General features: G+C 56.9%; 52 protein-coding genes, 1 tRNA gene and 1 pseudogene (2 of these 54 only partly in view). 39 read left to right on the plus strand and 15 right to left on the minus strand.

The window, feature by feature from the left end; genetic code table 11:
• From ACR0LH_RS15610 to glnT, 10 genes are all read left to right on the plus strand, one after another.
• A protein-coding gene (locus ACR0LH_RS15610; protein ID WP_170486230.1) for a coniferyl aldehyde dehydrogenase crosses the window boundary here: on the plus strand, positions 1–648 show its 3' portion. 813 nt of this gene lie to the left of the window's left edge; only the last 648 of its 1,461 coding nucleotides appear in the window; the start codon falls outside the window, past its left edge; it ends in the stop codon at positions 646–648.
• A gap of 71 nt (positions 649–719) precedes the next feature.
• Entirely contained in the window at positions 720–1,337 is a 618-nt protein-coding gene (locus ACR0LH_RS15615; RefSeq protein ID WP_170486242.1) for a carboxymuconolactone decarboxylase family protein, read from the plus strand.
• A 34-nt stretch (positions 1,338–1,371) separates the two neighbouring features.
• A complete protein-coding gene (locus ACR0LH_RS15620; RefSeq protein WP_480721632.1) occupies positions 1,372–2,562 on the plus strand; it encodes a flavin-containing monooxygenase in 1,191 nt (396 codons plus the stop codon).
• Positions 2,559–2,879 (plus strand): hypothetical protein, encoded by a 321-nt coding sequence (locus ACR0LH_RS15625; protein WP_170486240.1) that lies wholly within the window; start codon positions 2,559–2,561, stop codon positions 2,877–2,879. Before ACR0LH_RS15620 ends, ACR0LH_RS15625 begins: the two co-directional genes overlap by 4 nt.
• 44 nt (positions 2,880–2,923) lie before the next feature.
• Complete coding sequence (locus ACR0LH_RS15630; RefSeq protein WP_170486239.1) at positions 2,924–3,646, plus strand: sterol desaturase family protein; 723 nt, start codon at positions 2,924–2,926, stop codon at positions 3,644–3,646.
• Between the two features lie 331 nt (positions 3,647–3,977).
• Positions 3,978–4,637: an XRE family transcriptional regulator gene (locus tag ACR0LH_RS15635; protein ID WP_170417261.1), complete on the plus strand. Its 660-nt coding sequence runs from the start codon at positions 3,978–3,980 to the stop codon at positions 4,635–4,637.
• 118 nt (positions 4,638–4,755) lie between these two features.
• Positions 4,756–5,652, plus strand: coding sequence for a class II glutamine amidotransferase (locus tag ACR0LH_RS15640; RefSeq protein ID WP_170417258.1), 897 nt, complete (start codon positions 4,756–4,758; stop codon positions 5,650–5,652).
• 1 nt (position 5,653) lies between these two features.
• Positions 5,654–6,337 (plus strand): protein GlxC, encoded by a 684-nt coding sequence (locus ACR0LH_RS15645; protein ID WP_480721635.1) that lies wholly within the window; start codon positions 5,654–5,656, stop codon positions 6,335–6,337.
• A gap of 14 nt (positions 6,338–6,351) precedes the next feature.
• Positions 6,352–7,683, plus strand: a complete 1,332-nt coding sequence (locus ACR0LH_RS15650; RefSeq protein ID WP_480721674.1) for an FMN-binding glutamate synthase family protein — start codon at positions 6,352–6,354, stop codon at positions 7,681–7,683.
• Positions 7,684–7,753: 70 nt separating this feature from the next.
• Positions 7,754–9,082, plus strand: coding sequence for a type III glutamate--ammonia ligase (gene glnT, locus ACR0LH_RS15655; RefSeq protein ID WP_170417250.1), 1,329 nt, complete (start codon positions 7,754–7,756; stop codon positions 9,080–9,082).
• A gap of 110 nt (positions 9,083–9,192) precedes the next feature.
• On the opposite strand, the gene ACR0LH_RS15660 is transcribed toward glnT, so the two are convergent.
• Complete coding sequence (locus tag ACR0LH_RS15660) at positions 9,193–10,734, minus strand: phospholipase D family protein (protein WP_480721637.1); 1,542 nt, start codon at positions 10,732–10,734, stop codon at positions 9,193–9,195.
• Positions 10,735–10,995: 261 nt separating this feature from the next.
• Between ACR0LH_RS15660 and ACR0LH_RS15665 the strand changes: the two genes are divergently transcribed.
• The 14 genes from ACR0LH_RS15665 (at position 10,996) to ACR0LH_RS15730 (ending at position 27,872) form a co-directional block, all read left to right on the plus strand.
• Positions 10,996–11,643 (plus strand): FadR/GntR family transcriptional regulator, encoded by a 648-nt coding sequence (locus tag ACR0LH_RS15665; protein ID WP_480721639.1) that lies wholly within the window; start codon positions 10,996–10,998, stop codon positions 11,641–11,643.
• 195 nt (positions 11,644–11,838) lie between these two features.
• A complete protein-coding gene (locus ACR0LH_RS15670; RefSeq protein WP_170417242.1) occupies positions 11,839–12,315 on the plus strand; it encodes a winged helix-turn-helix transcriptional regulator in 477 nt (158 codons plus the stop codon).
• A gap of 81 nt (positions 12,316–12,396) precedes the next feature.
• Positions 12,397–14,556, plus strand: a complete 2,160-nt coding sequence (locus ACR0LH_RS15675) for a molybdopterin-containing oxidoreductase family protein (protein ID WP_480721640.1) — start codon at positions 12,397–12,399, stop codon at positions 14,554–14,556.
• A gap of 37 nt (positions 14,557–14,593) precedes the next feature.
• Positions 14,594–15,331: an SDR family NAD(P)-dependent oxidoreductase gene (locus ACR0LH_RS15680; RefSeq protein ID WP_170567677.1), complete on the plus strand. Its 738-nt coding sequence runs from the start codon at positions 14,594–14,596 to the stop codon at positions 15,329–15,331.
• Positions 15,332–15,343: 12 nt separating this feature from the next.
• Positions 15,344–15,961 carry a 2-hydroxychromene-2-carboxylate isomerase gene (locus tag ACR0LH_RS15685; protein ID WP_170486235.1) on the plus strand — a complete coding sequence of 206 codons (618 nt, stop codon included), beginning with the start codon at positions 15,344–15,346 and terminating at the stop codon, positions 15,959–15,961.
• 233 nt (positions 15,962–16,194) lie between these two features.
• A complete protein-coding gene (locus tag ACR0LH_RS15690; protein WP_170417234.1) occupies positions 16,195–16,965 on the plus strand; it encodes an enoyl-CoA hydratase-related protein in 771 nt (256 codons plus the stop codon).
• A 27-nt stretch (positions 16,966–16,992) separates the two neighbouring features.
• Positions 16,993–18,171, plus strand: coding sequence for an acetyl-CoA C-acyltransferase (locus ACR0LH_RS15695; protein WP_480721641.1), 1,179 nt, complete (start codon positions 16,993–16,995; stop codon positions 18,169–18,171).
• A 139-nt stretch (positions 18,172–18,310) separates the two neighbouring features.
• Positions 18,311–19,816: an AMP-binding protein gene (locus ACR0LH_RS15700; RefSeq protein WP_170417229.1), complete on the plus strand. Its 1,506-nt coding sequence runs from the start codon at positions 18,311–18,313 to the stop codon at positions 19,814–19,816.
• Entirely contained in the window at positions 19,809–20,999 is a 1,191-nt protein-coding gene (locus tag ACR0LH_RS15705) for an acetyl-CoA C-acyltransferase (protein WP_170486234.1), read from the plus strand. Before ACR0LH_RS15700 ends, ACR0LH_RS15705 begins: the two co-directional genes overlap by 8 nt.
• A 20-nt stretch (positions 21,000–21,019) precedes the next feature.
• Complete coding sequence (locus ACR0LH_RS15710; protein ID WP_170390037.1) at positions 21,020–21,745, plus strand: IclR family transcriptional regulator; 726 nt, start codon at positions 21,020–21,022, stop codon at positions 21,743–21,745.
• A 20-nt stretch (positions 21,746–21,765) separates the two neighbouring features.
• The gene (locus tag ACR0LH_RS15715) at positions 21,766–23,826 is read left to right on the plus strand and encodes a 3-hydroxyacyl-CoA dehydrogenase NAD-binding domain-containing protein (RefSeq protein ID WP_480721642.1); all 2,061 of its coding nucleotides are present in this window, start codon (positions 21,766–21,768) and stop codon (positions 23,824–23,826) included.
• 2 nt (positions 23,827–23,828) lie between these two features.
• Positions 23,829–25,016 carry an acyl-CoA dehydrogenase family protein gene (locus ACR0LH_RS15720; RefSeq protein ID WP_480721643.1) on the plus strand — a complete coding sequence of 396 codons (1,188 nt, stop codon included), beginning with the start codon at positions 23,829–23,831 and terminating at the stop codon, positions 25,014–25,016.
• Between the two features lie 3 nt (positions 25,017–25,019).
• On the plus strand, positions 25,020–26,078 hold the full coding sequence (locus tag ACR0LH_RS15725; RefSeq protein WP_170486232.1) for an acyl-CoA dehydrogenase family protein: 1,059 nt from the start codon (positions 25,020–25,022) through the stop codon (positions 26,076–26,078).
• A gap of 3 nt (positions 26,079–26,081) precedes the next feature.
• On the plus strand, positions 26,082–27,872 hold the full coding sequence (locus ACR0LH_RS15730; RefSeq protein WP_480681562.1) for an oxepin-CoA hydrolase, alternative type: 1,791 nt from the start codon (positions 26,082–26,084) through the stop codon (positions 27,870–27,872).
• Between the two features lie 35 nt (positions 27,873–27,907).
• On the opposite strand, the gene ACR0LH_RS15735 is transcribed toward ACR0LH_RS15730, so the two are convergent.
• Positions 27,908–28,894, minus strand: coding sequence for an AraC family transcriptional regulator (locus tag ACR0LH_RS15735; RefSeq protein ID WP_170417220.1), 987 nt, complete (start codon positions 28,892–28,894; stop codon positions 27,908–27,910).
• Positions 28,895–29,043: 149 nt separating this feature from the next.
• Here ACR0LH_RS15735 and ACR0LH_RS15740 point away from each other — a divergent pair, with 149 nt between their 5' ends.
• From ACR0LH_RS15740 to ACR0LH_RS15760, 5 genes are all read left to right on the plus strand, one after another.
• Positions 29,044–29,493, plus strand: coding sequence for a hypothetical protein (locus tag ACR0LH_RS15740; RefSeq protein WP_170417217.1), 450 nt, complete (start codon positions 29,044–29,046; stop codon positions 29,491–29,493).
• A gap of 15 nt (positions 29,494–29,508) precedes the next feature.
• Positions 29,509–29,928, plus strand: coding sequence for a tautomerase family protein (locus ACR0LH_RS15745; protein WP_170417216.1), 420 nt, complete (start codon positions 29,509–29,511; stop codon positions 29,926–29,928).
• 33 nt (positions 29,929–29,961) lie between these two features.
• Positions 29,962–31,422 carry a coniferyl aldehyde dehydrogenase gene (locus ACR0LH_RS15750; protein WP_170486230.1) on the plus strand — a complete coding sequence of 487 codons (1,461 nt, stop codon included), beginning with the start codon at positions 29,962–29,964 and terminating at the stop codon, positions 31,420–31,422.
• A gap of 101 nt (positions 31,423–31,523) precedes the next feature.
• Positions 31,524–33,137: a GMC family oxidoreductase N-terminal domain-containing protein gene (locus ACR0LH_RS15755; protein ID WP_170417212.1), complete on the plus strand. Its 1,614-nt coding sequence runs from the start codon at positions 31,524–31,526 to the stop codon at positions 33,135–33,137.
• Positions 33,138–33,168: 31 nt separating this feature from the next.
• The gene (locus tag ACR0LH_RS15760; RefSeq protein WP_170417210.1) at positions 33,169–33,801 is read left to right on the plus strand and encodes an AMP-binding protein; all 633 of its coding nucleotides are present in this window, start codon (positions 33,169–33,171) and stop codon (positions 33,799–33,801) included.
• 345 nt (positions 33,802–34,146) lie between these two features.
• Here the strand turns inward: ACR0LH_RS15760 and ACR0LH_RS15765 are convergent, their stop codons facing one another.
• Positions 34,147–34,638 carry a winged helix-turn-helix transcriptional regulator gene (locus ACR0LH_RS15765; RefSeq protein ID WP_170417208.1) on the minus strand — a complete coding sequence of 164 codons (492 nt, stop codon included), beginning with the start codon at positions 34,636–34,638 and terminating at the stop codon, positions 34,147–34,149.
• A gap of 220 nt (positions 34,639–34,858) precedes the next feature.
• Here ACR0LH_RS15765 and ACR0LH_RS15770 point away from each other — a divergent pair, with 220 nt between their 5' ends.
• The 8 genes and pseudogenes from ACR0LH_RS15770 to ACR0LH_RS15805 all read left to right on the plus strand — a co-directional run bounded on the left by ACR0LH_RS15770 (position 34,859) and on the right by ACR0LH_RS15805 (position 43,557).
• Positions 34,859–35,596, plus strand: a complete 738-nt coding sequence (locus tag ACR0LH_RS15770) for an SDR family oxidoreductase (protein WP_170417206.1) — start codon at positions 34,859–34,861, stop codon at positions 35,594–35,596.
• Positions 35,597–35,606: 10 nt separating this feature from the next.
• Entirely contained in the window at positions 35,607–36,224 is a 618-nt protein-coding gene (locus ACR0LH_RS15775; protein ID WP_170417204.1) for a 2-hydroxychromene-2-carboxylate isomerase, read from the plus strand.
• A gap of 34 nt (positions 36,225–36,258) precedes the next feature.
• Entirely contained in the window at positions 36,259–37,236 is a 978-nt protein-coding gene (locus tag ACR0LH_RS15780; protein WP_170417202.1) for an NAD(P)H-dependent flavin oxidoreductase, read from the plus strand.
• A 149-nt stretch (positions 37,237–37,385) separates the two neighbouring features.
• A pseudogene (locus tag ACR0LH_RS15785) lies at positions 37,386–38,597 on the plus strand (acetyl-CoA C-acetyltransferase).
• 21 nt (positions 38,598–38,618) lie between these two features.
• Positions 38,619–40,799: a 3-hydroxyacyl-CoA dehydrogenase NAD-binding domain-containing protein gene (locus ACR0LH_RS15790; RefSeq protein ID WP_480721646.1), complete on the plus strand. Its 2,181-nt coding sequence runs from the start codon at positions 38,619–38,621 to the stop codon at positions 40,797–40,799.
• A 246-nt stretch (positions 40,800–41,045) separates the two neighbouring features.
• Positions 41,046–41,825 carry an enoyl-CoA hydratase gene (locus tag ACR0LH_RS15795; protein WP_170417196.1) on the plus strand — a complete coding sequence of 260 codons (780 nt, stop codon included), beginning with the start codon at positions 41,046–41,048 and terminating at the stop codon, positions 41,823–41,825.
• 279 nt (positions 41,826–42,104) lie between these two features.
• Positions 42,105–42,986: a M48 family metalloprotease gene (locus ACR0LH_RS15800; RefSeq protein ID WP_170624458.1), complete on the plus strand. Its 882-nt coding sequence runs from the start codon at positions 42,105–42,107 to the stop codon at positions 42,984–42,986.
• Between the two features lies 1 nt (position 42,987).
• On the plus strand, positions 42,988–43,557 hold the full coding sequence (locus ACR0LH_RS15805) for a peptidoglycan recognition protein family protein (protein ID WP_170417192.1): 570 nt from the start codon (positions 42,988–42,990) through the stop codon (positions 43,555–43,557).
• Between the two features lie 70 nt (positions 43,558–43,627).
• Here ACR0LH_RS15805 and rtcR read toward each other — a convergent pair whose 3' ends face one another.
• Positions 43,628–45,208: an RNA repair transcriptional activator RtcR gene (gene rtcR, locus ACR0LH_RS15810; RefSeq protein ID WP_170417190.1), complete on the minus strand. Its 1,581-nt coding sequence runs from the start codon at positions 45,206–45,208 to the stop codon at positions 43,628–43,630.
• Positions 45,209–45,379: 171 nt separating this feature from the next.
• Between rtcR and ACR0LH_RS15815 the strand changes: the two genes are divergently transcribed.
• Positions 45,380–46,795 carry an RtcB family protein gene (locus tag ACR0LH_RS15815; protein WP_480721648.1) on the plus strand — a complete coding sequence of 472 codons (1,416 nt, stop codon included), beginning with the start codon at positions 45,380–45,382 and terminating at the stop codon, positions 46,793–46,795.
• Between the two features lie 67 nt (positions 46,796–46,862).
• Here the strand turns inward: ACR0LH_RS15815 and ACR0LH_RS15820 are convergent, their stop codons facing one another.
• From ACR0LH_RS15820 to ACR0LH_RS15870, 11 genes are all read right to left on the minus strand, one after another.
• Complete coding sequence (locus ACR0LH_RS15820; RefSeq protein ID WP_170417186.1) at positions 46,863–47,120, minus strand: hypothetical protein; 258 nt, start codon at positions 47,118–47,120, stop codon at positions 46,863–46,865.
• A 13-nt stretch (positions 47,121–47,133) separates the two neighbouring features.
• A complete protein-coding gene (locus ACR0LH_RS15825) occupies positions 47,134–47,835 on the minus strand; it encodes a NapC/NirT family cytochrome c (RefSeq protein ID WP_170417184.1) in 702 nt (233 codons plus the stop codon).
• Between the two features lie 29 nt (positions 47,836–47,864).
• Positions 47,865–48,302 carry a nitrate reductase cytochrome c-type subunit gene (locus ACR0LH_RS15830; protein WP_170389332.1) on the minus strand — a complete coding sequence of 146 codons (438 nt, stop codon included), beginning with the start codon at positions 48,300–48,302 and terminating at the stop codon, positions 47,865–47,867.
• Positions 48,303–48,314: 12 nt separating this feature from the next.
• Positions 48,315–49,232 (minus strand): quinol dehydrogenase ferredoxin subunit NapH, encoded by a 918-nt coding sequence (napH, locus tag ACR0LH_RS15835; protein WP_170417182.1) that lies wholly within the window; start codon positions 49,230–49,232, stop codon positions 48,315–48,317.
• Positions 49,229–50,047: a ferredoxin-type protein NapG gene (gene napG, locus ACR0LH_RS15840; RefSeq protein ID WP_170417180.1), complete on the minus strand. Its 819-nt coding sequence runs from the start codon at positions 50,045–50,047 to the stop codon at positions 49,229–49,231. Before napG ends, napH begins: the two co-directional genes overlap by 4 nt.
• Before the next feature lie 27 nt (positions 50,048–50,074).
• The gene (napA, locus tag ACR0LH_RS15845) at positions 50,075–52,567 is read right to left on the minus strand and encodes a nitrate reductase catalytic subunit NapA (protein WP_480721650.1); all 2,493 of its coding nucleotides are present in this window, start codon (positions 52,565–52,567) and stop codon (positions 50,075–50,077) included.
• Positions 52,564–52,857 (minus strand): chaperone NapD, encoded by a 294-nt coding sequence (locus ACR0LH_RS15850; protein WP_170417178.1) that lies wholly within the window; start codon positions 52,855–52,857, stop codon positions 52,564–52,566. Before ACR0LH_RS15850 ends, napA begins: the two co-directional genes overlap by 4 nt.
• Entirely contained in the window at positions 52,854–53,369 is a 516-nt protein-coding gene (gene napF / locus ACR0LH_RS15855; RefSeq protein WP_170417175.1) for a ferredoxin-type protein NapF, read from the minus strand. Before napF ends, ACR0LH_RS15850 begins: the two co-directional genes overlap by 4 nt.
• Before the next feature lie 352 nt (positions 53,370–53,721).
• Entirely contained in the window at positions 53,722–54,399 is a 678-nt protein-coding gene (locus tag ACR0LH_RS15860; RefSeq protein ID WP_170560264.1) for a hypothetical protein, read from the minus strand.
• A 204-nt stretch (positions 54,400–54,603) separates the two neighbouring features.
• Positions 54,604–54,680 (minus strand) — tRNA-Pro (locus ACR0LH_RS15865).
• A 112-nt stretch (positions 54,681–54,792) separates the two neighbouring features.
• Complete coding sequence (locus ACR0LH_RS15870) at positions 54,793–55,908, minus strand: THUMP domain-containing protein (protein ID WP_170417137.1); 1,116 nt, start codon at positions 55,906–55,908, stop codon at positions 54,793–54,795.
• Between the two features lie 290 nt (positions 55,909–56,198).
• On the opposite strand from ACR0LH_RS15870, the gene ACR0LH_RS15875 reads away from it, so the two are divergent.
• Positions 56,199–57,261, plus strand: partial view of a Na(+)-translocating NADH-quinone reductase subunit A gene (locus ACR0LH_RS15875; RefSeq protein ID WP_480721675.1) — the 5' portion only. Its footprint extends 281 nt past the window's final position; the window shows 1,063 of its 1,344 coding nt (coding positions 1–1,063); the start codon lies at positions 56,199–56,201; its stop codon lies beyond the right edge, outside the window.

Raw genomic sequence — 57,261 nt, forward strand, 5'->3', positions numbered from 1 at the left:
GCCTTTGCGTCCGCGTTCTCGGATGCGATGACGAAGGCGTATCCGAGCCTGCGCGAGAACGCCGACTACACCGCGATCATCACCGAACGGCAGAAGGCCCGGCTTGAGGGTTATCTGACGGATGCCGAGGAAAAAGGTGCCGAGATCATCCAGATCAACCCCAAGGGCGAAACCTTTGGGGGCACGCGCAAGATGCCTCTGACCCTGGTTCTGGGCGCGGATGATAGCATGCTGGTGATGCAGGAAGAGATTTTTGGCCCGATCCTGCCGGTGATTGCCTACGACACGCTGGAAGATGCAATCGCCTATGTGCATGCGCGTCCGCGCCCGCTGGCGCTGTACTACTTTGACTGGGACAAGCGCCGTGCGGATGACATTCTGGCGCGGACCCACTCTGGCGGTGCCTGCGTGAACGACACGGTTTCGCATGTGGGTGTCGACGACATCCCGTTCGGCGGCATCGGTCCGTCGGGCATGGGGCACTATCACGGCGAGGAAGGGTTCCGCACCTTCTCGAAGGCCAAGGGCATCGTGCGCAAGGGCAAGTTCAACGCCACGGCGATGGTCGCACCGCCCTGGGGCAACTTCATGTACAAACAGCTCATGCTTATGCAGAAGCTCCGCTTCCGCAAGCGCAAGATCAACTGAAATACAGGCAACAAGAGCAGGCGCAGCCCCAAAAACAGGGCTGCGCACCTGATCAAATGACGGAGATAGACGTGACGAAAGACTCGTTGCTAGACCTTGAGCCAGAGGGCGGATGGAAGAAACTGGACTCTGCTCGACTGACCCCTTTGAGTAAGTCAGAACTTGGTCCTTACAAACGGTTCGTCCTGCACATGATAGTCAAGATTGGCGGTGCAAAATCAACGAACCTGTTTCAGACCTTTTTCCGAAATTTCCGCGTCTATTTCTCCTTTGCGAAATTCAACGCGAAGATCATGCCCAAAGGTGAACTGACCCGGCGACAAACCGAATTGGCGCTGTTGCGCGTAGGGTGGAAGACCCGCTCGTTTTATGAATGGAGCCATCATTGCGATATCGGAATGCGTGCTGGCTTGACCGTGGCCGACATACGCCGCATCCCGCAGGGACCAGAAGCCGAAGGTTGGTCTGCGGATGAACGCGCCATCCTGACGGCCGTCGACGAGATGATCGACGCGCACGCGGTCTCGCCAGAGACATGGAAGTCGCTGACAGACCATCTGGATCAGAAGCTCTTGATCGAGCTCTTGTTCCTGATCGCCACCTATACCGGACTTGCCAGCATTCTCAACAGCGTCGGCGTGCAGGTTGAGCCGGAAATCGAACAGATTATGTCTCGCACCCCGCTTTGAACGCGGTGTGCAGTCGAACGTCGAGAGGGAAGAAATGAGTTTCCGATCAGGCCAATTCAATATCGCAATCATCGGCACCGGATTTTCGGGGTTGGGAATTGCGATCAAGCTCAAAGAGGCGGGCTACACCAACTTTCGGATTTACGAGCGTGGGTCCGAGGATGGTGGAACCTGGCGGGACAACACCTATCCTGGTGCGGCCTGCGATGTGCAGTCCCACCTGTATTCCTATTCATTTGAGCCCTACGCCGAATGGTCCCGTGCCTTTGGCGAACAGGGTGAGATTCTGGACTACATCCGTCATTGCGTTGACAAATACGACCTGCATCAGTTCATCGAGTTCAACACGACAATCAACAGTGCCACGTTCGACGATCAACGCAATGTCTGGAAAGCCACGACCGAAGAAGGCAAAACCATCGAAGCCAATCTTCTGATAGCAGGCCACGGTTCTCTCAGCGATCCCGCTTATCCGCAGATAGAAGGTTTTGAGTCCTTCGACGGCAAGGTGCTGCACACGGCGGTCTGGGACCACGACTATGATCTGACCGGCAAACGAGTGGCGGTGATCGGCAGCGGTGCCAGTGCTATTCAAGTTGTGCCTGCCATTGCGGATCAGGTCTCGAAGCTAAGTGTGTTTCAGCGGACGCCATCCTGGGTTCTACCCAAACCGGAGCGGACTTTTGATGCAGTCAGCAAAAACCGCTTCCGCCGGTTCCCTCTGTTGCAATACCTTAGACGGCAACTGATCTATTGGAGCGCCGAGGCAAAATCGCCGGTCATCGTTTATGACACGCCGCTTACGCCGATCGCTCAGCGAATGGGTGAAAAACACATCAACAGCTTCATCAAAGACCCGGAAATGCGTCGCAAGGTGACTCCTGACTATAAGGTGGGATGCAAGAGAACTCTGCTGTCCAACGAATGGTACCCGGCGCTTGTAAAGCGGAATGTCGATCTGATCACGGACGGCGTGGGGGAAATTCGGGGCAACACGATAATCGACGGAACAGGGCGCGCGGTAGAGGTCGATGCAATCGTCTGCGCGACAGGTTTCAAGGTTCCCACCGAGGCCGCGCCCTATCCAATTACAGGCGCGAACGGGCTGAGCATTAATGACGCCTGGGCGGACGGTGCAGAAGCCTATAAGGGCGTAACTGTTTCAGGGTTCCCGAACCTGATGTTGCTTATGGGGCCGAATACCGTGTCCGGCATACTTCGATGATTTTCTATTTTGAGTCGCAGTTTAACTACATCATGGACATGGTTCGGCAGATGGATGCGGCCGGGGTTGCATCATTTGATGTGCACAAACACGTGCAGGACAAGTTCAATACCTGGCTGCAAAACCGCATGAAAAAGACCACTTGGATGTCCGGTTGCAACAGCTGGTACCTGACAAGCTCGGGGAAAAACACCGCGCTTTGGCCTGGCTTTTCGTGGGAATACCGCCTGCAGACGCGGAAAGTTCGGCTGAAAGACTACCAACTGACACCGGTCGAGGCACCTCGGCCCGTTTCTCTGGCGGAGTCTTCTGCCTGAATATCACATCTGGCCATTAACAAAGTTTTGAGGAGGATTTGGAGATGAGTGACGAGTCGCGTGAAAGGTTTCGGGCAAAATACCGGGCGAAAATAAGCCCCTATTACAGCGGCGGGATTCACTTGATGACCTTGTGTACCGTTGCCGGTGGGCTGATGTGGTTTGCTCTTTCCAACCTGAATGGTTTTGAATGGGTGGACTTGTGGATTGTCCCGATAGCGATCATCGGAAGCAATATCGCGGATTATTCTGCGCACAGGTGGTTCGGTCATCGCAAGACCAAGATCATGAAGCTGTTTTATCAGCGTCATACCGGTGATCATCATACCTTTTTTGAAGAACACGATATGGGTTATCAGATGGTTTTGGATTGGCGCGTGGTGATCTTTCCAATCTATCTGATCATGTTGTTCACAGTCCTGATTGCCGTTCCCGGCGGTCTGCTTTTGACATGGCTGTTCAATATGAATGTGGGTCTGCTATTTGGCACAGTCGTGATTTCGCAATATCTGATGTACGAGATTCTGCACTTCAGTTTCCATGTGCCTCGAAGCACAAGAACCGAGCGCGTTTTCAGTCTCCTTCCCGGTTGGAAATATCTGCGCCTGTTCCACACTGTGCACCATAATCGCGATATGATGCATGATGCCAACTTCAACGTTACTTTTCCTCTGACCGATTGGTTGATGGGCACTCTCCGTTTCTCGTCGGGTGACGACCGTGCGCCAGACCGGGAATGGGTCACCGCAACCTCACCGGCTGAGTAAACTGCGAGGGCGCGCGCCTGTAGAAATCACAGGCGCGTCCCGGATAATTTGAATATGGTTGCGATGCGTTTTGATCGGCCCAGAACCTTTCGCAGAGGGCGCTAATCTACGATCTTGTCCTCTGTGCCCGCCGGATGGAACCCATGAAGGCGTTGCGTGCCGATATCCAGACGCGACTTTCGGAAACCCGGATCGAGATCGCCCCGCTTGACGTTACTGACTTTGCCGAGGTTGGCCGGTCTTTTTCAGTGACGTGAATTTTCTGCACCTATAGATTCAATTTGGTAGCTTCGTCGGATATGACGCGGTGAGGCAAATCAGGATTGGGATCATGGGGCAGGGCGCAAATCAAGGGGTAGGCAGTTCTCTGCCTTTGGCGCAGGATCCGCATCGGGTTCGCGTCGAGAAAGAGCGCAACCTGGAAGTTGCGATTGGCAAAGAAGTCAAGGCGCTTAGGCAAAACCGTGGAATAACGGTCAAGGAATTGGCCGAGCAGACCGGCCTGTCCATCGGGATGTTGTCCAAGATCGAGAACGGAATGACTTCGCCGTCATTGACGACGCTTCAACTTCTGGCGCACGGGCTGGGAGTCCCTTTGACGACTTTTTTTCGTGGATTTGAGGAAAAGCGCGAGGCTATCCACACGCGCGCCGGTACCGGGCTTGAGATCGAGCGTGCCGGGACAAGGGCGGGTCATCAGTATAATCTGCTGGGGCATCTGGGATCGAACTCAAGCGGCATCGTCACCGAGCCCTATTTGATCACCCTCAGTGAAGAGTCGGACACCTTCCCGACATTCCAGCACGATGGGTTGGAGTTCTTATATGTTCTTGAAGGTCAGGTTCTGTATCGTCACGGGTCGCAAATGTATCATCTTAGACCGGGGGACACGCTTTTCTTTGACGCCGATGCCCCACACGGCCCGGAGGAGTTGATCGAGTTGCCGATCAGGTTCCTGTCCGTCATTTCCTACCCGAATACCGCTGGTTAAAAATTCGGTAAGGCGCGGCGGATCGGAGGATTTACCTTCCGAGATAGTTTCTTATCAGTTGAATAACATTCCTGACAGTGATATCTCTCCTGCAAGTTCACTACAGGAGATTCATCAGATGTGCGGGATTGTCGGCATCTTTTTGAAAGACAAGACCCTCGAACCCAGATTGGGCGAGCTGCTTACGGATATGCTGATCACCATGACGGATCGCGGACCGGACAGCGCAGGCATTGCGATCTATGGTCGGGAAACGGAAGGAAAAGGCAAGCTGACCATTCAGTCGGACACGCCCGATGTTGACTTTGCAACGCTTGCACATGAACTGGGTAGCGCCATTGAGGCCGAGGTTTCCTTGGCGGCAAATGACACCCACGCCGTTCTTTCAATGGACAGTCAGCAGATAGATCGGGCACGCCAAGCGCTGCGCGAACTGCGTCCGGGCTTGCGTATCATGTCCGGCGGCGATGTGATCGAAATCTATAAAGAGGTCGGCCTGCCGAAAGACGTCGCCAGTCGGTTCACGGTCTCTTCGATGCGCGGTTCTCATGGCATTGGCCATACGCGCATGGCGACTGAATCCGCTGTGACAACCGAAGGCGCTCATCCGTTTTCGACGGGTGGCGACCAGTGTCTGGTGCACAATGGCTCCTTGTCGAACCACAACTCATTGCGTCGCAAGTTGCGCCGCGAGGGTGTTCGGATCGAGTCGATGAACGATACCGAGGTTGGGGCGGCCTATCTGACGTGGAAGATGCAGAACGGTGCCTCTTTGGGTGAGGCGCTAGAGAGCAGCCTGGAGGATCTGGACGGGTTCTTCACCTTTGTCGTCGGCACAAAAGACGGGTTTGGCGTGGTCCGTGATCCGATTGCATGCAAGCCTGCGGTGATGGCCGAAACCGATCAATATGTGGCCTTTGGCAGCGAGTATCGTGCGTTGGTCAACCTGCCGGGAATCGAAGGCGCGAAAGTCTGGGAACCCGAACCCGCCACCGTCTATTTCTGGAGCCACTGATATGCAGACATACGATGTTTCTGTGAACGGCGTGCGTGGTCTCAACTCTGCTTTGCAGGCCCAAAACCAGGTTACCAACCAGTCTTTCTGGCAGGTGGTAAACCCGAAGGGTAGCCACGCCATAGCCGTCGGTCTGGACGCGCCGATTGAAGTCACGGTCAAGGGTTCGACAGGATACTACTGCGCGGGCATGAACAAACAGGCCACGATCAGGGTCGAAGGTTCCGTTGGTCCGGGCGTGGCCGAGAACATGATGTCCGGCACCGTTGTGGTCGAGGGTGACGCCAGCCAATACGCTGGCGCGACCGGGCATGGCGGCTTGCTGGTGGTCAAGGGTAATGCCAGCTCGCGCTGCGGAATCTCGATGAAGGGGATAGACATCGTGGTGCATGGCAATATCGGCCACATGTCGGCATTCATGGCACAGGCGGGCAATCTGGTGGTCTGCGGCGATGCAGGCGACGCGTTGGGAGATTCCCTCTATGAGGCGCGGCTATTTGTGCGCGGTTCGGTCAAAAGTCTGGGCGCGGACTGCATCGAAAAAGAGATGCGCCCCGAGCATCTGGACATTCTGGCTGACCTGCTGAAGCGCGCAGAAAGCGACGCAAAACCAGAGGAGTTCAGACGCTATGGTTCAGCCCGCAAGCTGTATAATTTCGACGTTGATAACGCGCAGGATTATTGAGGGATATGAAGGACATGGACAATAATGGCATCCCCCGCACGGCCCCGATTCAATCAGCGACGTTTTCCAACCCGATCAACGCCGAGATCCGGCGCGCGGCTGCCACCGGTATCTACGACATTCGAGGGGGTGGCGCGAAACGCAAGGTTCCGCATTTTGACGACCTGTTGTTTCTAGGAGCAAGCGTTAGCCGGTATCCGCTGGAAGGTTACCGCGAGCGTTGCGATACGTCGGTCACACTCGGCACTCGATATGCCAAGTCCCCCATCGAGCTTGATATTCCGATCACAATTGCCGGTATGAGCTTTGGTGCGCTGTCTGGTCCGGCAAAAGAGGCACTGGGGCGGGGCGCGTCGATGGCGGGAACATCCACAACCACTGGCGACGGCGGAATGACGCCCGAAGAAAGAGGCCATTCTACCAAGCTGGTGTATCAATATTTACCCTCGCGGTATGGCATGAACCCGGACGACTTGCGCAAAGCAGACGCGATCGAGATCGTTGTGGGGCAGGGCGCGAAACCCGGCGGAGGAGGGATGCTGCTGGGCCAAAAGATCAGTGACCGCGTGGCTGAAATGCGCACTTTGCCCAAGGGCATCGATCAACGCTCGGCCTGTCGTCACCCGGATTGGACCGGTCCGGACGATCTGGAGATCAAAATCCTCGAACTGCGTGAAATCACGGGCTGGCAAGTGCCGATCTATGTCAAAGTCGGAGCGACACGCCCGTATTATGACACTGCACTCGCGGTGAAAGCCGGTGCCGATGTTGTCGTCATGGACGGTATGCAAGGCGGCACCGCAGCAACGCAGGACGTGTTTATCGAACATGTAGGAATTCCGACATTGGCCTGTATCCGGCCCGCAGTCCAAGCGTTGCAGGATTTAGGGGTTCATCGTGAGGTGCAACTGGTGATCTCGGGGGGAATCCGTACCGGCGCTGATGTGGCCAAGGTGATGGCGTTGGGGGCGGATGCGGTTGCCATTGGCACCGCCGCGCTGATTGCGATCGGAGACAACGACCCGAAATGGGAATCCGAATATCAGAAACTGGGGACCACTACCGGAGCTTATGACGACTGGCACGAAGGGCAGGATCCCGCCGGCATCACCACGCAAGACCCAGAACTTGCCGCGCGTCTTGATCCGGTCGATGCCGGTCGGCGGTTGCGCAATTACCTCAAGGTGATGACGCTTGAGGCGCAGACCATTGCCCGCGCCTGCGGTCACAATCACCTGCACAATCTCGAGCCCGAGGATTTGTGCGCCCTGACTATGGAGGCTGCGGCGATGGCCAAGGTGCCTCTTGCGGGAACGGACTGGTATCCGGGCAAAGCAGGGTTCTGAACACTAGACGCGCGGTCCCTATGGGGGCTGCGCTTTTTGTACTCAAGCAACAGGGAAAGGAAAGCTGAGCATGACGACTGATCTGGCTGCTTTCGCCAAGGAAAAAGGCATAAAGTACTTCATGATTTCGTTCACTGACCTGTTCGGTGGACAACGCGCGAAACTGGTGCCGGCGCAGGCGATCGCCGAGATGCAGGAAGAAGGCGCAGGGTTTGCCGGGTTTGCCACTTGGCTGGATATGACCCCTGCGCATCCTGACATGCTGGCGGTGCCCGATCCGTCTTCGGTTATTCAGTTGCCGTGGAAGCCCGAGGTCGCCTGGGTTGCCGCGAACTGCGTGATGGAGGGCGACGATGTGGCGCAAGCCCCCCGCAACGTGCTGCGCCGCCTGATCGACGAAGCTGCTGCCGAAGGTTTGCATGTGAAAACCGGGATCGAGGCCGAGTTCTTTCTGCTGACACCGGACGGCGACCAGATCAGCGACCCATACGACACGGCTGAAAAGCCCTGTTACGACCAGCAGGCGGTGATGCGCCGCTATGACGTGGTTCGTGAGATTTGTGATTACATGCTGGAACTTGGCTGGGGGCCGTATCAGAACGATCACGAGGATGCCAACGGCCAGTTTGAAATGAACTGGGAATTTGATGATGTCCTGAGAACGGCTGACAAACATTCCTTTTTCAAGTTCATGACCAAATCAGTCGCGGAAAAACACGGCTTTCGCGCAACCTTCATGCCAAAGCCGATCGAGGGGCTGACAGGGAATGGCTGCCATGCCCATATCTCGGTCTGGGATGCACCGGGCGCGGAGGCGAAGACCAACGTCTTTGCGGGCGCAGGGGACGGCCCGACCGGAGAAGTCGGGCTTGGTGAAAAGGGCAAGCATTTCCTTGGCGGGATCATGAAACACGCCAGCGCGCTTGCCGCGATCACCAACCCGACCGTCAACAGCTACAAACGGATCAACGCTCCGCGCACCATGTCCGGAGCAACGTGGGCTCCCAATACCGTGACGTGGACCGGCAATAACCGGACCCACATGGTTCGCGTACCGGGCCCCGGCCGGTTCGAGCTGCGCTTGGCGGACGGGGCTGCAAACCCCTATTTGCTACAGGCGGTGATTATCGCGGCTGGTCTGTCCGGAATACGAACCAAGGCCGATCCGGGCCAGCGATACGATATCGATATGTATGCCGAAGGGCACACGGTTACGGATGCTCCGAAGCTGCCGCTCAATATGCTGGACGGCCTGCGCGCCTATGACAAGGATTCCGAGTTGAAAACGATGATGGGCGAGGAGTTCTCGACCGCGTTTCTCAAGATGAAGCATCAGGAATGGAATTCGTTCGTCAGCCACTTTAGTCGGTGGGAAAAAGAGAACACTCTGGACATTTGATCAGGTCAGGCGCGGCCGCCGGTGCCTCCGCGCTTTGCCCTTAGTGCGTTCGGGTTGAAGAAGAGGTTGGAAACCCTCTTGCACGGCTTCTGACCTGTGCGTCTATCCGCTCAGAGCATCCACTCGACGGGCAGCCACCTGACGACTGCCGCCAGAGCGCGTTGAAATCTGCTTGTTTCCGGGTCTGTTTCGTGAATGACTTTCGACCCGTCATTCTCTTCTTGAACCCAGATCATCTTGCCGTCGCCGTTGAGTTCAACGCGGTATGAAATGTCCGGCCTGTCCATCTGCGAAGCCAGAGATGCCGCGATTGCAGGGCTTTCGATCATCAGGCCCATTTCCGTATTCAGGCGTGCTGATCTGGGATCCAGGTTGTAGGACCCGATGAAAATACGTTCGCCGTCGGACCCAAATACTTTTGCATGCAATCCCGATGCGGACCCCGCAAGTATCTCGGGCAGAGTCCTGTCACGCTGTTCCCTGCGCAGCGCACGCAGCTCGAACAGTTCGACACCGCTTGCCAGCAGTGAGTCCCTGTACCCCATATAGGCTGCATGAACCGGCATCACATCGGTCGCGTCCAACGAGTTGGTCAAAACCCGGACCTGCACTCCGGATCGGGCCAGCCCTTCCAGAACGTCGGCACCCCTTTCGCCGGGAATGAAATACGCTGAAACAAGGTCCAATGATTGACGGGACTCGTTTGCGAACCCAATCAGTTGCTCGACGATCAGGTCTTCGGCTTTGACGTTGCCCAGACCTTTGGCGGGATCGTCAACGAACAGGGTGACTTCGCTCCACTCGAATTTCAGATTGCGCGCGGCTATCTGATCGGCAAGCTCATTGTCTCTGATCGCTTTTTGATAGCCTGCGCCAAGCGCCGATTGACGGGCAGCTTCGGCGAGGGATCGAAGTTGTTTTTCATCCGAGTAAGGTAGAAAAAGTTGCGCATCATAGGATGAGTCACTGTTCCAATAATCGTCGAAGGATCTGGAAACCTCCTCGACAATTGGTCCGATGGCTATCGCGTCTACATCCAAATAATGAGTGCCAGCCCCGTAGTCGAAGTAGATGTCCCCGATGTTGCGGCCACCGATGATCGTGACGACGCCGTCTACGGTCATGGACTTGTTGTGCATACGCCGGTTCAAGCGCGAAAAATCAAAGGCGTAGGACAGCAGCTTGGGTTTTCTGAGAGTGAAAGGATTGAAAATCCGAACGCTTGCCGTGGGCATCGCATCCAGTTCCGCCAGTAAGCCATCAAGCCCGGAGATACCGTTGTCGTCGACCAGCAACCTGACGCGCACACCGCGTTCGGCTGCTGACATGAGCTCGTCAAGAAGCATCAACCCGGTGACATCATCCTGCCAGATGTAATACTGTGCGTCGATCGACGACACGGCTTCACGAGCCAGGATCGCCCGAGCCGCGAAAGCTGCCCGGCCATTCCCCAGAGGGCGAACGCCATCCAGCCCGGGGTTGCGATTCAGGGCATTCTGTATCGTGGCGCCCAAAGGTCCGGTCCAGTCCGGATCCTGTTTTTGCGTCGCTGCAGAGAAGTTTGAATCTGGCAAAGGGAAGGCCAGCTTCAACGCGAAAACGACGACAAAAATCATCGCCGCTGCACCAAAACAGATCCTAATCAGCCGCATTGATGCCCCTGTGTGCTGTTGTCCAGATCAACCCTAGTTCCCAGCTTGCCGTATGGAACGCCATGCGGGAACCCCTTGGGTGGAAAGTTGTTGATACGCGTGTTCGCTTGTCGCCCGATCTGTGCACTTGATTGAGGGGGCGAACTTTTTGGGATTCCACCGTGCAATGTGTTCGGTCGCGCCTACGTATTGTGGTAGTGCCAATTTGATGGACAAGAAAACACATGGCTGCCAAACGAGTTAGGTAGATCGAGGTATGAAATGGCATCTTCTTCAACGCTTCTTCAGGGCGAGATTCTGAAATTCATTCGCGAGCGTCATTTTGAAAGCGGCGAGCGTCTTTTTTCGGAACGTGAATTTGCTGAAAAATTCGGGACGACCCGCTCTGCCGTGCGCGAAGCCTTCACAGCGCTGGAAGCGCTGAGGGTGGTTGAAAGGCGTCCGCAGGCCGGGATTTTCCTTAGGGATCTTGGTGCCGACAGCAGCATTGATACTTTGGTGATCGAGGTAAATGCCGGTCTTGGGCTCAACCTGAAACAAGCCGAAGAAGCGGGCGAAGTTCGTAGTATTCTGGAAGTGAAGGCGGCGCAAATAGCGGCAGAGCGGCGCACGGAAGAAGACTTGGACGTGATCCGAAAAATCCTGGCCGATACTGAGACGCGCATTGCGGAAGGCAAGCCGATCAATTTTGAAGACGAAGATTTTCACAAAGCGATCGTCGCGTGCAGTCGGAATTCGCTGTTGCTGCGCGTGGTGAACTGGTTTTACGAATTCACGCGGGAAAAGCGCCTGCTCTATTTCTCGGATGCGGAGCGTTCAAAGACATCGCACGCCGCCCACAAAAAGATTTTCAAAGCCCTTAAAAAAGGTGACGCCGAGTTGTGTTCGGAATTGATGCGCAAAATCTAGACACAGAGCGTCAGAGAAGGCAATCGGATTGCTTGCTCGCAATTATGGCTGCCCGTTTTGCAGGTGACATGGGGTGTCAGCCCCTGTTGCGAATTGCCGACCGGTTGCGGCAAAGGCCGCGCAAAGTTAACCTCTGGGTGTGAAAATAGCTCCGATCCGCCGAGCAGATGTGTAATCAAAATCAACAGGCCCAGTATGAAACGCAGTGACCTAGCTGGAAAACATTGTTCCATTGCGCGAGCCAGCGCGCAGATTGTCGACAGTTGGACTTTCATCATCCTGCGTGAACTGTTTCTGGGCAACCGGCGTTTTACCAGCTTGCAAAAGCAGACAGGCATGTCGCCCCGGTCGTTGACCCTTCGATTGCGCAAGCTTGAGGAAGAAGGAATCATTTCTCACCCCGGGTCCGACGGGGTCAAAGACTATTCTCTTACCGAGAAAGGTCAGGCGTTGTGGCCTGCGCTTATCATGTTGAAGCAGTGGGGCGATGACTGGTGCAACACGGCACCCGATGAAGATTTGCCGCTGATGAACATTCACAGGGGCAAGGGCCACGAAATGAAAGCAAAGCTGGTTTGCGAAACGTGTGGTGAACCGGTTTCGACTCATACGACCAAGTCGATATTGTCCGAGCGGTTTCAGTCTGAGCGGGATTGTGCTGGTGTGACGTAACGATCTGGCGGCCGCATACGCGTTGACAGTTTCCAATCTCGGTCCCTATAAAAATTATAGTAATTAGCCGGAGGAATCCCCATGCAGGGCAAGCGCGTTCTATGTGCGTCATGTGACATTTACTGCCACGTTGACGTCGAGGTCGAAGACCAGCAGGTCAAGCGGGTCAAAGCGCTGGACAACCGCAAATGGCGGGGCAATATCTGCATGAAGGGTGTGCATGCACCTGAAGGTTTTGCGCATTCCAGCCGTATTCTGCACCCTCTGAAACGAGTGGGCGAGCGGGGTTCCGGCCAGTGGGAGCAGGTGTCGTGGGAAGACGCCATGGCAGATATCGCCAGCCGTCTGAAAACCGTTATCGACACCCACGGCCCCGAAGCATTTGCTGTGTCCACCAGCAGTTGGAACACGCAGTCCGACAATGGTATGTCTCGGCGGTTCATGAACCTTGTGGGCTCGCCCAACTGGATTTCAGGCGTGGCGCTGTGCGCAGGCAATACGGCGGCGGTGAACCGTATGGTTTATGGCTGGTATCCTTATGCCGATCTGACCAAGACCGAATGTATCGTGCTGTTCGGCCACAGCCCCGGCCCGCATTCCTGGACGCCGATCTACAACCAGATCATGCGCGCTCGTGAACGTGGGGCCAAGCTGATCGTTTGCGATCCGCGACAGACTCCCAATACCGACATGGCCGATATCTGGCTGCCGTTGAAGGCAGGCACCGATGCGGCGATGATGTTCGGCTGGCTCAAGGTCATTCTGGACGAAGGACTGTACGACAAGGAGTTCGTGGAAAACTGGACCATTGGTTTTGACGAGCTGCGCGAACGGGTCGATGAATTCCCGCTGGAACGGGTTGAGCAGATCACCGGCGTCGACCGTGAGCTGATCGCCAAGGCCGCGCGGGTGTACGCAACCAATGGACCCTCGGTCATTCCGTGGTCGCCCATTACGGATCAGCAGCGCAACTCGACCTCGGCCATTCGTCTGCAGGGGATGCTGCGGGCGTTGTGCGGACATCTGGACGTGCCGGGCGGCGATGTGCTGCACGGGTTCCACCCCAAGATCATCCACGACTCGGTTCTGGAAATGCACGAGGCGCTGCCGCAGGCGCAGAAGGACAAGCAGCTTGGCGCGGATCAACACCCGGTTTTCACCTATCGCGGCATGGCCCCCTATAACGCCCCGGCGAAAAAAGTCTGGGGGTATGAATACGCCAACCAGCTTACGGGGTGCTACATGGCCAACCCCTCGGCCCTGTTCCGGGCGATGGCGCATGGTGACCCGTACCCGGTCAAGGCGTTCTTTGTTCTGGGGAACAATCCGCTGCTGTCCTACGCCAACATGCAGATGATCCATAAGGCGATGATGAATCAGGATCTGATCGTCTCAATGGAGCACGTGATGACCCCCTCGGCAGAGCTGGCCGATTACATCCTGCCCGGCGATGCCTGGACCGAGCGCGAAGCGTTGTCTGATGGCCTGGGCTGGAGCAGCATCTTCCGCACGTCGCAAAAGGCGGTCGAACCGCGCGGCGAGGCGCGCAATGTCTACGAGTTCTGGCGCGATCTGGCGATCCGTTTCGATCTGGGTGAACATTTCCCGTGGGAGACGCTGAAAGACCTGTTGGACTACCGCGTGGCCCCCATGGGCATGAGCTTTGACGAGATGTCCGAGTCCAACCCCGTGCATTTGGAGAAACTGCAATTCCGCAAATACGAACAAACCGGCTTTGCCACCCCCTCGGGCAAGGTTGAACTTTATTCGGAGACGCTCAGGGATTTCGGGTTCGATCCGCTACCCTACTGGCGCGAAGAACCGGAAGAAGGAAAAGACTATCCTCTGCGCCTGTTCACCGGTGTTCGCGAAAGCCCGTTCTTCCAGACTGGCCAGCGCCGTATCGAAGGTCTGCGCAAGTTCTCGCCCGAGCCGCTGATTTTCATGCATCCGAAAGATGCGGCCGAACATGGTGTGGACGAGGGTGACATGGTCGAGGCTGCGACGACCCATGGCTCGGTTACAATGAAAGTAACGCTGAAGCAGAAGGTTCCGCAGGGTCTGGTGCGTGTCCCCCATGGTTGGTGGCTGCCTGAAGAGGTCGGCAAATCCGGCGGCCTGAACAGCGCCTGGACCTTGGCCGACGCGCAGCTCTGCTCGGACGAGCCAGAGTTTCTGGACCGTGAACAGGGCATCCCGCATTTCCGGGGCTTGCCTTGCCGCATCACTAAGGTCGCCTGACTGTTTCCGCCTCAGGTTTTATAAAAAGAGAATGCCGATGAATAACTCCAACGGAGCCTGTCTTGTGATTGGGGCTGGTGTGGCCACAGGAGCGGCCGTTGCGCGTGCCTTTGCGCGCGAAGGGCTGACCGCTTGTGTGGTCCGGCGCCAGAACCACGCCGACGCGTTGGAGGAGTTGGCATCTTCGATCCGCAGCGAGGGCCACAAGGCAGTGGCCTTTCCCGCGAATGCGCGGGACGAGACTGAAATGAAAGAGCTGATCGAGCGCGTCGAAACTGAAGTAGGCCCGATTGAAGTGGCGGTCTTCAATGTTGGGGCAAACGTGAACTCTGGCATCACCAAAACCTCTCCGCAACTTTTTCGCGATGTTTGGGCTACTAATTGCTACGCCGGTTTCCTGATGGGTCATGAGGTCGCCGCCAGAATGCAGCAGCGAGAGCGCGGCACCATCATTTTCACCGGGGCAACAGCCAGCATGCGCGGCGGTGCCGGGTTCTCGGCGTTTTCCGCGGCCAAGCATGGTTTGCGGGCGATGGCGCAATCCATGGCGCGCGAGCTGGGGCCGAAGAACATTCATGTTGCCCACGCGATCATCGATGGGATGATCGACAGTGAATTCGTCCGTGCGGTGATGCCCAATGTCGATCAGCTGCGAGACAGCGATCAGATTTTGAACCCTGAGCACATCGCTCAGAACTATGTGATGTTGCACAAGCAACCCCGCACCGCGTGGACGCATGAACTGGATATGCGTCCCTGGAAAGAAAAATGGTGAGAGGAGCCATTCATGTCGCCAAAGGTTGATTTCATTTATGATCTGGCCAGCCCCAATGCCTATCTGGTTGATCAGGCCATCAGCTGGATCGAAGCGCGCACCGGCGCGAAGTTCAATTACATCCCGTGCTTGCTGGGCGGCATTTTCAAGGCCACCGGCAACCAGCCGCCATTTATGGCTTTTGCCAATGTCAAAGGCAAGATGCAGTATGATCAGCTTGAGAATGAACGGTTCATACGAAAACACGACCTGACCCGTTTCAAGATGAACCCGCATTTCCCCGTAAACTCGCTTTTGTTGATGCGTGGCGCAGCGGCGGCCGAGATTGACGGAGCGCATGAAGAATACATCAGGGCCGGTATGAAGGCGATGTGGGAGCAGGGTCTAAAGATGGATGACCCGGACGTGTTCGTAGAAGCGATGAACGCGGCCGGTCTGGATGGAGCGCGATGGCTTGCGCGCGCAGGTGAGCCTGACGCCAAGAAGCGACTGATCGACAACACTTCGGCTGCGGTAGAGCGGGGCGTGTTCGGCATCCCTTCGTTTTTTGTTGGAGACGAGTTGTTTTTTGGAAAGGAACGCTTGGGTCAGGTAGAAGAAGCGATCCTCAGCCAGACTACAGCAGGCTGAATGCTTGGGCGACGTCTTTGCGGCAAGGGTTCAATGCGGTGAAGGTCGCTGTCACGCGGACATCTGTTGGATGTTCAGGCCGCTCTGCACGCGCCTTATGATCGCGGGTCAGCCCGGTAACGCGACCCCCCAAGGCGTCAACAGGTTGGCGTTTTCAAGGTTCCCGATGTGTCGCGCTTGGTCCCAAGGCAGGTCGACACTCTGGCACCGTCACCCATAATGGAAAGTAAGACATGAGTACCTCAGACACCCCCCAGATAATTTCGGAACAGATGGGCGCTGTGCTGCGGCTGACGCTGAGTTCGCCGCGCACGAAAAACGCCATTACCAAGGGCATGTTCGAGGCGCTGAATGACGCCATGGACGCTGCTGCGGCTGACCCTGAAATACGGGTCGTTTGGCTGCGCGGGGCCGAAGGTGCGTTCACCTCTGGCAATGTCATGGCCGAGTTCGGAGAAACAGTTGCCGGTGAAAACCCTGTCGGCACTCATTTCCTGAGCAAGCTAGAGGCATTTCCAAAGCCCATTGTCGCGCAGGTCGAAGGCCCGGCGATTGCCATTGGCACGACTGTTCTGCTGCACTGTGATTTGGTTTATGCATCCAAGGACGCCAAGTTCATGTTGCCTTTTGTCAGCCTGGGCCTGATCCCCGAGGCTGGATCGACCTATTTGCTGCCTCGTTTGATGGGTCACGCCAAGGCCGCGGAACTGTTGTATCTGGGCGGCATGTTCGGCGCGGATGACGCTTTGTCCGTGGGGCTGGTCAATCTGGTCCTGGATGCGGATGAGCTAGAGCCGACAGTGGAGAAGGTTGTTGCCGCCTTGGCGCGTCAGGCTCCGCAGGCATTGGCTCAGACCAAGGCTTTTTTGCGTAGGCCGCTACACGGCACTGTTGCGGACCGCATGGCCGAAGAAATGAGCGATTTTCAAACCCGTTTCACCGGCGACGAGTTCGCCGAGGCAATTACGGCGATGAAAGAAAAGCGCAAACCTGTGTTCAAATAGACCGTCACAGACAAGGGAGTGACCTTCATGAAACAAGCCGTTCTCGTTTCAACAGCTCGAACCGGGCTGGCCAAATCGTTTCGCGGTGGATTCAACAACACCCATGGCGCCACCCTGATGGGTCATTCGGTGAAGCATGCGGTTGAGCGGTCCAAAGTGGACCCTGCGCTGATCGAGGATTCCTTTATCGGCTGCGGGTTCCCCGAAGGGGCGACGGGTGGCAATATCGCTCGGCAATCGGTGTTGCGGGCTGGCCTGCCGGTGACGGTCGGGGCCGCGACCATCAACAGGTTCTGCTCGTCCGGGCTGCAGGCGATCGCGATGGCGTCTCATGCCGTTGTTCAGGATGGCGTGCCAGCGGCGATTGCGGGCGGGGTCGAGTCGATTTCGCTCCGCAATCAGAAGCCAGGGTCGCACGACCGCGATCCGTGGTTGCTGGAACATAAGCCCGACGTCTATCTGACCATGATCGAAACTGCCGATATTGTAGCGGCCCGCTATGGTGTCACTCGCGAGGCGCAAGACAAACTGGCATTGGAAAGCCAGAAACGTACCGCCGCCGCGCAGGTTGCTGGCAAGTTCGACGACGAGATTGTGCCAATGGACACTGTGCAGTTGGTAAAGGACAAGGAGTCCGGTGAAATCTCTGAAATGGCCGTCACCATTTCCCGCGATGACTGCAACCGACCGAATACCACGCTCGAAGGTCTGGCGGGACTGGAACCGGTCCGTGGCGCGGATCAGTTCGTAACCGCCGGCAACGCTTCGCAGCTTTCTGATGGGTCGTCGGCCTGTGTGGTCGTCGACTCGGAGGTTGCCGAGCGGGAAGGACTGGAGCCTCTGGGCGCGTTCAAAGGGTTTGCCATTGCAGGGTGCGAGCCTGATGAAATGGGTATCGGTCCGGTCTTTGCCGTGCCACGCCTGCTAAAACGCCACGGCCTCAAGGTCGAGGATGTCGATCTTTGGGAGCTGAATGAGGCATTCGCCTCGCAAGCGCTGTATTGCCGAGAGACGTTGGGAATTGATCCAGAGATCTGCAACGTCAACGGCGGTTCGATCTCGATTGGTCACCCGTTTGGCATGACCGGAGCGCGAATGGCCGGCCACCTGCTGATCGAGGGTAAACGCCGGAATGCCAAATATGCCGTCGCCACAATGTGCATCGGTGGGGGCATGGGCGCAGTGGGTTTGTTTGAAATCTTCTGATCAGAAACTCTGCCTGGAAAACGCACCGGCGGCGGAAGTTGCCGGTGTATATCGTTCCGCATAGCGGAACACTTATCCGCATGTTGACTTACACTAGCGCGAACGGTAGAACGGCTGCGCAGCATCTGAGGAGAATGCATTGCGCCGAATCCACCAACTTATCGAAGACAAGGACCCGTCGACCTTGGCCGTCATTGATCATGATGGCGCGCGGATCAGCTATGGTGATCTGGTTGGCGCTGTTCGGACTGCGTCCGGGATGCTGCGATCTTACGGTGTGCGCCCAGGTGACCGGGTTGTGGTGTTGGCCGAGAACTGCGCAACTTACGCTTCGGTTCTTCTGGCGCTCAGTTCGCTTGATGCCTGGATTGTGCCCCTCAACGCACGCGCGACAGAGCAGGAAGTTGACGCTGTCGTCGAACATTCCGGTGCGCGCTGTGTGGTTTGCACATCAGATGTTTCGGGCGCGGCAAAGGCCCATGCGGACAGACTGGGGGCTGGATCGCTGGGGCGGCTGTTGTGCGGCAGGCTGGTTGTCTCGCCACTGCGGGACACAGGTGTAGAGCCCACACATAGCGACGCTGGGCAGGTCGCCGCCGTTCTCTATACATCTGGAACCAGCGGAGCGCCAAAGGGCGTAATGCTGTCTCAAGAGAACTTGATTTTCGCCGCCAACGCCTCGATGCAGCGGCGGCACGCGACGTCGGCGGATCAGGCGCTTGCCGTATTGCCCGGCACGCATATTTTCGGCTTTTGCTCGATCATTCTGACCACGTTTCTGGCTGGCGGCAGCTTGCGGTTTCAGTCCAGATTTGATCCCGCTCGTGTGATCGAGGGCATACAGGACGGGGCGACGATGTTCTCGGGTGTGCCGCAGATGTTTGCGTTGATCCTGAAGTATTGCAAGGACAACAACATCGATTCACTTGAGACTTCGTTGCGATACATGTCTTCCGGTGGCTCGCCCCTGGACCTGAGCTGGAAGCGACGGGTCGAGCGGATATTCGGGCAACCGATCCATAACGGCTATGGTTTGACCGAAGCGTCCCCCGGTGTTGCAACCACCCTGATCGAAAACCCGCCTGAGGATGATACGGTTGGGCCTGCCTTGCCGGGGGTTGAGGCCAAGCTGGACAACGTCGAGCCTGATGGCGTGGGCGAGATGTTGCTGCGCGGAAAGAACATCACAAAGGGCTACTACCGCAACCCCGAAGCTACTGCGGCAGCGTTTACGGATGATGGTTTTTTTCGCACAGGCGATCTTGCGCGTATTGCCCCTGACGGGTCGATATATATCGTTGGACGTTGCAAGGAGCTGATCATTCACTCGGGCTTCAACGTTTATCCGCCCGAGATTGAAGCCGCTCTTAATGCTCATCCCTCAGTTACGCAGGCCGCCGTAGTTGGGCGCGCGCGAGACGGAAACGAAGACGTTCTGGCCTTTGTTTCGCTGCGGGCACCTGCTTCGGCTGACGAGTTGAGGGCGTTTCTGGGCAAAGCGCTCGTTCGGTACAAGATACCGCGTCACATCGTAATCGTCGACGCGCTGCCACACGCAGCGACGGGTAAAATTCTTAAACACAAACTCGTCGAGACCTTTGCCGACGAGCTGGCACAACTGGACAATGAGGGTGAGGATGCTTGACGCGTATATTTATGACGGGGTGAGAAGCCCATTTGGTCGCCATGGCGGGACGTTGGCTTCGGTGCGTCCCGATGATCTGGCCGCGCAGGTTCTTGAGGCATTGGTCGAACGCAGTGAGTTTGACGCATCCGAGATCGAAGATGTCATTCTGGGCAATGTCTGCCAATCCGGGGAAGACAGCCGCAACGTTGCCCGGTACGCTGCTCTGCTGGCCGGATTGCCTGTCGAAGTCGGTGGGCTGACGGTCAACCGCTTGTGCGGGTCCGGGATGTCGGCGGCTTTAGATGCTGCGCGTGCCGTGACCGTGGGTGAGGCTCCGCTTTTTGTGGCTGGTGGCGTCGAAAGCATGACCCGCGCACCCTTTACCATTGCCAAATCGGAAACCGCCTATGCTCGGCAGGCGCAGATATTCGACAGCGCGATTGGAGCCCGCTTTCCCAACCCGCGCATTGCTGAGATGCATGGCGAATACCCCATGCCGCAGACCGCCGACAATCTCGCCGAAGAGTATCAGATCACCCGCGAGGCGTCGGATCAGTTCGGCTATGACTCGCAGGTTCGGTTTGAAGCGGCCCGTGACCGCGGTTTCTTTGACGCAGAGATTACTCCGATCACGATCAAGGGGCGCAAGGGTGCGACCCATGAGGTGACGCAGGACGAGCATCCGCGCCCGGATGTGAAATTGGACAAGATGGCCGCCTTGCGGACCGTGTTTCCGGGCGGCGTGACCACTGCGGCCAACGCTTCGGGGGTTAACGACGGCGCTGCGATGCTGATGATCGGCGCCAAGACAGACCGGGCTGCGCCTCGGGCGCGGATCGTGGCAGGGGCCGTTGCTGGTGTGCCGCCACGGGTCATGGGGATTGGTCCGGCCTTTGCGGTACCCAAGGCGCTCGAGCGAGCGGGCCTGACCATGGAAGACATGGACCTGATCGAGATCAATGAGGCATTTGCCGCGCAGGTTCTGGCCTGCTGTCAGCATCTGCAGCTTGACCCGTCCGACAGCCGCCTCAACCCCAATGGGGGCGCGATTGCAGTTGGCCATCCTTTGGGTGCGTCGGGTGCGCGGATCGTTCTGACCGCTATGCGTCATCTTGAGGAAACTGGCGGGCGCTACGCGTGTTTGTCCATGTGCATCGGTGTCGGGCAGGGGATCGCGCTGATTCTGGAGCGTGTGGCTTAAGTCACTGGAAGGGTTGCCGAATGTCAGACGCTGAACGTGATCGCCGGTTTGCTTCAACCCTTGCCAAGGGTTTGCGCATTATGCAGGCGTTCAAGCCTGACGATCAGTCGTTGGGAAACCGCGAACTGGCGCGGCGCACGGATATGCCTCCGTCTACTGTGGCCCGGATGACTTTTACGTTGGCTTCGCTGGGATTCCTTGAGCAGTTGCACCCGTCAGAGACTTACCGCCTTGGCCCCTCGGTCATGGCGTTGGGGTATACGGCGCGTGCTGCTCTGTCCTTCTTGCCGATGGCCGAGAACGTTATGCAGCAATTGGCTGACGAAACCGGTGTGTTGGTTGCACTGACCATGCGCAATGACGATGCGGTGATGCTTACACGCTGCTGGCGACCCCGAAACGCTTCCTCGCTTTGGCTGAGCGAGGGGCACCGTATCCCGATGGAGCAAAGTGCGGCGGGCCGGGCGATCCTAGCTGCGGACCCGGCCCAGAGCACCAAGACAGATCAGGCCCGCGCAGATCGCGATCAACTGGAAACGATGGGTTACGTGACTTCGTTCGGTGGCTGGAACAGTGGCGTCAATGCGTGCGCCGTGCCCTTCCAAACTGGTCCGGGGGCACAACCTTTTGCGTTTTTGTGCGGTGCAAATGAATCCAATCTGGACGCCGAAAAATTGGAAACAACCGTTGCGCCAAGGCTGCGCGACACAGTGCAGACGCTCAGGCTCAGCCTTGGGCATATGTAATCAAGAGACAGGAGACTTTCATGGCTGCGGTCGAAATTCGCAAGGAGGGCGAGGTTGCCCTTGTCAAAATCGACAACCCGCCGGTCAATGCCGCGGGGTATGATGTACGCATCGGGCTGGCAAATGCGGTGCAGGAACTTGCCGGGGACGACTCGGTAAAGGTCATCGCGCTGTATGCGGCGGGCCGGACATTTGTGGCCGGGGCCGATATTCGCGAGTTTGGAAAACCTCCCAAACAACCGGTTCTGCCTGAAGTGTGCGAAATTCTTGAAGCCAGCGCCAAACCTATCGTCTGCGTTTTGCACGGCTCGACATTGGGCGGTGGTCTTGAGATCGCACTAAGCTGCCAGGCGCGGGTTGGGATCAAGGGTTTGAAACTGGGCTTGCCAGAGGTCAACCTGGGCCTTCTGCCCGGCGCTGGTGGCACGCAGCGCCTGCCACGTCTTGTTGATGGCAAGACCGCACTGACGATGATCACTTCGGGCAAGCCGATCTCGGCCGAGGCCGCTCTGGAGGCCGGTCTTCTAGATGATCTTCAGGATGGTGTCCCCGAAGCCGTAGCTTTGGCTGCTGGGCAAAGTGTACTTGATGTGACGCTGCAAACGCGCGTGACCGCAGATTTGAACAATCGGATTACGGCCGAGGATCTGGAAGTATTCCGCGCAAAAGCCAAGGGTGAGGTTGCCAAACGCGCACTAAAAGCGGCCGAGGCGTGCGACTTGCCGTTGGCCGAGGGACTGCAGGCGGAACGCAACTTGTTCATGGAGGCCATGAAAAGTGATGCGCACAAGGGTCTGAAACACGCCTTCTTTGCGGAACGTGCGGTGGCTCATATACCCGAAGCCCAGGCAGAGGCACGCGATTTGGAAACCGGCGGTGTGATCGGTGGTGGCACGATGGGATCGGGGATCGCGACGGCGATGCTGTTGGCTGGTATGCCCGTCACTCTGATCGAAATGGAAGAAGAGCGCGTGGCTTTTGCCCGCGACACGATCGCCAAAAACCTCGACGGTGCGGTCAAGCGCGGCAAGCTGTCTGACGCAAAACGCGACGCTGCACTTGAGGCGCTGACCTGCACCACCGATATGGCGGCGCTGGCGGGTGCCGATGTGGTGATCGAAGCCGTGTTCGAGTCCATGGATGTCAAGCGCGAGGTGTTCGGCAAGCTGGATCAGATTTGTAAACCGGGTGCAATTCTGGCCTCCAACACCTCTTATCTGGATGTGAACGAAATTGCAGCCAGCACCAGTCGCCCTCAGGACGTGATTGGCCTGCATTTCTTTTCGCCCGCCCATGTCATGCGGCTGCTTGAAGTGGTTGTGGGCAAGGATACCGCGCCCGAGATCGTCGCCACCTGTTTCAAGCTGGCCAAGAAACTGCGCAAGATTGCCGTGCGGTCCGGCGTTTGCGACGGCTTCATAGGCAATCGGATACTCGCCCATTACCGCAAGTCTTCGGCCTATATGCAGCTCGACGGTGCTCCGTTTGAACAAATCGACGCGGCCCTTGAGGATTTCGGGTTCGCCATGGGGCCGTTTGCGGTGTCCGATCTGGCAGGACAGGATATCGGCTGGGCGACGCGCAAGCGTCAGGCCGAATTCCGTCCGTCCGAGGAACGCTATGTCGAGATTGCTGACCGGATTTGCGAACAAGGCTGGTTTGGCAGAAAGTCCGGGAAGGGATTTTATGTCTATGACGGTAAAGACCGCAGTGTGAACCCTGCTGTGGCCGAGTACGCGCAGGCAGAACGCGACGCCAAGAGTATCACGGCCCAAGACTTCACCGATAAGGAAATCGTGGATCGCTACATGGCGGCAATGGTGACCGAGGCCGCGCGCGTGGTCGAGGACAAAATCGCCCTGCGCCCAATCGACGTGGATGCGGTGTTCCTGTTCGGCTATGGCTTCCCGCGCCAATGGGGTGGTCCGTTGCAATATGCTGATATCACCGGATTGGACGTTCTGGTCTCACGCATTGAGCAATACGCCAAGGAAGATCCCTACTACTGGAAAGTGCCAACGCTGCTGCGTGAACTGGCCGATACCGGAAAAACTTTCAACGATCTGAATAAGGTAGCCTGAAAATGGACCTGAGTTTTACTCCTGAGGAAGAGGCGTTCCGCGCCGAAGTCCGTGCTTTTCTGGACGAAAACCTGTCGGAAGACCTCGTGCAAAAGGGCCGCAAAGGAGACGGCCTGACCAAGGAAGACATGGAAGACTGGCACGCGCGGCTGAACGCGCGTGGCTGGTTGGCCGTGACCTGGCCGACCGAATATGGCGGCCCCGGTTGGGGCGCTGTCGAGCGGCATATCTTCGAGGAAGAATGTGCACGTGCGAATGCCCCGCGCATCGTACCCTTTGGCTTGAACATGTTGGGCCCGGTCCTGATCAAGTTCGGCTCTGACGAGCAAAAGGCCGAGATTCTGCCGCGCATTCTCGACGGCTCGGATTGGTGGTGTCAGGGATATTCCGAGCCCGGTGCGGGTTCCGACCTTGCCAGCCTGAAAACCCGTGCCGTGCGGGAAGGCGACGAGTATGTGATCAACGGTCAGAAAACGTGGACCACATTGGGCCAGCACGCCAACAAGATTTTCTGTCTGGTGCGCACCTCGACCGAGGGCAAGCCACAGGAAGGCATTAGCTTTGTCCTTGTTGACATGGACACGCCCGGCGTCGAACTGCGTCCGATCAAACTGCTGGATGGCGGCCACGAGGTGAACGAGGTGTTCTTTACCGATGTGCGCGTACCGGTGGCCAACTTGGTCGGAGAGGAGAACAAAGGCTGGACGATCGCCAAGTACCTTCTGACCCATGAACGGACGAACATCGCTGGTGTGGGAATGTCGGGCAAGGATCTCGAAAAGCTCAAGATGCTGTCTCAGAAACTGGTTCGGGGCGGAAAGCCGCTTACACAGGATCCGTTGTTTGCGGCCGAAATGGCCGAGGTTGAGATCGACCTTGAGGCCATGCGCGTTCTGAACCTGCGGATGCTGTCGGCCGCCAAGGAAGGGGCTGCACCGGGGATGCAAAGCTCGATGCTGAAGATCAAGGGCACGGTTATCCGCCAGCGAATTCAGAGCCTGATCAAGTCGGCCCTTGGGGCGTCTGCCGCGCCCTTCCCCGCGCGCGATTTGCCTGAGAATGCGATTTCGGTCCCGGAAGACGCGGCAGGGGCTGCGGCCTACTATTTCAACCATCGCAAGCTTTCGATCTTTGGCGGATCGAACGAGATTCAGCGCAACATCATCGCCAAAGACCTGTTTGGAGGCTGACCCATGGATTTCAATTTGACAGAAGACCGTCAGATGCTGGCGGATACCGTGCGGCGTTATCTGGCAGATCATTATGACTTTGACACCCGTAACGGTGTGATAGACGCGACTCCGTTTCATTCACCGGACAAATGGGCTGAACTGTCGGAACTCGGCCTGATCGGTGCTTTCGTTTCGGAAGAGCAGGGCGGTTTTGGCGGCGCGGGTTTTGACATCACCACCGTGTTCGAGGAGTTGGGCCGGGGTCTTTGCCCCGAACCTATGCTGGCTGCTTTGATGTGCGCCAGGGCTGCGGCCGATTGCGAGGCTGAGGAACTGGTCGAACAAATCATCACGGGCACCAAGCGCCTGTCGTTGGCCGTCTTTGAACCTGACGCGGATAGCCTTTCGCTGATCCGTACCAGCGCGGACCAATCAGACGGCGGCTGGGTTCTGAACGGCCGCAAATCTGTTGTGTACGGGTTGCCCGGTGCGGATGGCGCCTTGGTTGCGGCGCGTACCGATGCAGGGATTGGCCTGTTTCTGGTCGAAGCGCCGGAAACCATCGATTACGCCATGATCGACGGCGGTGGCGCGGGTGAACTGATCCTTGATAGTGCATCGGCCAAATGCCTGAGTGAGAATGCAGCAGGCATCATCGAAGACGCCCTGAACGCAGGCCGTTTGGCGCTGTGTGCCGAAGCGGTTGGTGTGATGGAGGTGTTGGTCGACCTGACGGTGGACTATCTGAAACAGCGTAAGCAGTTCGGCCGTCCCATTGCCAGTTTCCAAGCCCTTCAGCATCGCGCGGTGGATATGGCGATTGAGATCGAACAATGTCGATCGATTACCATTCTGGCAGCGAGCAAGCTGGGAAGCGACGAGGCCGGGAAATATATCGCGATGGCCAAGAACCTGATCGGTCGCACCGGTGCGCTGATTTCAGAGGAAAGCATCCAGCTCCACGGGGGCATCGGTATGACCTGGGAATATCCGGGTTCCCACTATGCCAAGCGGCTGGCCATGATCGACCACCAGTTGGGTGACCGTTATGCGCAATTGCAACGCGTGATGGCGGCCTGAGCCATGAGCGATGCTGTCCTGTTCCAAACCAGTGGTCACACACTGATCGTCACCATCAATGAACCCGCGCGCCGCAATGTGTTGTCGCGGGCGGTCTACGAACCGGTAGAGGAGGCACTGCGCAATGCGACGGCGCCAAACTCTGACGTGCGCGCCGTGGTGGTCACCGGAGCAGGGCAGTTTTTCTCAGCCGGTGGCGATCTTCGGATGCTCAAAACCCGCCGTGAGCTTACTTTGCCCGAGCGTGAAGCGCAGATCGAATATTTGCACAGCATGATCCGCACCGTTCGCGCGTGCCCGTTGCCTGTGATCGCTGCGGTCGAGGGGGGCGCTGCAGGGGCCGGTGCTTCGTTGGCCTTTGCGTGTGATATGATCGTCGCTGCAACGGGTGCTAAATTCACGCTGGCCTATGTAAATGCCGGTCTGGTTCCCGATGGCGGCGGCTCAGGCTTTCTGGCAATGAACTTGCCAAGACAGTTGGCGACCGAGATGTGTCTGACCGGCCAACCGGTGCCGAGCGAGCGTCTGCATGACTTGGGCGTGGTCAATAAGGTAGTCGAGCCAGGCTCGTCGCTGGACGCGGCATTGGAACTTGCCGAAAGGTTTGCCAAAGGTCCGCGTCAGGCGCAGGAGTCGATCAAGGCTTTGATTGCCGCTCCGGATACGGACGCTTTTGACGCGCATCTTTTGCGCGAACGCCGACAGATGTCTATTGCCTTGGGCGGCGATGAAGCGTTGGAAGGTATCCGTGCATTCGAGGAAAAGCGCAGGCCGGATTTTGCATCGGTCCCGGTGGCGGCTGCGTCATCCTCTGTCATAGACAGCCCGTTGGAAACCGAATTGACACGAGCGTTTGGTATCCGCCTCCCCATTGTGGCAGGTGGCCTGATGTGGCTGGCAAATGCCGATTATGTATCCGCCGCTGCGCGGGCAGGTATCTTGGGTTTCATAACCGCGGCCAGTTTCCCCGAGCCCGAGCAACTGCGCGCTGAAATCAGAAAATGCCGCGATCTGTCAGATGGCAATCCTTTTGGGGTCAATGTATCGATGCTGCCCAAGTTGGTGCCGGGGGACAGGACTGAAGAGGTTTTCGGCATCATCATCGACGAAGGCATTGATATTGTAGAGACTTCTGGTCGCAGTCCCGAGCCGTTTTTGCCGATGCTGAAGCAGGCCGGAGTACGGGTTTTGCATAAGGTTCCAAGCCTGCGCCATGCAGAAAGCGCGCAGAAACTGGGGGTTGATGCGGTGGCCATTGTTGGCGCGGAATGCGGTGGGCATCCCGGCCTCGACATGGTTGGCAGTTTTGTGAACGCGGGGTTGGCCAAGCGCCGTATTCACATTCCCTGGCTGTTGGGCGGCGGAGTTGGAGGCGGTGAACAAATTCTGGCGGCGCGCGTAATGGGTGCTTCGGGCGTGGTGATTGGCACCCGCTTTTTGGTGGCCGAAGAAATCTGGGCAGACCCGGAATACAAACAGGCGCTGATCAAAGCGACAGAGCGGGACACTGCGCTGTCCATGTACTCGGTGCGCAACACAGTCCGGTCGCTGCAGAACGAAACGACATCGGTCCTTCAAGACCTTGAGCGTGAGAACCCGGACATGTCGATTCAGGACATTATGCATCTGGTTTCGGGCAAGATCGGGTATAAGGCTTATGAGACCGGCGACGTGCGTCAGGGTATCCTGTCAGCGGGCCAGAGCCTTGGATTTATTGAGCGTATTCAGCCGCTTGCCGAGATTGTGGCTGAACTCGAAAGTGAACTGGCCGAGGCGAGGAAAGTGTTAAACTGACCACTGGCTCTGGATTTGAGACAGGCTGCGCAGGTTCACGAACGCTGCGCAGTCAACGCGCCGGGGGGATAACCGAAGCTCCTTGAAAAGGCCCGGACAAAACTGGACGGCTCGGCGTAACCAGATCGCCATGCCACGGCAGAGACATTCAAATTTGTCGTTTTCAGAAGCTCATGGGCGACCGCTAATCGTGCATCCACGAGGATTTGGCGGAAACTTGTGCCTTCTTCGGACAACCTTCGCCGCAAGGTGCGTTCGCTGACGCCCAATTGGGCTGCTACGGCCTGGATATGCGGGTTTTCATAAATTTCAGGCATCGCGGCATCTCGGACGCGGGTGGTCCAACTTAAAGATTCTGTTTGATGGCTGTTCAAAAGGTTCCCGCACTGCTCCAGGCAATGCTGTACACATTCGGCCAGTATTTTTGGGTCATACTTGGGAAGCGGAAGATCCAAGAGCTGAGAGGACAGAACAACGGCGTCCACTGTTTCGCCCAACTGGACTTGATAGCCCAGCTTTTCGTGCACGACATTTGCGAATTCAACGTCAGTCAGAGTCGTTTTGAACGGTTTTTCCTGAATTGACCATTCGGGCAACAGCATCTGGGCGAAGTTGTCCAGAACCGTAAGGTGCCGTTCCAGCACAAAGCTTTTGACGTGCGTCGCCAAACCGGTTGTATCAAAGGTCAACATTGGGTGTTCGCGCGTTTCATCAAGGCCCAAAGCTGCGATCACAAACGAAAGATTGGCAAAATCTGTCGCGATTTGAAGGCAGCCACGCAGTGTTTTGCTGCTGAGGATCGCATACCCCCAGACGCCGAAAATTTCTGGCCGATACCGGCGTCCAATATCAATGCCCATTCCGGGACGATACGACGTGTGGCTCAGAAAATTCGATATCGTGGCCAGTTCCTGGGATATCGATACCTGAGTGTCGTTATTATACAGGTCAAATGGCATCAGACCTGTGCCTTCCAGACACTGGTCCGGGCTGACTCCGTACTCCGGAGCGGCTTCACACAAGATTCGTATGCTTCCCGGAAGTCGGGTCTGAGTGGCGTTCTTCATCGACGAGATTTTTATAGTATTTGGCCGAATATGTCAAAACACTGGCCATTTCTGACATCGGCTTTTCTTACCCATTTCCTAATTATTAGAAAAGGAGGAAAAGCATGCGATCTATCATAGCTATTCAAGAGGGCCAGATCACTCTGGACCAGATCAAGCAGCTCGAAGCTGCTTTGCGCAAGGTTTACGCTGAACTTGTTGGCCCGCATAAGCTGACGGTCATCTGGAATGTTGCGGCGGCCAAGCACACGGTTACAGACCTGCAATGGTCACGGTCTTCGGCCTGTTCGATTTCGGTTCCCGACGGGTTCCCATTGGACAAGCGTCAGGGCTTTTTGCTTGAGCTCGATCGTCAGTGGCGTGAGATCACCGGGCAACACCCCGACCAGACATCGTTTTCTGCGTTTGACGAGGAAAGCTACAAAGAAGTTCTCAAGGGAAATCTGGCGCGGTTCTCGCTGCTGGGCCGTGTATCGTTCCTGGCCAAGACTGCATTTCGGGCGCTGCGATCCAAACGGCGCAACGGCGTCTTGATATCGCATTTCAATCAGTAATTCGGGGAGGACAACATGCCACTTTATACAATCGCTACGCGTAAGCCGTTGCCGGAACAGATGCGTTTTGACATTGCGCAGACAATCACGGATGTGCATTGCGGGATCACTGGCGCGCCGCCCGAGTTCGTGAACGTGATCTTCATGACTGGATACCGTCTGCGCCGTGGATCGAAAATCGGTGTGAATGGCAATGTCCGCACCGGTGGAAACCGGGGCCAGGAAATTTTCGAATGTATCAATAAGACGATTCATGAAGAGGTGGCCAAGACTGCCAATCTGAAGGCTTCTAAAGTGTTCGTGAAACTGATTGGAATTGACTATCGGTGGGTCGTCGAAGGCGCGATGACGATGCCGGCACCCGGAGAAGAAGGTGACTGGCTAGAGCGTAAGAACGCCTTTCATGCGGAAATGGGCATTTCTTCGGCTGCCTGACCTTTCCCCTTGGTTCAATCATTGGAGACGAACATGTCTGCCCCTCATCTGACACCTGTCCAATCGGAACTTCCTGACCTTGAGGGTCTTCTTCTGGCGCAGAAGAAGGCGTGTCTTGGAGATCCGCTGCCGGATCGTGCGACGCGTGTGCGGCGTCTGGACAAGTTGCACAATGCGCTTTTGGACAATCGGGCACGGATTATTGCGGCCTGCAACAAGGACTTCTCGAACCGAGCGGCGGCCGAGACCGAGCTGGCCGAGCTCATGCCTCTGCTGGACGGAATTGCCTATTACCGCAAGCGTCTGCGCAAGCTGATGAAGCCCCAGCGCCGCCACGCGCCGATGACGGTGATGCCGGCGAAGGTCGAGGTGCGCTATCAGCCTGTTGGGGTTGTGGGCATCGTGGTGCCGTGGAACTTCCCGTTCTTTCTGGGGCTTTCGCCGCTGATCGGTGCCTTGGCCGCGGGCAACCGGGCGATGATCAAGACCTCGGAATTTGCGCCGGCGTCGGGTGAGCTCATGAAGGAGATCCTCGCGGATATCTATGCAGAGGACGAAGTCACCGTGGTGACAGGCGGTGTCGAGGTTGCGACCGAGTTCACCAAGCTGCCGTTTGACCATCTGGTCTTCACCGGTTCGACCCAGGTGGGTAAGATCGTGATGAAGGCGGCTTCGGACAATCTGACACCCGTGACCCTTGAGCTGGGCGGCAAGTCTCCGGCGATCATCCACGACGACTTTCCGCTGGACGAGGCGGCCAGCCGGATCGGTTTCGGCAAGGGCTTCAATGCCGGTCAGATCTGTGTCTCGCCTGACTATGTCCTGTGCCCGCGCGACAAGGTCAACGCCTTTGCGTCCGCGTTCTCGGATGCGATGACGAAGGCGTATCCGAGCCTGCGCGAGAACGCCGACTACACCGCGATCATCACCGAACGGCAGAAGGCCCGGCTTGAGGGTTATCTGACGGATGCCGAGGAAAAAGGTGCCGAGATCATCCAGATCAACCCCAAGGGCGAAACCTTTGGGGGCACGCGCAAGATGCCTCTGACCCTGGTTCTGGGCGCGGATGATAGCATGCTGGTGATGCAGGAAGAGATTTTTGGCCCGATCCTGCCGGTGATTGCCTACGACACGCTGGAAGATGCAATCGCCTATGTGCATGCGCGTCCGCGCCCGCTGGCGCTGTACTACTTTGACTGGGACAAGCGCCGTGCGGATGACATTCTGGCGCGGACCCACTCTGGCGGTGCCTGCGTGAACGACACGGTTTCGCATGTGGGTGTCGACGACATCCCGTTCGGCGGCATCGGTCCGTCGGGCATGGGGCACTATCACGGCGAGGAAGGGTTCCGCACCTTCTCGAAGGCCAAGGGCATCGTGCGCAAGGGCAAGTTCAACGCCACGGCGATGGTCGCACCGCCCTGGGGCAACTTCATGTACAAACAGCTCATGCTTATGCAGAAGCTCCGCTTCCGCAAGCGCAAGATCAACTGAAATACAGGCAACAAGAGCAGGCGCAGCCCCAAAAACAGGGCTGCGCACCTGATCAAATGACGGAGATGGCCGGAGGGGACTGGCCGTTGGGAGACGAATAAATGACTTACGACTATGTGATCGTCGGCGGCGGCTCGGCCGGTTGTGTGTTGGCGCGCCGTCTCACGGAAGATCCCAAGATTAGTGTCTGTCTGCTTGAGGCAGGCGGCGGCGGCAAGGACCTGTTTATCCGGATGATGCTGGGCGGGTTTTTCATGATTCAGAACAAACCGGTTCAGATTAACAACTGGTGCATGGAGACGGTGCCGCAGCCGGGTCTGAACGGGCGCAAGGGTTATCAGCCGCGCGGAAAGGCGCTGGGGGGATCCAGTGCGATCAATGCGGCGCTCTATATTCGCGGCCAGAAACAGGACTACGACGAATGGGCCAATCTGGGCAATGAAGGCTGGGATTGGGACAGCATGCTGCCCTATTTCAAGAGGTCCGAGAACAACCAGCGCGGCGGCGATGCCGAGCATGGAGCGGACGGCCCGTTGCAGGTGTCGAACCAACAAGTGCCACGCGAAATCTCTCATGCATTTGTTGAGTCCGCGACCCGCCTGCAACATCGCCGGACCGACGATTTCAATCGCGGGGATCAGGAAGGCGTGGGCCTCTATCAGGTTACGCATTTCCACGACAAGGACAAAAACGGCGAGCGTTGCTCGGCCGCTGCGGGTTATCTGTTCCCTGTGATGGACCGCCCGAATTTGACGGTGGTCACGCGGGCCGCGGTCAAGCGCCTGCTGTTGGAAGGCAAGCGCGCAACCGGCGTGTTGTATCAGCACAAGGGCAAAGACGTTGAGGTCAAGGCCAAGCGCGAGGTCCTGTTGTGCGCCGGGGCGCTGAAGTCACCTCAGATTCTGCAACTTTCGGGTATCGGGAATGGCGAGGATCTGTCCCGTCTGGGAATCGACGTTGTTCATGACCTGCCGGCCGTTGGTCAAAACCTGCAAGATCACCTGGACTTTTCATTGTCTTTCCGCGGCACATACAAGGACAACCTCGGCATCAGTGCATGGGGTGGGCTTAACCTGATGCACCATCTTTGGCGCTGGAAGAAAGATGGTAAGTCAATGGCGGCCTCGCCTGTCGCAGAAGGCGGTGCATTCCTGAAGACGACACCTGACTTGGATCGCCCGGACATCCAGTTGCATTTCATGATGACCATCGTGGATGACCATGTCCGCAAGCTGTATCTGGGTCACGGCTATAGCTGCCACATCTGTAAACTGCGCCCGGATAGTCGGGGCAGTGTCTTCCTTCAAAGCGCAGATCCGTTTGCGATGCCGGGGATCGACCCGGCGTTCCTGAGCGATCCGCGCGACCTTGAAACAATGATCAAGGGTGTAAGGATGACGCGCGAGATCATGAAGGCGGCGCCACTTGCAGACTTTGAATTGTCAGAGATGCACGGCACCGACACCGCAAAGACTGACGCGGATTGGGAATGGCATATCCGGGATCGCGCAGACACGATCTATCACCCTGTAGGTTCCTGCAAAATGGGCGTGGACGAGATGTCCGTCGTTGACCCTGAGCTGCGCGTTCGAGGGATCGAAGGGCTGCGTGTCGTAGATGCTTCGATCATGCCGAACCTGATTTCTGGAAATACAAATGCACCGACGATGGCGATCGCTGAAAAGGCGTCCGACATCATTCGCGCAGCCGCGTGATGGCTGCGTTTTGCACAATAAGGGAACCGAAATGAACATGATGACCAGCGCGGATACCGGATTTGCCAGCTATGCCGATATCGAGGTGTTTGAAAAGACACCTTTTTCCGATCGCGCGCTGCCGGAGACGACCTATGACGCTCTGAAGCAGGGGGCGGCAATCAACCCGTCTTCTCCGGCACTTAGCTTTTTCGTTTCGGCCAAGACGTTCGATACCCCCAAGACGCTCAGCCACAAAGAGTTTCTGGGGAAGGTGACCCAAACAGCCAACGCCTTGCGCCAGCTTGGGATTGGTCGCGATGATGTGGTCGCATATGTTCTGCCCAATCTACCAGAGACACATTTCACCATTTGGGGCGGCAGTGCGGCCGGGCAGGTTCTGGCCATCAACCCATTGCTCGAGGCTGACCAGATCGGTGATCTGCTGCGCGCGGCCAACGCCAAAGTGTTGGTGACCCTTGAAAAAACGCCCAAAACTGATCTGTGGCACAAGTCTGTGGCCGCTTTGGTCAATACACCTTGCGTTGAGCATGTCGTGACATGCAGCATCTTTGATTGGATGGACGGTGGCGCAGCGGCGGTATGGATCAGTTCCACACCATCATGGAGCTGGCATACGAAGCAGGATCCTCGGGCTATCTGGTTGGTCGCGCCTACTGGCTGAATACCTTGTCCGAATTCCCGAACTGGGAAAAAATGCGCGCGGATGTTTCCGGATACGCGCAGGACGCATTGGATGCGCTGAACGCATTGTCGGATAGGTGCGCGCGCCCTTGGACGTCGTTTCCAGATATGACGGATGAGGGCAACGCAGAGCTAAAGTTGGGTGCCGACTTTTGTCGTGCATACAAGTTTGAAAGCTAAAGCGTCCCCGCGATTGAAATTGAAGGCGGCGCATTTTCTCAAACCATCGGGGTACGCCGCCAATCCCCTTTTGTCTAAAGCAGTTTGGCCAAAGCTGCCCCAGTCGTGACGTGCGAAATGTGAAAGGCGTTGGCTTTGGTCAGCCTTAGTCTTGCTTTTTGGACAGGCAGGCAAGGCGTTTCCGGGCGGCGTCATTCGCTCCGGGTCCGGCAGTCACCACAAGGTCATCGATTTCCAGCTCGGCGCCAACCTTGAAACAGGGCTGGAAACCGCGAACAGGCGTACCCGAATGTCGGTTCAGAACCAGGTTGGGTTCTTCCCCATTTTCGTACAAATGTTCGTTGCTCCACAGGATAATGGATGCCAGCAGCGAGTTCAGACTCTTGCCTTTGTCGGTTATCCGATATTCGTAACGCGACCCAACAGCGCTGATATTCACTTTCTCCAAAACCCCATGCTCGACCAGAGTAGAGAGCCGTTCGGACAGCAGGTTTTTGGCTGCTCCGGTGTTGCGCTGGAAATCTGAGAACCGTGTCGTGCCGTACAACGCCTCTCTGACAATCAGCAGCGTCCAGGCGTCCCCAAATAAATTGAGAAAGCCTGCGATCGAGCACGTCTGTTTGTGTTTTCCGGCCATTTTCCCCAACGTAATCGAGCTACTCGAAGCATTTTGGTTGATATTGTAAACCAAAAAAATCATACGGTTTAAAAATAGGACCAAAGGAGGGATTTGCCAAGTCAGTTGGTGTCGGTCTACGGGGAGGTCAGGTTTTGTGCCGCATTTTTGCACAACCAGAGTTTCTCAGCGTGTCGGCGCAACAGGTGGCGCAATCCCCGGATCAGACGGAGATACCTCGATGGTTGAGAAAAAAGGCGTATGTTTGGTCGTTGGCGCAGGTGACGACACGGGGGCAGCCATCGCAAGAGCTTTTGCCCGCGATGGTTTGACTGTTTGCCTCGTGCGTCGTGAACGGCATGCAGATGCGTTGGAGGCGTTGGCGCAAACCATCCGGGACGAAGGATATCAAGCCGTGGCTTGTCCGGCGGACGCGCGGGATGAAGACGCAATGGTAGGTCTCTTCAACAAGATCGAGTCCGATATTGGCCCAATCGAAGTGGTCGTTTTCAACATTGGTGCGAATGTCCGGTTCAACATCACGGACACGACCGCACGTGTATACCGAAAAGTATGGGAAATGGCGTGTTTTGCCGGTTTCCTGACCGGACGCGAAGCCGCCAGCCGGATGTTGGAGCGCGGTCGCGGAACGATCATCTTCACCGGCGCAACTGCCAGCATGCGCGGCGGCGTGGGTTTTTCCGCCTTTTCGGGTGCCAAACACGCCTTGCGTGCGCTGGCGCAATCCATGGCTCGTGAGCTTGGCCCAAAGAACATTCACGTTGCCCACACAATAATTGATGGGGCCATCGACAGCAGCTTTATCCGCGAAAATGTCCCCCACGTTGACGATCTGCGCGAAAAAGACGGTATCCTGAACCCAGACCACATCGCTCAGAATTACGTGATGCTGCACCATCAGCCCCGTACCGCGTGGACTCATGAGCTTGATCTCCGCCCTTGGACGGAAAAGTGGTGAGGGCCAGGCAATGACGGTGACCGTAGACTTCGTCTATGATTTTGGCAGCCCAAACGCATATTTCTGTCACAAGGTTATTCCCGGGATAGAGCAGCGCACGGGTGTCCGGTTCAACTATGTCCCCTGTCTTTTGGGCGGCATTTTCAAAGCAACTGGCAACATGGCTCCGGCTTTTGCCTTTTCCAAAGTCAAAGGCAAACTGGATTATGAACGGATCGAGATCACTCGGTTCGTCGAAAAGCACAACCTCACGGACTATACGTTCAATCGGAATTTCCCCGTCAACACCTTGCTCTTGATGCGGGGCGCTATCGCAGCCCAATTGGATGGGGTTCATGATGCCTATGTCGAAGCTGGCATGCGGGCCATGTGGGAAAAGAACCTCAAGATGGATGATCCAGAGGTATTTGTGCAGGCGATGAACGATGCCGGACTTGATGGTGCGCGCCTTGCGAGCAGAACTCAGGACTCTGATGTCAAGGAGGGGCTGATGGCAAACACGGCTACCGCTGTGGATCGAAATGTGTTTGGCATCCCGACGATCTTCGTTGGCACCGAGATGTTCTTTGGCAAGGAACGCCTTGGGCAGGTTGAAGAAGAAATCCTCAATCAGAAAGAAACAGACTGACCTTGGCGAGGCCTTGGGGAAAAGGAAGACGACAATGAAAACCAAAATCACCGAGTTGCTGGGCATCCAACATCCGATCATTCAGGGTGGGATGCACTACGTTGGGTTCGCGGAAATGGCCGCCGCGGTTTCAAATGCCGGAGGGTTGGGCACGATTACTGCGCTGACCCAGAAAACACCCGAGGATCTGGCGAATGAAATCGCGCGCTGCAAGGATATGACGGACAAACCTATTGCGGTGAATGTCACGTTCCTGCCTACCGTGAACGCGCCTGACTATCCTGCGATCATCAAGGCCATCATTGATGGCGGTGTGAAAATCGTGGAAACAGCCGGACGGAACCCGGTTCAGGTCATGCCCTATCTCAAGGACGCCGGGATCAAGGTGATCCACAAATGCACTTCGGTCCGTCACTCGCTGAAGGCGCAGGACATTGGTTGCGATGCGGTGTCGGTCGACGGGTTTGAATGTGGCGGCCATCCGGGTGAGGATGACGTGCCGAACATGATCCTGCTGCCGCGCGCGGCGGATGAACTGGAAATCCCCTTTGTGGCTTCTGGCGGTCAGGCTGACGGGCGCAGTCTTGTGGCGTCTCTCGCGATGGGGGCAGACGGTATCAATCTGGGAACGCGGTTCATCGCGACGAAAGAGGCTCCGGTCCACCAGAACGTCAAGGACGCTATCGTTGCCGCGACCGAGTTGGACACGCGTCTGGTCATGCGCCCCCTTCGCAACACCGAGAGGGTCCTGACCAATACCGCAGTTGAACGCGTTCTGGAGAAAGAGCGCGCGTTGGGCGACAAGATCGCTTTCGACGATATCATTGACGAGGTTGCCGGAATTTATCCGCGCGTCATGCAGGACGGTGAAATGGATGCGGGTGCGTGGTCTTGCGGAATGGTTGCGGGTCTCATCAACGACATCCCGACGTGTCAGGAACTGATTGACGGTATCATGGCAGAGGCGGATCAGATCATCTCCGACCGTCTGGCTATGTTTAACCGCGCCTGAAGATCAGTTTGCGGCCGTAGGGCCGCAAACTCCGCTTATCGGGCCCAAACGGGCCGGTAACCCGCGCGGTGTTGGGGCGATGATCGACCTCACTGTCACAGCATTCTGATAAATTGCAAAACCGGGGCGTGACCCCGAAGGGATAACCCATGACCGAAGCCTATATCTATGACGCGGTACGGACACCGCGCGGCAAAGGCCGTAAGGATGGCAGCCTGCACGAGGTACCCGCGGTACGCTTGTCCTCGATCATTCTGGACGAGTTGAAACAGCGCAACAATCTGGATGCCGAAGGTGTCGAGGACGTGATCTGGGGCAATGTGTTCCAAGTGGGCGAACAGGGCGCATGCCTGGCGCGTTCGGCTGTGCTGCAATCATAGTTTGGCGACGAACTTCCGGGTGTCTCGGTGAACCGGTTCTGCGCCTCGGCGCTCGAGACTGTAAACATGGCGGCCAACCAGGTTCGAGGCGGTGACGGCGACGGCTATATCGCCGGTGGCGTCGAAAGCATGAGCCGCGTTCCAATGGGGTCTGACGGTGGCGCTCTGGCCGTGGACCCGGCGATTGCGATCCCGGCCTATGTGGTGCCGCAGGGGATTTCGGCGGATATTATCGCCACCGAATACGGTATCAGCCGCGAAGATGCCGATGCCTATAGTGTGGAAAGCCAGAACCGGGCAGCGGCAGCGTGGCAGGCGCGTCGGTTCGATGGCTCGATCGTCCCGGTAAAAGACATAAACGGGGCTACGATTCTGGATCATGACGAATACATGCGTCCGGGCACGACGATCGAGACTCTGGCCGCTCTGAAACCGTCGTTCAAGGAACAGGGCGAGGTGATGCCCGGCTTTGACAAGATCGCGATGCTAAAATACCCGCATCTGGAAAAGATCGACCATATCCACCATGCGGGCAATAGTTCGGGCATTGTTGATGGTGCTGCGGGCGTTCTGATCGGCAACAAGGAGTTTGGCGAGAAATACGGTTTGAAGCCTCGCGCGCGGTTCGTCGCGACGGCCAAGATCGGTTCTGACCCGACCATCATGCTGACCGGCCCGGTTCCGGTGACGGAAAAAATACTCAAACGCGCGGGTATGACCGCCAATGACATCGACTTGTATGAGCTGAACGAGGCGTTTGCTTCGGTTGTTTTGCGTTGGCAGCGGTATTTCGACATCGATATGGACAAGCTGAACGTCAATGGCGGTGCCATTGCGATGGGCCACCCGATGGGTGCAACCGGCGCGATGATCCTGGGCACCTTGCTGGACGAGATGGAGCGTACCGACAAGGAAACGGGTCTGGCGACCTTGTGCATTGGTGCGGGCATGGGCTCGGCCACCATCATCGAGCGTGTGTGATACGGGGCAGGAGACAAAGCAATGACTGAATTTACGCTGACAAAACACGACGATGGCGTGGCCATCATTACTTGGGACGTGCCCGGGAAATCCATGAACGTCCTGACCGAACAGGGCATAGCCGATCTCAAGGCAGTGGTTGATGCAGCCAACGCAGACGATGAGATCAAGGGCGTTGTTGTGACTTCGGCCAAGCCCGGCAGCTTTGCGGCCGGAGCTGATCTGAACATGCTGGCGGGCATTTCCGACACGTGGGCCGACAAGCCAGACGAGATGTTGGAAAACACGATGGCGACCCATCGCATCTTGCGTGCAATGGAACGCAACAACATGGACCCCAAGACGCACAAGGGCGGCAAGCCATACGCGGCTGCGCTGCCGGGCACTGCGCTTGGCGGCGGCTACGAGGTGGCGCTGGCCACTCATCGCATTTTCTGCGCGCCCAATCCCAAGGCCAAGATTGGCCTGCCCGAGATTCTGGTTGGTGTGTTCCCCGGTGGCGGCGGAACCACGCGCTTGATACGCAAATTTGGCCTGATGGCCGCCGCGCCCTTCTTGCTGCAAGGCAAGACTTTGTCGCCCGAAGCGGCGCAAAAAGCTGGTCTGATCGACGAGATCGCAGATGACCCGGTCGCCGCTGCGCGAGAATGGGTTCTGCGCGCGACCGACGCGGACCTGCTGAAGCCTTGGGATGCTAAGGGCTATAAGATGCCGGGCGGAACACCGTATCACCCGCAGGGTTTCATGACCTTCGCTGGCGCTGTGGTGATGGGAGTCGGTGAATCCAAGGGCGCGTTCCCGGCTGTCGAGGCGCTGCTGAACGCGGCGTATAACGGCGCTCAGGTGCCCTTTGACACCGCGCTCAAGGTCGAGGCGCGTTGGTTCAACAACCTGTTGATGAAACCATCGACCGCCGCGATGATCCGCACCCTGTTCCTGAGCAAAGGCGCGCTTGAAAAAGGCGCGAACCGGCCCGAAGCCCCGGACCAGACCGTGAAGAAGGTTGGCGTCCTTGGCGCGGGCATGATGGGTGCCGGTATCGCCTTTGTCTCGGCCAAGGCCGGGATTGAGGTTGTGCTGATCGACCAGACGCAGGAGGCTGCTGACAAGGGCAAAGCCTATTCAGAAGGTCTTCTGGACAAGGCGATCTCGCGCAGGAAATCCACCCCCGAGAAGAAAGAAGCGCTGTTGTCGCAGATCACTGCCACCACTGATCTGGAGGCGCTCAAGGATGTGGATCTGATCGTCGAAGCGGTGTTCGAGGATATGACCGTCAAGGCCGAGATGACCAAGAAGGTCGAGGCGATCATCCCCGAAGACTGTATTTTTGCCTCGAATACCTCGACTCTGCCGATCACCGATCTGGCCAAGGCCAGCGTGCGGGCGGACCAGTTTATCGGCATCCACTTCTTCAGCCCCGTGGACAAGATGATGCTGGTCGAGATCATCAAGGGCAACCAAACCGGAGATCGCGCAGTCGCCAAGGCTCTGGATTTTGTACGCCAGATCCGCAAGACGCCGATCGTGGTCAACGATGAGTGGTTCTTCTATGCCAACCGCTGCATCTTGCCGTATGTCGGTGAAGCAACGCGGATGCTGACCGAAGGTATTTCTCCGGTATTGATTGACAATGCGGCGCAGCAACTGGGTTTTCCGGTCGGGCCTGTGCAGTTGGGGGATGAGACCTCGATCGATCTGGCTGTGCGCATCATGAAGGCGACGAAGGCCGCGATGGGTGATGCCTATGATGCGTCCGAGGCGGACAACCTCATACTTTGGATGGAGGAACAGGGGCGGCTGGGCCGCAAGTCCAAGGCGGGCTTCTCGGACTATGACGAGAAGGGTAAGCGTTTGGGCTACTGGAAAGGTCTGAACCAGAAATATCCGCTGGCCGAAGAACAGCCTGAACTGGATTATGTGCAGAACCGCCTGATGATGGCGCAGGTTCTGGAAGCCGTTCGTGCGCTTGAGGAAGACGTGCTGATGGATATCCGCGAGGGCGACGTTGGCGCTGTGCTGGGCTGGGGCTTTGCGCCTTGGTCAGGTGGACCGTTCGGCTGGCTGGACGTCATCGGCGGCAAACGCGCGGTTGAGATTTGCGACCAGCTTGAAGCCAAGCATGGCCCGCGCTTTATGGCGCCCAAACTGTTGCGCGACATCGCGGACGCAGACGACAGCTTCTACGGCCGCTTCGCCGCTTGAAGATCCTCGGGGTTCCGGACTGATTGGTCTGGAGCCCCGGCAGGACAACGTTAGCAAGCAATGGCTGCAACGTGCCACGCAGGCTTTGGCAGCTAGGGATCGGGGCTGGCTCAAAGACCGGAATTGTTGACGTTACGAATGACAAGAAATCCGGGCAGCTTGTCTCTATACAACTTTCATTACCTGACGACGAAGCAGGCCAGCCTACAAGCTGTCTGGCTTCATCCCCAATGGAGGAAAACAAGAATGACACAGGACGCGGCCAAAAACGGTCAGATCATCGTCGAGCGCTTGGGGGCGGTTCTGCGCCTGACGATGGACAATCCCGGAAAGAAGAACGCGATCACGCGCGAGATGTACCTGAAGATGGTCGAGGTTTTGAACGAGACTGCGCAGGACAACAGTGTGCGCGCCGTTTGGCTGCGCGGCACCGGGGGCGTTTTCTCAAGCGGCAACGATGTCAACGGTTTCAACGCGCCCAAAGGGGAAGAACCTGCACCCGCACAGTTTGTCCGTGCCTTGATCCGTTTCCCAAAACCGATCGTGGCGCAGGTCGAAGGGCTTGCCGTGGGTATTGGTGTGACCATGCTACTGCATTGCGACATTATCTACGCCGCAGATGACACCAAATTCCGGATGCCCTTCGTCAATTTGGGTGTTGTTCCCGAGGCAGGCTCGTCATATCTGCTGCCGCGCCTGATGGGGGCACCGCGCGCGGCAGAGCTGATCCTTCTGGGCCGTTTGTTTGGCGCCGCCGAAGCGCACGAGCTGGGCCTGATCAGCCGCGTCCTGCCTCAGGCCGAGGTCGAAGCCGCCGCAGAGCAGGCAGCCGTTGCCCTGAGCAAACAGCCCTTGCGGGCGATGATGAAGTCCCGCGCTTTGCTGCGCAACGTGTCCGGGGACGCTCTGGATGAACGTGTGAACGAAGAGTTCCGCCAGTTCTATGAAGGGTTGCAAGGACCGGAATTTGCCGAGGCGGTCGCAGCTTTCATGCAAAAGCGCGAACCCGATTTTTCAAAGATCTAGGGTTGGTCTCAGGGCCGTCGGAATGGGCGGCTTGAACTTGCCCAATGGTGGCTATCGGCAAGGATGTCACCTGAGATGCGCCAAACGCCCGGTTCCGTCTACGCGGTTCCGGGCCAAACGGCTTCGCGTGGCTGCCCCGATCGCCCAGAGGCGATGATGCGAAATGGCCCCGCGTCAAAACTTGTTCACGTATTTTCAAGTAAATGCCTTGTAGACAGAAGGTTAAGCGTCGATTGTACCGGTGTTGATGAGATGCCGAATTTAGGAGAACCTATGCCAATGCGCCGTATGCACCTGCTCTCAGTTATTTTTCTGAGCCTCCTGACGTCTCATGCAAGTGCGCAATCATTGCTCAAGCTGGATGGGCACGACCATTTGTGTTCGTTTGCTCCGGACGAGGTGTTTGACGATGAAATCTATTCGTTTTCGTCCAGCCAGCAAGCCAAGGACATGGTCGCTCAAATTCTGTCAACCGTCGGGCTGGTTCCAAGGTTTAAGGTCTTTGCGGCGAATGTGCCCAACGCGGCCGCAGTTATTGACGGCGAGGAACGGTTGATCGTCTACAGCGAGGACTGGATACAGAACAGCATCTCAAACAATCGCTGGGCTGCCGTTGCGTTGCTGGGTCACGAAATCGCACACCACCTGAATGGGCATACACTGGAGGCAGGCGGAAGCCGTCCTCCGACCGAACTCGAAGCGGATAAATTCGCGGGCTTCGTTGTCGGGAAACTCGGCGGTGACCTGCAAGAGGCGCAGTGGCTATTTCGACAGCTTCCGGCAGCCGGAAGCGATACGCATCCCCCCCGAAGCGCCCGGTTGGAAGCGGTTGCCGTTGGGTGGCGCGAGGCGACCGGCGGACAGACAGTGGACGCTCGTGTTTCGACGAAATCCGAACCGGCCAGAAATAGTGTTGCCGGCGACTGGTTTGTCATCGCCGGTTCTTTCCCGCACGCAGCGATCGACCAGGCCAACGACCTCATGATGGACCTGCAAAGTGGTGGGGTGAACGCACGTATGGTCAACACGGATGACTTTTCCAAACTCAGGGATGGACTGTATTCCGTCGTTGTTGCGTCGAATAGCCGAAGTTCCGCTTTTGAACAGCTAGAGCAAGTTAAGCGGCATGTTCCTGACGCCTACGTGAAAAAGGGCAACTAACATGAAGGCAGTTCTGGTGGGCTTGCTTTTGTGGCCCGCGTCCCCTGTCTTGGCGCTGGATATCGTTCCGCGCAGTGAGTGGGGTGCAAAGCAACCACTGTTTGAAGTGGCCACACATTCTCCGGTCAGAATTACCATTCATCACACCGCGACCAGACAGAAACCATCCCGATCCATTGAACAAAAACTCAGGTCACTTCAGGCGTTTTCTCAGTCGACGGGTAAACTCGCGGACGGGCGCACCAAGAAAGCCTGGGCAGATGTGCCCTACCACTATTACATAGATGCGACCGGGCGCGTTGCGGAAGGGCGCGAAATCAAGTTTGTGGGCGATACAAACACCAACTACGATCCAACGGGGCACATAGCAATCGTTGTTGAAGGCAACTTTGAGGTGGAAACCCTGAACGAGGGGCAAAGAACGGCGCTGACTGACTTGGTGCTGGATTTGTCCCAAAAGTACGACATTCCTAAGTCACACGTGGGCCATCACAAATCTTATGCCAGCACCTTGTGCCCCGGTGCCAACCTGGCCAATGAGCTACAAACAATCATTGGTGGCTTGGAATAACGTTTTAAACATCCGAAAAGTGGTTCTGTCGGGTCGGTCACAGTGCTCGTGGCCTTTGGAGGTGATGGGGCTATCGCGAAGTTCGGTCAGACACCATTGCCCAGTCCAGATCGAACTTTTGCAGGTATTTCCGCAGGCGATCCGCATCGTTCTGCGTCTTGCGTTTTCCTCGGGATACAGCGAACAATGCGCGCCCGGCGGCGCTGAGGCTGGAAGACGTCTGGCAGGTTCTTATGACCTTGGCCAACTGCACCAAGTCGAATGGATCGACATCCCTGACTTCGGGTCCAAGCATGGTTTCAACCAACGTGTAATCGCTGTCCGTCGTGGCGGAATGCCAGTCCGCCAGCAAGGAGGCGATCTCATCTTCCACCATTGTTCGCGTAATTCGTCCGCGCGGAGCAAGTGTGCACAGCCGTTTTACCAGCCCGCTGAAATCGCGAAAGTTTCCCGGCCATGGGGTGGCCGGATCGGTGGCAAACTGCATGAAACGGTCTCGGGCGTCGATGTTGAACCCTACTTGTGTGCCCAAGCTGCGCTCTGACCGGGCAAGCTCGTGCATCAAGTTCGCTTCGATATCCTCTGGCCGGTCACGCAGGGCAGGCAGTGTGAAGTTCCACATATTCAACCGGGCCAGAAGATCCTGGCGAAAACGGCCTTCTGCCGCCAGAGTTCGGAGGTCTCGGTTGGCACCCGCTATGATCTGAAAACGGCTTGAAACTTCATGGTCCGACCCCAACGGATAAAATCGCCCTGTCTCAATTGCGTTCAGAATAATGGACTGTTCGGACCATCCCAGTTCATCCACTTCGTCAAGAAACAGAACACCGCCGTCAGCTTCGCGCAGCAACCCGCCGCGTTCTGTTCCGGCATGCCCAAGATGGCTTCGGCGCTGACCAAACAAGGCGGCCATTGCGTCGGGTCCGATCAGCGTGGCGCAATTAACGTGGACAAGCCGCCCCTTTACCCTCCGGCGATCCAGTTTGAGGTTGTAGATACGCTGGGCTAATTCGGTTTTACCGGTCCCGGTTTCACCAAGCAGCAAGATCGGTTCATCCGAATTGCTTGAGACAAGCTCGATACGGTCGATCAGTGCGTTGTATCGCGTGTTGCGCGTTTCGATCCCACCCTTGAGCTGATTGCTATACTCGCGGGATAGCCGGTCAAACCTCTGTTGAAGCGCATCGTACCGGCTGAGGTCCAAGTCGATTACATCCAACTTGGGTGCGCCGTTGTCTGGACCGGGCGGCCCTGTTTGTATCAACCGGGCCGGGATATGGCGGCTTTCGGTGAGCAGGAACCAGCATATCTGCGCCACATGAGTGCCAGTTGTCAGGTGAACGTGATACTGCTCCCTGTCCTCATCGAACCCATAGCCGCGGGCAAAATCGAACAGTTTTCCGTAGACTTCCTGAAAATCCCAAGGGTCATCCAGATCAAGCTGACGCAGCATGACTTCCGTCTCTGGCGAGGAGTCGGTGATTTCGTTTTTGACCTGATGTGCAAGCCGGTTGAACTTGTGGTCGTACAGCAATTCCAGACGGTGCACGTGTAAGCTGTCATGTTCCACCAAGCTAGGCGTCGGTTTCCAGCGCCTCTTTTTGCCCATATCCAGTTGGGTGCCTAGAAAGCCGATGACAACGTTCTTCATAAGTATCCACTACTATATTTTACGATAAAGTTTTATCGTACATTCGCGACGCGATTGCGTCAAATCCGGAATTCTTTGTGGCATTTCAAGATCTTGTGCCGGTTATTAGTTTTGCTGCAAATTGGGCGAGTTGCATGCCAAAACGTCCTTATTCTATCGAGGACAACGAAAATGGTTGATGAAAAGACATTTGACCCGGTCACAGGAGAGCACCTGAAAGACTGGGGCCACCGCCCGGGAAAACAGTTTCCGGCATTGCTGGCCCGTGCAAACCAGATGCGGGCCGAGGGGTTTGGGTTGGTCCGAATTCGGCAGGAACTGGAGGGTGAAATTCCGCCGCTGCCGATCACGTTGGATCTGCGCTCATCAGGAGAAATAGCCTTTCACGAGAATATTGATGCCGAGCATCCTGACGAGCAGGAAAACGTAGCGAACGTGCGCAAGACGATGACGGAGCTGATGCGGACTCCTACAATCGAGGTCGGCGCGATTATGCCAGATGCTTGTCCGGCAGGTCCGCTTGGCACAATCCCGGTTGGCGGGGTCGCAGGTGCGCGCAATGCAATCCATCCAGGAATGCACTCGGCCGATATTTGCTGCTCGGTTATGATCACTGATTTAGGGAATGCCGATCCGAAAGCCGTATTGGATGCTGCGCAATCGGTGACGCATTTCGGACCGGGTGGAAGGCCGCAAGGCAAGCGGTTTACAACTTCTTTGGAGCTTACGGATGCGTTCCGGGCGAACCCGTTTCTGGACAATCCCAAGTCTCTGCGCATGGCGCAGGTGCATATGGGTACTCAGGGAGACGGGAACCACTTTCTGTTTGTTGGTCGCTCGCGAAAGACGGGGCGAACAGCGATCGTCACGCATCACGGATCGCGTGGCCCGGGCGCCGTGTTGTACAAGAATGGGATGGCCATAGCGGAAAGGTTTCGGAGGGAGCTGTCTCCGAAGACCGCCAAACAGAACGCCTGGATTCCGGCTGATACAGAAGAAGGTCGAACGTATTGGGATGCCTTGCAACTGATCCGGAAGTGGACCAAGGCCAACCACAATGCGATCCACCAGGCCACTGTCGAGGCCGCACGCGTCCAAGACGTGGGCGACCGCTACTGGAACGAGCATAACTTTGTGTTCAAGCGAGGTGATCTGTATTTCCACGGCAAGGGCGCGACGCCAGCTTGGAATGACTATGCCGCCGACGCTACGGGTTTGACCCTTATCCCGCTGAATATGTCCGAGCCGGTTCTGGTGGTTCGGGGACAGGATGCAGCGCATGGACTTGGGTTTAGCCCGCATGGGGCGGGCCGAAACTTTTCACGTTCGGAACAAAAACGCCGGATGGGGAACGTGACGCCCGAACAAAAGCTAAAGACCGAGACGGAAGGGCTGGATATTCGGTTCCATGCCGGCGGCGTAGATGTGTCCGAGCTTCCGTCCAGCTACAAGAGCGCAGATAGCGTTGTTGCTCAGATCAAGTCTTACGGGCTGGCCGAGATAGAAGACTATATCGACCCTTACGGCTGTATCATGGCAGGCGATGTGCCGCCTTTCTGGATGAACAAGAAAAAGAAGCTGAAATAGCGCGGAAGACCCTCAAAACGGGGGTCTTCTGCGGTTTTAATTTCGCGTCATACGCGGGCCAACGAGATCAGACAGTCGCGCCCTTGATACGGATGGCCGACCCTATGGTTCCAGCGCATATTCCAACGACCACGGCGATCAGCAATTCGATCGTCTCTATATTGCCAAAGGACCAATGCGCAAAAATCAGGGTTTCAATCACACCCACGACCCCGCCCATTGCAGCGCCAATCCACAGGTTCCGGGTCATCATACCCAAAGCTAGCCCAAGTATTCCCGGCAAACTGATGATGTTGGCCCCGATCGTTCCCAGTAGTTCCAGCATATCGTGCCCCTTTTCAGTCTGCCCTTGTGGTCAGGAATGACCGGATCTCGTCGCTCCCATCAGCGACCTGCTGCTGCAAAGAGCTGGAAGGCTTTCCAGCCAAGGTTTCCGTAACTTCCTGGTAACGCTCGAGGTATCCGGGCGGAAGGCTGTGGGCGATACCCTGGTGACAGTCGATACAGGTCATATTCTCGTCGATTGCGCGCTGGTGCTCGGACGCTGCCCGTGTCTCTTGAATCGTAAAGTCCATGTATTCAAAGTTGTGGCAGTTGCGGCACTCGCGACTGTCCGACGCCTTCATCTTTTTCCAGACGGCGGATGCCATGCTCAGGCGGTGATCCTCATATTTTTCAGACGTGCTGATGGTGCCCGCCAGTTCATGATACACGTCCTTGACCGCCATGATCTTAGCTTTGATCTTGTGGTTCCACTCGTGCGGAACGTGGCAGTCGGAACAGATCGCGCGAACACCTGAGTGGTTGTTGTAATGTATCGTTTCCCGATATTCACCCAAATTGGTTTCCATCGAGTGGCACGAGGTGCAGAATTCCTCGGTGTTGGTCAGTTCCAATGTCCAGTGGAAACCGCCCCAGAACAGGATGCCGGCCAGAAACCCGGCCAGCAACAAAAAGCCAGAACTGAAGGCAACGGCCGGGGTCCAGATTGCATTCCAGATGCGGCCTATCCAACCGCGGTTTTCAGGGGAGTCTGCCATATCGGTGCTCCTTTCACACAAGCGTTGGATTAGTTGCCGGAGGAGGGTTGAAACACGTTGTCGACCAGTGCTGGGGCGTCGGCTTGCGGGACATGGCACTGGTTACAGAAGTACCGCGTGCCAGCGATGTGATCCAATTCGCGGCCTTCGCGGTCCAGATAGTGCGTCATTGACAGCGTCGGCGCGTTGCGCTCTCCGGCCTTGGTCCAGTCGTGGCAGGACAGGCATTGGTTGGTGCGCAGGTCGATCTGGTATTGCTCGATCGAATGAGGGATCAGCGGCGGTTGCTGTCGGTAATTGCGCTGCATTCGGCCTTCAACAGTTTTGTGGACCTGATCCAGCGCAGCGGGTTCGTCAACCTCGGCTCCACGCAGGGGTTGTACCTGTGTTGACTGCGCAAAAGCGAAACCGCTTAGGAGTATGACTGGGATCAGGGCGGCGACGCCGGTCAGGATTGGCTTGTTCATCTTGGCACTCCCTTAAATTGTTCTGGCTGGGCGCGGATCAGGCGCCGAAACTGGTTCGGACGGTGCGGCGACGTGGTCGTCGTACCGGTGGGTAAACTTGAAGACGTCGACTGCGCATACATCAATACAGCGGCCGCAGTTCGAGCAATCGGGTGAGAGGATCAGTGGCGACGTTCCCGGATTGCCTTTAAGTGCTGGCGAAATGACATGGTTTTCAGGGCAGACCTCATAGCAATCCATGCAGTCATTGCAGGCGGCGCGGTTGCTGGCGCTGACGCGCAGCAAGCTTCGGGTTCCGATCAGGCCGTAGAAAGCTCCTACAGGGCAGACGCGTCCGCACCAGCCGCGGCGGGACACGAACACATCAAAGAAAAAGATGGCTATGATCATGGCCCAGACGAAGCCCATGCCGAAGATCAGACCTCGGTGCAGCATGGTGATCGGGTTAATCAATTCCCAGGCGATGACACCAGTAAGGCCCGATACGATCAGCGCCGTGGCCAATATCCAAATCCGGGCGCCGCGTTTGGGTTGCCAGCCTTTTGGCAGGTCAAGCCTTCGGTGAACCCAATGCGCAGCATCCGTGACCGGGTTGATGGGGCAAACCCAGGAACAGTAGGTCCGCCCCCCGATCAGAGCATATACCGCCAGAACAATCAGCCCACCTATCAGCGCGGTCAGTTCGGGCCAGTGCCCCGCGACAATACTCTGTAGCAGAATGAATGGATCCGTCAGCGGCAACACCCCAAAGGTCAATGACCCCGAAAGCGTGCCCTGCACAATCCAGATGCCGAACCACGGCCCAAGTAGAAACACTGCCAGAAAAACCAACTGGCTCGTGCGCCGCAAAAGCAGGTACTTGTGCGCCGCCAGCCATCCTTTGACCAGCACGGCCTCATGACCCGCGGGCAAATGGGGTTGCGCGCTCATTGCCCGGCCTCCGGCAGGTTGTAGGCCGGTGCGAAACCGCCGGGTGTTGCTAGATTGTCCGTACCCGGGCCGGGAAGTCGGTCGGGCAGGTCTATGATTCCCTCGACAACCGGTCCACCATTGGCTTCTTTTTCTTCCCAGCCTTTGCGATAGTGATCAGCACTGCTGCCCCGCGCTAGACGTGCAGGAAGCACCTTGATGGCGGCCTCGGGTAGAACACAGCTTTTCTCGCATACGCCGCAGCCCGTGCAGTGGTCTGCATGGACCGTTGGTATGAATTGGGCGTGATGACCCGAGCGTTCATCGTGCCGTGTTTCCAGTGTGATAGCTTCGTCGATGACCGGGCAGACGCGGTAACAGACATCGCAACGCAGCCCGAGGAAATTCAGACAGTTTTCCTGATCGACCAGAACGGCGACTCCCATTTTGGCGTCGTCGATGTTGTTAAGACCTGGGTCAAGTGCGCCAGTAGGGCAGGCGGCAACACAAGGAATATCGTCGCACATTTCACAGGGAATATCCCGCGCGGTAAAATACGGTGTACCTGTGGCCACGGCGTCTGCACCGAGTTCCGCCAGCTTTAGCGTGTCGTAAGGACAATCCCGCACGCACAGGCCACAGCGGATACAGGCGGAAAGAAACGCGCTTTCCGGTAATGCGCCGGGCGGACGCAGAGCTTCGGCCGGAAGCGCCCGGGCGTCACGCGCAAGCCATGCCAAGAGAGACCCTGCCGCCACGCAGCCGCCTGCTGCGCGCGCCGAGTCCTGAAGGAACCGGCGGCGCTGCGGCGAAAGGGGTTTCTGGGCAAGGGCCATGTGCAATACCTTTGCGATCCTTGCCGGCTACGCGCGCTCGACTTTACAGGCGCATTTCTTGTAGTCCGTTTCCTTAGAAAGCGGGCAGGTCGCGTCCAGTGTCAGCTTGTTGGTCAATTGTCCTTCGTCGAACCAAGGCATAAAGACCAAACCGCGTGGCACCTTGTTTCTACCCCGAGTCTCGACCCGGCTGGTCACCTCTCCGCGCCGCGTGGATAGCACGATTTCCTGACCTCGGCGCAGCCCCCTGTCACTGGCGTCGTCAGGGTGCATGTAAACAACTGCGGCCGGGAAAGCACGGTGGAGTTCAGGGACGCGTCGGGTCATCGAGCCCGAATGCCAGTGCTCTAGCACGCGACCTGTGCATAGCCACAGATCGTATTCCGCGTCAGGTTCCTCCGGCGCTGTTTCATACGGCGCGAAAATGATTTTCGCCTTGCCGTCCTTATGGCCATAGAATTTGACCTCTGCGCCTTCCGGCACATACGGGTCATAACCCTCGCGGAAACGATAAAGCGTTTCTTTGCCGTCCACGACCGGCCAGCGCATTCCGCGCGCCTGATGATACATCTCGAACGGAGCAAGGTCGTGTGCGTGCCCACGCCCGAATTCGGCATATTCTTCAAACAAGCCCTTTTGCACGTAGAAACCGAAATGTTCGGATTCGTCATTGTCGAACCCTTCGGCGGTTTCGGACAACGGGAACTTGTCTACGCTGCCGTTTTTGTAAAGCACGTCGAACATGGTCTTGCCGCGGTGTTCGGGCATTTTGGCCAGTAGTTCTTCGCCCCAGACTTCTTCGACGGTAAAGCGTTTTGAGAACTCCATCAGTTGCCACAAATCTGATTTCGCCTCGCCCGGCGCCTTGACCTGCTGGTGCCAGAACTGTGTGCGGCGTTCCGCGTTGCCATAGGCCCCTTCCTTTTCAACCCACATCGCCGTTGGCAGGATCAAGTCGGCGGACACCGCCGTCACGGTAGGATACGGATCGGAAACCGTGATGAAGTTTTCCGGGTTGCGATAACCGGGATACCCTTCCTCGTTGATATTCGGGGCCGCCTGCATGTTGTTGTTGCATTGCACCCAATAGGCGTTCAGCTCTCCGTCCTTCAGCTTGCGGTGCTGCAAAACGGCATGGAATCCGGGCTTGGGCGGGATAGTGCCTTCGGGGACGTTCCACGCGGTTTCGCAGATCTGGCGGTGCTCGTCGTTGGCGACAACCATGTCGGCAGGCAAACGGTGGGCAAAGGTGCCAACCTCGCGGGCTGTGCCGCAGGCCGACGGTTGGCCAGTCAGTGAAAACGGCGAGTTTCCGGGCTCGGAAATCTTTCCGACCAGCAAGTGCACGTTATACATGAGTGAATTGACCCAAGACCCACGGGTGTGCTGGTTGAAGCCCATCGTCCACAAGCTCATGACCTTGCGGTTCGGGTCGGCGTATTGCTGAGCGAGCTTCTCAAGTTTGTCAGCAGGCACACCTGACAGTTCGGCCGTATATTCCAAGGTATAGGGCGCGACGGATTCGGCGTATTCCTCGAAGCTGATGGTCTCCAGCTTGCCCGAGTCCGGGTTGGCCGCTCCTTGCTGCAGCGGGTTTTCTTCGCGCAGGCCATAGCCGATATCGGTGGCTGTCTTGGTGATGTTGACGTGGTTCTTGACGAAGTCTTCGTTCACCGCGCCATTCTGAATGATATAGTTTGCGATATAATTCAGGATCGCCAGGTCGGTTTGCGGATTGAAGATTATGCCATTGTCCGCCAGCTCGAAGGAACGGTGTTCAAAAGTAGAAAGAACATGAACCTCGCAGTCCGGTTTGGTCAGGCGCGTATCGGTCAGCCTAGACCACAAGATCGGGTGCATTTCGGCCATGTTTGATCCCCACAGAACAAACGTGTCTGCGGCTTCGAGGTCGTCATAACACCCCATCGGTTCGTCAATGCCGAAAGTGCGCATAAAGCCCACAACCGCCGAGGCCATGCAGTGCCGTGCGTTCGGGTCGATATTGTTTGACCGGAATCCGGCCTTCATCAGCTTTGATGCTGCATAGCCTTCCCAGACAGTCCACTGTCCGGAACCAAACATACCAACGCTTGTCGGACCCTTCTTGGCCAGAGCTTCCTTCCACTTGGCCGCCATGACATCAAAGGCTTCGTCCCAAGAGACCGGTTCAAACTCGCCGTTCTTGTCATATTCGCCATTCGTCTTGCGCAAGAGAGGCGTGGTCAGGCGATCCTTGCCATACATAATTTTGGACAGGAAATAACCCTTGATGCAGTTCAGGCCACGATTGACCGATGCGTCGGGATCACCTTGTGTCGCCACCACGCGACCCTCTTTGGTGCCGACCAGAACTGAACACCCTGTCCCGCAGAACCGGCAGGCTGCCTTGTCCCAACGGATGTCCGGCGTTCCGATCTGAGCATTGGCTTGACCGGTCGCCATTGGAATGCCAGCGGCAGAGGCGGTTGCAGCGGCCGCTGTTGTCTTGAGGAATGTCCGGCGAGATTCTGAGATAGTCATAGCGTTGACCTCCGGCTGGTGGTTTGGCTGTGGGCATCGGGACGCGCGGAGGTTTCCGCAAGATCCTCGAAATGGTGATAAGTAAGGGTAAGTGAGATCACACCGGGAATTTGGTGAAGATCCATTATGATTTCAGATGCAAGGCGCGCAGGTGTGTCTTCGACTACGACAACAAAGCGGCCATCGTCCGATTGGGCGTGGATTTCGACGCCCGGCGTCTGCTCCATTGCTTGCGCAGCAGTGCTGACATGATCAGGTGCGATATGGGCAAGACAACCACAAATATTCATTGGCGCGCTTCCATCTGAGGTGAAGTCAGGTCTTCAAGGTTGATTGCGTCAGCGGGGCAGAGGGCTTGGCAGGCACCGCAGCCGTTGCATGCTGTGTCGTCCAGCGAAGGTGCAGCGCGTCCGCCTGTTTGAAGGGTGAAACGGATCGCATTTTGTTCGCAGTTATCCTGACAGATACGACAGCTCACGCCATTCATGGACAGGCAGCTTGCCGAATGGAATGTCGCGCGCCAAGGCCATTCGGACAGACGCTCGACGTCCAGCGCCGAAGTTGGACAGGCACGGGCGCAGTTGCCGCAGAAAGTACATGGGTTGTCGCTGGGATTGAAAACTGGAAACCCGGCAGGGTCAAAGGTGATCACGTTCTCTGGGCAGGCTTCGACGCATTCGCCACATTTGGTGCAAGCGTCAGAAAAACCATGCACAGGCGAACCCGGAGGCCGGACGAAGATGTCGTCCTCCCTGAGAATTTTGGCGCTCAGAAACCCACGTCGGCTGGTCACTCGGTTCATTCTGTTTGACCCGGTTAGAGACGATTCCCTTCTTCCAGTATTCCGCTTATAGCCTAAAATTGCAGCAAGTTTTGATTCAGATCATTTTTTGAGCAGCAAAAAAGTAAATCGTAGATTAATTTTTGAAAGCAGTGGTCTGACGTGACTTAAACGTCGCGGTTTGGCACGACATTCCGTCGACAGCCCAATTCAGACCCACGATCCTGTGGTTGGGCCGTCCGCAGTCTTTTTGAAACCCCAGACTAAAACGGAAGCGCTTGCAAATACAGGCTGGATGATTGTGGCTTCACGAGCTTTGACGCAGCTCTTTCCGAGCCAGCAGGGTTACCAATCTTTAGGCATCCGCAGCGAGTCACATGGCAGCGATCCGCGACTTCGCAAACTCGTACACAGCATGTTCCAGAGGATGCTGCTCGCAGAATTGGTCGCGATAATCTTCGGGCAGCGGTTGATCCCGCTTTGTTGCATTCACCGTTTCAAGCTTGGTCGGGTCAAACTTTTTCCCCAGTTTTCTCGAAATTACCTCAAGGCTTTTGGGCAAGTTTTCGGTGATGCCTATTTCGACGAACATTTCCTCAAGAATGTCTTTGAAATTTTCAAGATTCATCTCGCGCGGGAAATGGTTCAGCATGTTGAGGTCAGTCGATTTGATATAGTCCTCAAGACTTTCGGTCGGCACTCTGGATTGATCTTTCCAGTCGCCTGATACCTTTCGGACATAAAAATAATTGGAAATGGCCAACTCGAAAGGATCGCGAATGATCGTCACAAATTGCGTGACTTCAGGATAGTAATCTTCGATTCCGAAGCCGCGGTTCTTATTGAAATGCCCATAAATGGCTGGTGGTTTTCTAGTAAATTTTCGGGACGCCAGAGGCAACAAATCCGGCATCTTCCCTTTGGCTTCATTGTGGTAGTGGAGGTAGAACCTTCTTGGAAACCATCCCTGCACAATTTTACGAACAGCCATGCCCGCCGTCTTCGGAACGTGAATGAAGATTAGAGGCTTCTGGGCGTCAAAGGTGCGCATACTTAGTTTTGATCTCTGTCTATGGGTTCCAGTTCGGGTCACTTAAACCCTTTTGCGGCCCATTTCCAGAAGCGTTCGAGCGTGAATGCCGCCAGCCTGTCCTCTTTCCGGCACGGCAAAATACGCCAATTCAATGGGAGAAATGACCCGGAATCGCTGTGATTTTTGCGTCAATCAAATTTAATTTTAGTGAGAAGATCATATTGGTCGGAGTGAGAGGATTCGAACCTCCGACCCCTGCCTCCCGAAGACAGTGCTCTACCAGGCTGAGCTACACTCCGACCGTGGCGGGTGATCTATACCCGAGGATTTGGATGCGCAAGGGGGATTCTTTGCGTATCTCGTGAAAGGCCCGACGCGTGTTTGGTCGCGTCCGCCGCAGACGATGCGTTGCTATGGCAATGGGTCAGTCCGGTACAGCCGGATTTTTGTGCCGCCGTGATCCACGACCGGTCCCGCTGGCAAAAAAGGTAGACGTGAAGAGCGGGCAAGGGATGCGTTGCTTGTGATCATTCCAACCCGCCAGCCAGTGAACCTTGAGGCCAGTACTTTCCCTAGCGTTCCGTAGACAGAACGCAGACGCTTTTCGTCTCCTATTCTTGCTCCATAGGGGGGATTGACGATGACAAGCCCGGCACGATCTGATGGAGGCTTGATGTCGCTGACAGAGCGGGTTTGAAATCTGGTAACGCTGTCTACCCCTGCACTCTGCGCATTCGCGGTTGAGGCTTCGACGGCTCCTGCGTTTCGGTCCGAACCATAAAACGTATCCACAGTTTCCGACGGCGTAGCTTGCGATCGCATTTCGGCCCAAGTGCCGGGATCAAAGGACTTGAGATGTTCGAAAGCGAAGGCTCGATCACGGCCGGGATTAAGCCCAAGCGCAATTTCTGCTGCCTCAATCACGAAGGTTCCTGATCCGCACATTGGGTCCAGCACGGGTTCCGTTCCGCTGAATCCGCATTCGCGAAGGAACATGGATGCCATCGTTTCCCGCATTGGTGCCTTGGCGACGGCGGGTTTGTGGCCGCGCTTGTGCAGCGGTTCACCAGAGGAATCGATCGACAATGTGCATATGTCTTTTTCAATGCGAAGCATGACGCGCAGGTCTGCCTCGGAGGATATAGGTGCGCCCAGAGTTTCGGAGATTGCGCGCTCGATGCGCTGGCGGGCTGCTCCTGCGTGGTAGATTCGGGACTTCCGGTTGGTGGCCTCAACCTTGATCGGCACATCCGGGCACAGGAAAGTCGCCCACGGGAACTTGCGCGCTCGTTTATCCAGTTGCGCGAGGTGCACAGCCGGAAAACTTCCGAGCCGCACCAAAACCTTGTTGGCCCCCCGAAGGCACAAGTTGGCACGCCAGACTTCAGACCAGTTGCCGCGGCAGTTTACACCGCCGGGCACGATCGTGGCCTTGGCGAATCCCTTTTCGACTGCCTCGGCGTGAAGTGGTGCCTCGAGGCCCGGCGTCGCCACCAAAAATATCTCTAGATCGTCTGTCTGTTCCATTCAGGGTGCTTACACCGGAAGCACCCCGGGCGCGACATGCAAATTCAGACAGCCTAAAATGGGGCAGTTCGTCGGAAAGTGACATTCCGAGGTCGATTTCGGCCGTAACGGGTTTGCGTTTGTCAGCGTCCCCGCGTAAAGGGTCCGTGATTGAAAGAAAGCCATAGATCAGGATCAGGTGCTGCGCGCTTTTTCTTGCTCGAAGGCTCACACGTTCACAACGTTTTGTGCCACTATACGGGTGCTGACACGATGTGGTGCAGGAAAGAGGCTTGGAAGACCGTAGCGACATGCAAACTTTCAAACTGAAAAAGGGGTTGGAGCTGCCGGTGCAAGGTGCGCCGGATCAGACTATTCAACCAGGTCCTGAATTCTCGACTGTGGGGGTTTTGGGCAGTGACTACCTTGGCCTGAAGCCGCGGATGCTGGTTCAGGAAGGTGACGAGGTTCAGCGGGGGACGCCGCTCTTTTGCCACAAGGACGTACCTGACGCGATGATGGTTGCGCCGCTGACCGGCAAGGTCGTTGCGATCAACCGTGGCGCGCGTCGGGTGTTGCAGAGTGTCGTGATCGAGGTTTCGGACGCCAATGACACCGGTGTTGATTTCTCGGCCACAGGCGATGCGGAAAGTGCCGAGGGCATAACCGCCAAGCTGTGCGCCTCGGGCCTGTGGACCGCGTTCCGCACGCGTCCGTATTCAAAAATGCCCCAGCCGGGAACCAAGCCGTCTGCGATTTTCGTGACGGCGATGGACAGTGAGCCGCTGGCAGGTGATGCCGCTGTGATCATCAAGGACGCAGGCGAGGCGTTTGCAGAGGGTTTGAAGGCTGTCGCCAAGCTGACCGATGGCAAGACCTATCTGTGCCAGAGGGACGGCGATACATTGCCAGGCGCCGATGTTGCGGGTGTTGAACCGGCGGCGTTTTCCGGGCCACATCCGGCCGGTCTGGCCGGGACGCACATTCACTTCCTAGAGCCTTTGGCTGGCGAAAAGCTGGTCTGGACCATCGGGTATCAGGATATCATTGCGATTGGTCGCCTGATGCAAACAGGGCATCTGGATCCCAACGTCGTAGTTGCCCTGTCCGGTCCCGGCGCACGTCAGCCCCGTCTGATCCGCACGGTCATGGGGGCGTCGACAGATGATCTGACCAGCGATGAAGTCAATATTGAGGGAACCGCACGGACAATCTCGGGTTCCATCCTGTCCGGTAAGCTCGCCGATGGGCCGACAGCCTTTCTGGGTCGGTTCGCGCGACAGGTTTCGATCATTCGCGAAGATCCCGACCAGATTCCCATGGGCTGGATTCGCCCGATGCCATCGAAATATGCGGTGCAACCGGTTTTGGGTT

This window comes from Ruegeria sp. CL6 (genome assembly GCF_056536465.1).

Bases quoted from the DNA above. Each gene is read 5' to 3' on its own strand.
- ACR0LH_RS15705 (WP_170486234.1), top strand. From the start codon at position 19,809: ATGCTTGACGCGTATATTTATGACGGGGTGAGAAGCCCATTTGGTCGC.
- ACR0LH_RS15630 (WP_170486239.1), top strand. From the start codon at position 2,924: ATGAGTGACGAGTCGCGTGAAAGGTTTCGGGCAAAATACCGGGCGAAA.
- ACR0LH_RS15715 (WP_480721642.1), top strand. From the start codon at position 21,766: ATGGCTGCGGTCGAAATTCGCAAGGAGGGCGAGGTTGCCCTTGTCAAA.
- ACR0LH_RS15745 (WP_170417216.1), top strand. From the start codon at position 29,509: ATGCCACTTTATACAATCGCTACGCGTAAGCCGTTGCCGGAACAGATG.
- ACR0LH_RS15695 (WP_480721641.1), top strand. From the start codon at position 16,993: ATGAAACAAGCCGTTCTCGTTTCAACAGCTCGAACCGGGCTGGCCAAA.
- ACR0LH_RS15870 (WP_170417137.1), bottom strand. From the start codon at position 55,908: ATGGAACAGACAGACGATCTAGAGATATTTTTGGTGGCGACGCCGGGC.
- ACR0LH_RS15860 (WP_170560264.1), bottom strand. From the start codon at position 54,399: ATGCGCACCTTTGACGCCCAGAAGCCTCTAATCTTCATTCACGTTCCG.
- napF (WP_170417175.1), bottom strand. From the start codon at position 53,369: ATGAACCGAGTGACCAGCCGACGTGGGTTTCTGAGCGCCAAAATTCTC.
- ACR0LH_RS15765 (WP_170417208.1), bottom strand. From the start codon at position 34,638: ATGGCCGGAAAACACAAACAGACGTGCTCGATCGCAGGCTTTCTCAAT.
- ACR0LH_RS15640 (WP_170417258.1), top strand. From the start codon at position 4,756: ATGTGCGGGATTGTCGGCATCTTTTTGAAAGACAAGACCCTCGAACCC.
- ACR0LH_RS15825 (WP_170417184.1), bottom strand. From the start codon at position 47,835: ATGGCAGACTCCCCTGAAAACCGCGGTTGGATAGGCCGCATCTGGAAT.
- ACR0LH_RS15625 (WP_170486240.1), top strand. From the start codon at position 2,559: ATGATTTTCTATTTTGAGTCGCAGTTTAACTACATCATGGACATGGTT.
- ACR0LH_RS15805 (WP_170417192.1), top strand. From the start codon at position 42,988: ATGAAGGCAGTTCTGGTGGGCTTGCTTTTGTGGCCCGCGTCCCCTGTC.
- ACR0LH_RS15790 (WP_480721646.1), top strand. From the start codon at position 38,619: ATGACTGAATTTACGCTGACAAAACACGACGATGGCGTGGCCATCATT.
- ACR0LH_RS15780 (WP_170417202.1), top strand. From the start codon at position 36,259: ATGAAAACCAAAATCACCGAGTTGCTGGGCATCCAACATCCGATCATT.
- rtcR (WP_170417190.1), bottom strand. From the start codon at position 45,208: ATGAAGAACGTTGTCATCGGCTTTCTAGGCACCCAACTGGATATGGGC.
- ACR0LH_RS15775 (WP_170417204.1), top strand. From the start codon at position 35,607: ATGACGGTGACCGTAGACTTCGTCTATGATTTTGGCAGCCCAAACGCA.
- ACR0LH_RS15665 (WP_480721639.1), top strand. From the start codon at position 10,996: ATGGCATCTTCTTCAACGCTTCTTCAGGGCGAGATTCTGAAATTCATT.
- glnT (WP_170417250.1), top strand. From the start codon at position 7,754: ATGACGACTGATCTGGCTGCTTTCGCCAAGGAAAAAGGCATAAAGTAC.
- ACR0LH_RS15675 (WP_480721640.1), top strand. From the start codon at position 12,397: ATGCAGGGCAAGCGCGTTCTATGTGCGTCATGTGACATTTACTGCCAC.
- ACR0LH_RS15680 (WP_170567677.1), top strand. From the start codon at position 14,594: ATGAATAACTCCAACGGAGCCTGTCTTGTGATTGGGGCTGGTGTGGCC.
- ACR0LH_RS15670 (WP_170417242.1), top strand. From the start codon at position 11,839: ATGAAACGCAGTGACCTAGCTGGAAAACATTGTTCCATTGCGCGAGCC.
- ACR0LH_RS15690 (WP_170417234.1), top strand. From the start codon at position 16,195: ATGAGTACCTCAGACACCCCCCAGATAATTTCGGAACAGATGGGCGCT.
- napH (WP_170417182.1), bottom strand. From the start codon at position 49,232: ATGAGCGCGCAACCCCATTTGCCCGCGGGTCATGAGGCCGTGCTGGTC.
- ACR0LH_RS15795 (WP_170417196.1), top strand. From the start codon at position 41,046: ATGACACAGGACGCGGCCAAAAACGGTCAGATCATCGTCGAGCGCTTG.
- ACR0LH_RS15800 (WP_170624458.1), top strand. From the start codon at position 42,105: ATGCGCCGTATGCACCTGCTCTCAGTTATTTTTCTGAGCCTCCTGACG.
- ACR0LH_RS15830 (WP_170389332.1), bottom strand. From the start codon at position 48,302: ATGAACAAGCCAATCCTGACCGGCGTCGCCGCCCTGATCCCAGTCATA.
- ACR0LH_RS15645 (WP_480721635.1), top strand. From the start codon at position 5,654: ATGCAGACATACGATGTTTCTGTGAACGGCGTGCGTGGTCTCAACTCT.
- ACR0LH_RS15685 (WP_170486235.1), top strand. From the start codon at position 15,344: ATGTCGCCAAAGGTTGATTTCATTTATGATCTGGCCAGCCCCAATGCC.
- ACR0LH_RS15755 (WP_170417212.1), top strand. From the start codon at position 31,524: ATGACTTACGACTATGTGATCGTCGGCGGCGGCTCGGCCGGTTGTGTG.
- ACR0LH_RS15725 (WP_170486232.1), top strand. From the start codon at position 25,020: ATGGATTTCAATTTGACAGAAGACCGTCAGATGCTGGCGGATACCGTG.
- ACR0LH_RS15760 (WP_170417210.1), top strand. From the start codon at position 33,169: ATGAACATGATGACCAGCGCGGATACCGGATTTGCCAGCTATGCCGAT.
- ACR0LH_RS15720 (WP_480721643.1), top strand. From the start codon at position 23,829: ATGGACCTGAGTTTTACTCCTGAGGAAGAGGCGTTCCGCGCCGAAGTC.
- napG (WP_170417180.1), bottom strand. From the start codon at position 50,047: ATGGCCCTTGCCCAGAAACCCCTTTCGCCGCAGCGCCGCCGGTTCCTT.
- ACR0LH_RS15650 (WP_480721674.1), top strand. From the start codon at position 6,352: ATGGACAATAATGGCATCCCCCGCACGGCCCCGATTCAATCAGCGACG.
- ACR0LH_RS15770 (WP_170417206.1), top strand. From the start codon at position 34,859: ATGGTTGAGAAAAAAGGCGTATGTTTGGTCGTTGGCGCAGGTGACGAC.
- ACR0LH_RS15620 (WP_480721632.1), top strand. From the start codon at position 1,372: ATGAGTTTCCGATCAGGCCAATTCAATATCGCAATCATCGGCACCGGA.
- ACR0LH_RS15850 (WP_170417178.1), bottom strand. From the start codon at position 52,857: ATGAATATTTGTGGTTGTCTTGCCCATATCGCACCTGATCATGTCAGC.
- ACR0LH_RS15815 (WP_480721648.1), top strand. From the start codon at position 45,380: ATGGTTGATGAAAAGACATTTGACCCGGTCACAGGAGAGCACCTGAAA.
- ACR0LH_RS15730 (WP_480681562.1), top strand. From the start codon at position 26,082: ATGAGCGATGCTGTCCTGTTCCAAACCAGTGGTCACACACTGATCGTC.
- ACR0LH_RS15740 (WP_170417217.1), top strand. From the start codon at position 29,044: ATGCGATCTATCATAGCTATTCAAGAGGGCCAGATCACTCTGGACCAG.
- ACR0LH_RS15820 (WP_170417186.1), bottom strand. From the start codon at position 47,120: ATGCTGGAACTACTGGGAACGATCGGGGCCAACATCATCAGTTTGCCG.
- ACR0LH_RS15660 (WP_480721637.1), bottom strand. From the start codon at position 10,734: ATGCGGCTGATTAGGATCTGTTTTGGTGCAGCGGCGATGATTTTTGTC.
- ACR0LH_RS15750 (WP_170486230.1), top strand. From the start codon at position 29,962: ATGTCTGCCCCTCATCTGACACCTGTCCAATCGGAACTTCCTGACCTT.
- ACR0LH_RS15635 (WP_170417261.1), top strand. From the start codon at position 3,978: ATGGGGCAGGGCGCAAATCAAGGGGTAGGCAGTTCTCTGCCTTTGGCG.
- ACR0LH_RS15710 (WP_170390037.1), top strand. From the start codon at position 21,020: ATGTCAGACGCTGAACGTGATCGCCGGTTTGCTTCAACCCTTGCCAAG.
- napA (WP_480721650.1), bottom strand. From the start codon at position 52,567: ATGACTATCTCAGAATCTCGCCGGACATTCCTCAAGACAACAGCGGCC.